General features: G+C 39.1%; 56 protein-coding genes (2 of these 56 cut by a window edge). 40 read left to right on the top strand and 16 right to left on the bottom strand.

Annotation, left to right across the window (positions count from 1 at the left end; all coding sequences use genetic code 11):
- The 3 genes from AR328_RS10990 to AR328_RS10980 form a co-directional block, all read left to right on the top strand.
- Positions 1-688: the 3' portion of an ABC transporter ATP-binding protein gene (locus AR328_RS10990; RefSeq protein ID WP_066295058.1), read on the top strand. The gene continues 53 nt to the left of window position 1, outside the view; 688 of the gene's 741 nt are visible here — the last part of the coding sequence; the start codon falls outside the window, past its left edge; its stop codon occupies positions 686-688.
- Complete coding sequence (locus tag AR328_RS10985) at positions 681-1,892, top strand: ABC transporter permease (RefSeq protein WP_066295057.1); 1,212 nt, start codon at positions 681-683, stop codon at positions 1,890-1,892. The genes AR328_RS10990 and AR328_RS10985 overlap by 8 nt, the downstream gene beginning before the upstream one ends.
- A 66-nt stretch (positions 1,893-1,958) precedes the next feature.
- On the top strand, positions 1,959-2,684 hold the full coding sequence (locus AR328_RS10980) for an EcsC family protein (protein ID WP_066295056.1): 726 nt from the start codon (positions 1,959-1,961) through the stop codon (positions 2,682-2,684).
- 22 nt (positions 2,685-2,706) lie between these two features.
- On the opposite strand, the gene AR328_RS10975 is transcribed toward AR328_RS10980, so the two are convergent.
- Positions 2,707-3,915 (bottom strand): M20 family metallopeptidase, encoded by a 1,209-nt coding sequence (locus AR328_RS10975; protein WP_066295055.1) that lies wholly within the window; start codon positions 3,913-3,915, stop codon positions 2,707-2,709.
- A gap of 119 nt (positions 3,916-4,034) precedes the next feature.
- Here AR328_RS10975 and AR328_RS10970 point away from each other — a divergent pair, with 119 nt between their 5' ends.
- Positions 4,035-4,685: a phosphatase PAP2 family protein gene (locus AR328_RS10970; protein WP_066295054.1), complete on the top strand. Its 651-nt coding sequence runs from the start codon at positions 4,035-4,037 to the stop codon at positions 4,683-4,685.
- A 68-nt stretch (positions 4,686-4,753) separates the two neighbouring features.
- Here the strand turns inward: AR328_RS10970 and AR328_RS10965 are convergent, their stop codons facing one another.
- The gene (locus AR328_RS10965) at positions 4,754-5,257 is read right to left on the bottom strand and encodes an antibiotic biosynthesis monooxygenase family protein (RefSeq protein ID WP_066295053.1); all 504 of its coding nucleotides are present in this window, start codon (positions 5,255-5,257) and stop codon (positions 4,754-4,756) included.
- Positions 5,258-5,486: 229 nt separating this feature from the next.
- Here AR328_RS10965 and hemE point away from each other — a divergent pair, with 229 nt between their 5' ends.
- The 5 genes from hemE (at position 5,487) to AR328_RS10940 (ending at position 11,859) form a co-directional block, all read left to right on the top strand.
- Positions 5,487-6,533 (top strand): uroporphyrinogen decarboxylase, encoded by a 1,047-nt coding sequence (gene hemE / locus AR328_RS10960; RefSeq protein ID WP_066295052.1) that lies wholly within the window; start codon positions 5,487-5,489, stop codon positions 6,531-6,533.
- A gap of 24 nt (positions 6,534-6,557) precedes the next feature.
- Positions 6,558-7,493, top strand: a complete 936-nt coding sequence (gene hemH / locus AR328_RS10955) for a ferrochelatase (protein WP_066295051.1) — start codon at positions 6,558-6,560, stop codon at positions 7,491-7,493.
- Between the two features lie 26 nt (positions 7,494-7,519).
- Entirely contained in the window at positions 7,520-8,956 is a 1,437-nt protein-coding gene (hemY, locus tag AR328_RS10950) for a protoporphyrinogen oxidase (RefSeq protein ID WP_066295050.1), read from the top strand.
- Positions 8,957-9,057: 101 nt separating this feature from the next.
- The gene (locus AR328_RS10945; protein ID WP_197414451.1) at positions 9,058-9,633 is read left to right on the top strand and encodes a TetR/AcrR family transcriptional regulator; all 576 of its coding nucleotides are present in this window, start codon (positions 9,058-9,060) and stop codon (positions 9,631-9,633) included.
- A gap of 66 nt (positions 9,634-9,699) precedes the next feature.
- Positions 9,700-11,859 (top strand): YhgE/Pip domain-containing protein, encoded by a 2,160-nt coding sequence (locus tag AR328_RS10940; protein ID WP_066295049.1) that lies wholly within the window; start codon positions 9,700-9,702, stop codon positions 11,857-11,859.
- Between the two features lie 52 nt (positions 11,860-11,911).
- Here the strand turns inward: AR328_RS10940 and yhfH are convergent, their stop codons facing one another.
- Positions 11,912-12,046: a protein YhfH gene (yhfH, locus tag AR328_RS22230; RefSeq protein ID WP_082677192.1), complete on the bottom strand. Its 135-nt coding sequence runs from the start codon at positions 12,044-12,046 to the stop codon at positions 11,912-11,914.
- Positions 12,047-12,250: 204 nt separating this feature from the next.
- Between yhfH and AR328_RS10935 the strand changes: the two genes are divergently transcribed.
- From AR328_RS10935 to AR328_RS10910, 6 genes are all read left to right on the top strand, one after another.
- Positions 12,251-12,985: an MBL fold metallo-hydrolase gene (locus tag AR328_RS10935; protein ID WP_066295048.1), complete on the top strand. Its 735-nt coding sequence runs from the start codon at positions 12,251-12,253 to the stop codon at positions 12,983-12,985.
- A 15-nt stretch (positions 12,986-13,000) separates the two neighbouring features.
- The gene (locus AR328_RS10930) at positions 13,001-13,987 is read left to right on the top strand and encodes a lipoate--protein ligase (protein WP_066295047.1); all 987 of its coding nucleotides are present in this window, start codon (positions 13,001-13,003) and stop codon (positions 13,985-13,987) included.
- 110 nt (positions 13,988-14,097) lie between these two features.
- Positions 14,098-14,874 (top strand): enoyl-CoA hydratase-related protein, encoded by a 777-nt coding sequence (locus tag AR328_RS10925; RefSeq protein ID WP_066295046.1) that lies wholly within the window; start codon positions 14,098-14,100, stop codon positions 14,872-14,874.
- Between the two features lie 182 nt (positions 14,875-15,056).
- Entirely contained in the window at positions 15,057-16,076 is a 1,020-nt protein-coding gene (locus AR328_RS10920; protein WP_066295045.1) for an ABC transporter substrate-binding protein, read from the top strand.
- Positions 16,077-16,128: 52 nt separating this feature from the next.
- Positions 16,129-17,139, top strand: coding sequence for an ABC transporter permease (locus tag AR328_RS10915; protein ID WP_066295044.1), 1,011 nt, complete (start codon positions 16,129-16,131; stop codon positions 17,137-17,139).
- Positions 17,114-17,908, top strand: a complete 795-nt coding sequence (locus tag AR328_RS10910; protein ID WP_066295043.1) for an ABC transporter ATP-binding protein — start codon at positions 17,114-17,116, stop codon at positions 17,906-17,908. The genes AR328_RS10915 and AR328_RS10910 overlap by 26 nt, the downstream gene beginning before the upstream one ends.
- A gap of 53 nt (positions 17,909-17,961) precedes the next feature.
- On the opposite strand, the gene AR328_RS10905 is transcribed toward AR328_RS10910, so the two are convergent.
- Positions 17,962-18,513: a helix-turn-helix domain-containing protein gene (locus AR328_RS10905; RefSeq protein WP_066295042.1), complete on the bottom strand. Its 552-nt coding sequence runs from the start codon at positions 18,511-18,513 to the stop codon at positions 17,962-17,964.
- Between the two features lie 145 nt (positions 18,514-18,658).
- On the opposite strand from AR328_RS10905, the gene AR328_RS10900 reads away from it, so the two are divergent.
- The 3 genes from AR328_RS10900 to AR328_RS10890 all read left to right on the top strand — a co-directional run bounded on the left by AR328_RS10900 (position 18,659) and on the right by AR328_RS10890 (position 21,111).
- The gene (locus AR328_RS10900; RefSeq protein ID WP_066295041.1) at positions 18,659-19,387 is read left to right on the top strand and encodes an AzlC family ABC transporter permease; all 729 of its coding nucleotides are present in this window, start codon (positions 18,659-18,661) and stop codon (positions 19,385-19,387) included.
- Entirely contained in the window at positions 19,380-19,685 is a 306-nt protein-coding gene (locus AR328_RS10895; RefSeq protein WP_066295040.1) for an AzlD domain-containing protein, read from the top strand. Before AR328_RS10900 ends, AR328_RS10895 begins: the two co-directional genes overlap by 8 nt.
- Positions 19,686-19,839: 154 nt before the next feature.
- Positions 19,840-21,111: a M48 family metallopeptidase gene (locus AR328_RS10890; RefSeq protein WP_066295039.1), complete on the top strand. Its 1,272-nt coding sequence runs from the start codon at positions 19,840-19,842 to the stop codon at positions 21,109-21,111.
- Between the two features lie 79 nt (positions 21,112-21,190).
- Here the strand turns inward: AR328_RS10890 and AR328_RS10885 are convergent, their stop codons facing one another.
- Positions 21,191-21,427 (bottom strand): IDEAL domain-containing protein, encoded by a 237-nt coding sequence (locus AR328_RS10885; RefSeq protein WP_066295245.1) that lies wholly within the window; start codon positions 21,425-21,427, stop codon positions 21,191-21,193.
- Between the two features lie 191 nt (positions 21,428-21,618).
- Here AR328_RS10885 and AR328_RS10880 point away from each other — a divergent pair, with 191 nt between their 5' ends.
- Entirely contained in the window at positions 21,619-22,200 is a 582-nt protein-coding gene (locus AR328_RS10880) for a competence protein ComK (RefSeq protein ID WP_066295038.1), read from the top strand.
- A 28-nt stretch (positions 22,201-22,228) separates the two neighbouring features.
- Here AR328_RS10880 and AR328_RS10875 read toward each other — a convergent pair whose 3' ends face one another.
- The gene (locus tag AR328_RS10875) at positions 22,229-22,624 is read right to left on the bottom strand and encodes a hypothetical protein (RefSeq protein WP_066295037.1); all 396 of its coding nucleotides are present in this window, start codon (positions 22,622-22,624) and stop codon (positions 22,229-22,231) included.
- Positions 22,625-22,899: 275 nt separating this feature from the next.
- Here AR328_RS10875 and AR328_RS10870 point away from each other — a divergent pair, with 275 nt between their 5' ends.
- The 17 genes from AR328_RS10870 to addA all read left to right on the top strand — a co-directional run bounded on the left by AR328_RS10870 (position 22,900) and on the right by addA (position 47,352).
- Entirely contained in the window at positions 22,900-24,888 is a 1,989-nt protein-coding gene (locus AR328_RS10870) for a S9 family peptidase (RefSeq protein WP_066295036.1), read from the top strand.
- 168 nt (positions 24,889-25,056) lie between these two features.
- Positions 25,057-25,992, top strand: a complete 936-nt coding sequence (locus AR328_RS10865) for an LCP family protein (RefSeq protein WP_066295035.1) — start codon at positions 25,057-25,059, stop codon at positions 25,990-25,992.
- A 100-nt stretch (positions 25,993-26,092) separates the two neighbouring features.
- Entirely contained in the window at positions 26,093-26,713 is a 621-nt protein-coding gene (locus tag AR328_RS10860) for a TVP38/TMEM64 family protein (protein WP_066295034.1), read from the top strand.
- A 24-nt stretch (positions 26,714-26,737) separates the two neighbouring features.
- The gene (gene lepB, locus AR328_RS10855) at positions 26,738-27,292 is read left to right on the top strand and encodes a signal peptidase I (protein ID WP_066295033.1); all 555 of its coding nucleotides are present in this window, start codon (positions 26,738-26,740) and stop codon (positions 27,290-27,292) included.
- 148 nt (positions 27,293-27,440) lie between these two features.
- On the top strand, positions 27,441-30,698 hold the full coding sequence (locus tag AR328_RS10850) for a BTAD domain-containing putative transcriptional regulator (protein ID WP_231734804.1): 3,258 nt from the start codon (positions 27,441-27,443) through the stop codon (positions 30,696-30,698).
- Between the two features lie 111 nt (positions 30,699-30,809).
- Positions 30,810-32,087 carry a substrate-binding domain-containing protein gene (locus AR328_RS10845; RefSeq protein ID WP_066295032.1) on the top strand — a complete coding sequence of 426 codons (1,278 nt, stop codon included), beginning with the start codon at positions 30,810-30,812 and terminating at the stop codon, positions 32,085-32,087.
- A 101-nt stretch (positions 32,088-32,188) separates the two neighbouring features.
- Positions 32,189-32,962: an ABC transporter ATP-binding protein gene (locus AR328_RS10840; protein WP_066295031.1), complete on the top strand. Its 774-nt coding sequence runs from the start codon at positions 32,189-32,191 to the stop codon at positions 32,960-32,962.
- Positions 32,940-33,647: an ABC transporter ATP-binding protein gene (locus AR328_RS10835; protein WP_066295030.1), complete on the top strand. Its 708-nt coding sequence runs from the start codon at positions 32,940-32,942 to the stop codon at positions 33,645-33,647. Before AR328_RS10840 ends, AR328_RS10835 begins: the two co-directional genes overlap by 23 nt.
- A 17-nt stretch (positions 33,648-33,664) precedes the next feature.
- Entirely contained in the window at positions 33,665-34,525 is an 861-nt protein-coding gene (locus AR328_RS10830) for a branched-chain amino acid ABC transporter permease (protein ID WP_066295029.1), read from the top strand.
- A 5-nt stretch (positions 34,526-34,530) separates the two neighbouring features.
- Positions 34,531-35,529, top strand: coding sequence for a branched-chain amino acid ABC transporter permease (locus AR328_RS10825; protein WP_066295028.1), 999 nt, complete (start codon positions 34,531-34,533; stop codon positions 35,527-35,529).
- A gap of 10 nt (positions 35,530-35,539) precedes the next feature.
- Positions 35,540-35,716, top strand: a complete 177-nt coding sequence (locus tag AR328_RS22530) for a hypothetical protein (protein ID WP_156422676.1) — start codon at positions 35,540-35,542, stop codon at positions 35,714-35,716.
- A gap of 26 nt (positions 35,717-35,742) precedes the next feature.
- Entirely contained in the window at positions 35,743-36,750 is a 1,008-nt protein-coding gene (locus tag AR328_RS10820) for a 3-oxoacyl-ACP synthase (RefSeq protein WP_066295027.1), read from the top strand.
- 7 nt (positions 36,751-36,757) lie between these two features.
- The gene (gene phaZ, locus AR328_RS10815; protein WP_066295243.1) at positions 36,758-37,654 is read left to right on the top strand and encodes an intracellular short-chain-length polyhydroxyalkanoate depolymerase; all 897 of its coding nucleotides are present in this window, start codon (positions 36,758-36,760) and stop codon (positions 37,652-37,654) included.
- A gap of 13 nt (positions 37,655-37,667) precedes the next feature.
- Positions 37,668-38,408: a 3-oxoacyl-ACP reductase FabG gene (gene fabG / locus AR328_RS10810; protein ID WP_066295026.1), complete on the top strand. Its 741-nt coding sequence runs from the start codon at positions 37,668-37,670 to the stop codon at positions 38,406-38,408.
- Positions 38,409-38,466: 58 nt separating this feature from the next.
- A complete protein-coding gene (locus AR328_RS10805; protein WP_066295025.1) occupies positions 38,467-39,984 on the top strand; it encodes an AMP-binding protein in 1,518 nt (505 codons plus the stop codon).
- A gap of 140 nt (positions 39,985-40,124) precedes the next feature.
- Complete coding sequence (gene addB / locus AR328_RS10800; RefSeq protein WP_066295024.1) at positions 40,125-43,634, top strand: helicase-exonuclease AddAB subunit AddB; 3,510 nt, start codon at positions 40,125-40,127, stop codon at positions 43,632-43,634.
- Complete coding sequence (gene addA, locus AR328_RS10795; RefSeq protein WP_066295023.1) at positions 43,612-47,352, top strand: helicase-exonuclease AddAB subunit AddA; 3,741 nt, start codon at positions 43,612-43,614, stop codon at positions 47,350-47,352. Before addB ends, addA begins: the two co-directional genes overlap by 23 nt.
- Before the next feature lie 42 nt (positions 47,353-47,394).
- Here addA and AR328_RS10790 read toward each other — a convergent pair whose 3' ends face one another.
- The 6 genes from AR328_RS10790 to AR328_RS10765 are packed head-to-tail and all read right to left on the bottom strand — an operon-like array spanning position 47,395 to position 49,341.
- Positions 47,395-47,613: a spore germination protein gene (locus AR328_RS10790; RefSeq protein ID WP_066295022.1), complete on the bottom strand. Its 219-nt coding sequence runs from the start codon at positions 47,611-47,613 to the stop codon at positions 47,395-47,397.
- A gap of 45 nt (positions 47,614-47,658) precedes the next feature.
- A complete protein-coding gene (locus tag AR328_RS10785; RefSeq protein ID WP_066295021.1) occupies positions 47,659-48,030 on the bottom strand; it encodes a spore germination protein GerPE in 372 nt (123 codons plus the stop codon).
- Positions 48,031-48,036: 6 nt separating this feature from the next.
- A complete protein-coding gene (locus AR328_RS10780; RefSeq protein WP_066295020.1) occupies positions 48,037-48,213 on the bottom strand; it encodes a spore gernimation protein GerPD in 177 nt (58 codons plus the stop codon).
- Positions 48,203-48,832 carry a spore germination protein GerPC gene (gene gerPC, locus AR328_RS10775; protein ID WP_066295019.1) on the bottom strand — a complete coding sequence of 210 codons (630 nt, stop codon included), beginning with the start codon at positions 48,830-48,832 and terminating at the stop codon, positions 48,203-48,205. The genes AR328_RS10780 and gerPC overlap by 11 nt, the downstream gene beginning before the upstream one ends.
- Positions 48,833-48,863: 31 nt before the next feature.
- Entirely contained in the window at positions 48,864-49,103 is a 240-nt protein-coding gene (locus tag AR328_RS10770) for a spore germination protein GerPB (RefSeq protein WP_066295018.1), read from the bottom strand.
- A gap of 16 nt (positions 49,104-49,119) precedes the next feature.
- The gene (locus AR328_RS10765; protein ID WP_066295017.1) at positions 49,120-49,341 is read right to left on the bottom strand and encodes a spore germination protein; all 222 of its coding nucleotides are present in this window, start codon (positions 49,339-49,341) and stop codon (positions 49,120-49,122) included.
- Between the two features lie 176 nt (positions 49,342-49,517).
- Here AR328_RS10765 and AR328_RS10760 point away from each other — a divergent pair, with 176 nt between their 5' ends.
- Positions 49,518-49,871, top strand: coding sequence for a YisL family protein (locus AR328_RS10760; protein ID WP_066295016.1), 354 nt, complete (start codon positions 49,518-49,520; stop codon positions 49,869-49,871).
- A 140-nt stretch (positions 49,872-50,011) separates the two neighbouring features.
- Entirely contained in the window at positions 50,012-52,933 is a 2,922-nt protein-coding gene (locus AR328_RS10755; RefSeq protein WP_066295015.1) for an EAL domain-containing protein, read from the top strand.
- Positions 52,934-52,960: 27 nt separating this feature from the next.
- On the opposite strand, the gene AR328_RS10750 is transcribed toward AR328_RS10755, so the two are convergent.
- On the bottom strand, positions 52,961-53,524 hold the full coding sequence (locus AR328_RS10750) for a DUF2777 domain-containing protein (protein WP_066295014.1): 564 nt from the start codon (positions 53,522-53,524) through the stop codon (positions 52,961-52,963).
- A gap of 287 nt (positions 53,525-53,811) precedes the next feature.
- Here AR328_RS10750 and AR328_RS10745 point away from each other — a divergent pair, with 287 nt between their 5' ends.
- Positions 53,812-55,341, top strand: a complete 1,530-nt coding sequence (locus tag AR328_RS10745) for an alpha-amylase family glycosyl hydrolase (RefSeq protein ID WP_066295013.1) — start codon at positions 53,812-53,814, stop codon at positions 55,339-55,341.
- A gap of 201 nt (positions 55,342-55,542) precedes the next feature.
- Here the strand turns inward: AR328_RS10745 and AR328_RS10740 are convergent, their stop codons facing one another.
- The gene (locus AR328_RS10740; RefSeq protein ID WP_066295242.1) at positions 55,543-56,034 is read right to left on the bottom strand and encodes a YajQ family cyclic di-GMP-binding protein; all 492 of its coding nucleotides are present in this window, start codon (positions 56,032-56,034) and stop codon (positions 55,543-55,545) included.
- Between the two features lie 179 nt (positions 56,035-56,213).
- Between AR328_RS10740 and AR328_RS10735 the strand changes: the two genes are divergently transcribed.
- The gene (locus AR328_RS10735) at positions 56,214-57,074 is read left to right on the top strand and encodes a CvfB family protein (RefSeq protein ID WP_066295012.1); all 861 of its coding nucleotides are present in this window, start codon (positions 56,214-56,216) and stop codon (positions 57,072-57,074) included.
- 30 nt (positions 57,075-57,104) lie between these two features.
- Here the strand turns inward: AR328_RS10735 and AR328_RS22225 are convergent, their stop codons facing one another.
- Together AR328_RS22225 and AR328_RS10730 are read right to left on the bottom strand one after the other, a co-directional pair.
- Positions 57,105-57,236: a DUF3941 domain-containing protein gene (locus tag AR328_RS22225; protein ID WP_082677191.1), complete on the bottom strand. Its 132-nt coding sequence runs from the start codon at positions 57,234-57,236 to the stop codon at positions 57,105-57,107.
- Between the two features lie 123 nt (positions 57,237-57,359).
- Positions 57,360-57,671, bottom strand: partial view of a DegV family protein gene (locus tag AR328_RS10730; RefSeq protein ID WP_066295011.1) — the 3' end only. The gene runs 546 nt beyond the window's last position; 312 of the gene's 858 nt are visible here — the last part of the coding sequence; its start codon lies beyond the right edge, outside the window — the gene reads right to left on this strand; it ends in the stop codon at positions 57,360-57,362.

Here is a 57,671-nt window from a genome sequence, read left to right as displayed (position 1 = left end):
ATTAAAAGATATTTCTTTTGAGGTAAATGAAAAAGAACTCGTTGGTTTAATTGGTTTAAATGGTGCCGGAAAAAGTACAACAATCAAACATGTTATCGGGTTAATGGAGCCGCACAGCGGAACAATCACAATAAATAGAAACCAGTTCCATCAAGATAAGGAAGCATACCGAAAGCAATTTACCTTTGTGCCTGAAACACCCATACTATATGATGAATTGACTTTAGAAGAGCATCTGAAAATTACAGCGATGGCCTATGGATTGAAACGCGAGGATTATAAGGAAAGGGCGGACAAGCTTCTAAAGGAATTCCGCATGGAAAAAAGGCTTAAGTGGTTTCCTGCTCACTTTTCAAAAGGGATGAAACAAAAGGTGATGATCATGTGCGCATTTTTAGTTCAGCCAGACCTTTATATTGTTGATGAGCCTTTTGTCGGACTTGATCCGCTTGGGATTCAATCTCTTCTTGATTTAATGAAGAAAATGAAAGAAAACGGAGCGGGAATCTTAATGTCAACTCATATTTTGGCAACTGCGGAAAGATATTGTGACCGCTTTGTTATATTACATGAAGGAAAGATTCGGGCAAAAGGAACATTAGTTGAACTAAGGGAGCAATTTTCAATGCCGGATGCGACATTAGATGATATTTATATTCAGCTGACAAAGGAAGAAAATTATGTTTGATGAGAAGAAGCTTTGGAGAGAGCGATTCAATCAAAGAATGAAGGAGCTTTCCCGTTATTCAAGATATATATTTAATGGTCATATCGTTATTGTCCTTCTTTTTCTGCTCGGAACCGCAGCCTATTATTACCAGGAGTGGTTAAAAACGGTCCCTGAGCAATTTCCGGCAGCGTCCATTATGGCTGTTGTGATTGGATTGCTGTTAACCTACAGTCCAATCAGCACTTTTCTATCTGAGGCAGACAAAATATTTCTGCTGCCATTGGAAAGCAGGCTCACACGCTATTTTTTCCGCTCAATCACGGTGAGCTTTGCAGTGCATGCATACGTTATTTTTCTTGGACTAGGTGTTTTTATCCCCATGTACGCAAGGGTGAATAATGGGGACTTTAATAAGTTTATACCTTTTTTATTTGTTATTCTCATCATAAAGGCGCTGAATGTCATCATCCGCTGGAAGGTCCAGTATTTTGTTGAAACAATAGTTCATGTCATGGACTCGTTTGTAAGATATGCGATAAATACTGTTTTCCTTTTCTTTCTCTTTTCGAATGCAAGAATCCTTTTTCTAATTCCTGTGGCCGTGCTGTTATTGGTTTTATTGGCCTTCTATCAAAGAAATACGAGGGATAAAGGCTTGAAATGGGAGTATTTAATCGAGATGGAAGAGAGAAGAATGACTTCCTTCTATCGGCTGGCCAATTTATTTACCGATGTTCCGAAATTAAGGGACCGTGTGAAGCGACGTAAATGGCTTGATTGGGTGTTCAGCCGGATATCGTTTGGACAAAAGGAGACTTTCAACCATCTTTATGTAAGAACCTTTCTGCGGGCGGGTGATTACTTTGGATTATTTATTCGATTAACGCTTATTTGTATTGGCGTTCTTTATTTTATTTCCTTTGGACTGGGTCAAGCTTTCGTTGCGCTGCTTTTTATTTATTTAACAGGATTTCAGTTAATACCTCTTTGGAATCATCATCAAAATAAACTTTGGATTATGCTTTATCCAATCAAGGAGGATTTGAAAGAGAAAGCCTTTAAGCGGCTGCTCTCAAAGGTTTTATATTTACAATCCCTCTTGTTAGCCATAGCAATTTTGGTTAAAGGCGAGGGGATGGTTGCTGTTATTACTCTCATTGCCGGATTAGGTTTTGCTTATTTTTTTGCAAATGTATATATAACAAAAAGACTGAAATCATGAAGATGAATGAAACTATTCTTTCCCGTTACCCGTATAATTAGTAGGAAAGAAAAGGATGGGTAGCATATGAATGAGTATGAACTGCATGCATATAAAGAGATTGAAGAGTGGAAATATAAATTATTTAAAAAATCGGGGATTTTAAATCGTCTGACAAAAAAAGCACAAACAAAAGTGAATAGTCTGATCCCGGAAAAGGCTCATCAAATCCTAACTGACAGTATAAAGAATATGGTAAAGGCTACACTTGTCGGTTCCAATTTAACAACACGAAAAAATCAAACAGCTCGCCAGTCACTAGAGGAAATGGATAAACAGCTTTCTGAAAAATTCTTCGCCTATAAAAAAACAGCTATCGTTGAGGGAGCTGGAACCGGAGCCGGTGGAATTCTGTTTGGATTGGCTGACTTCCCGCTGCTATTAACAATAAAAATGAAATTTCTCTTTGAAGCGGCAGCTATTTACGGTTTTGATACAAATGAATATGAAGAACGGTTATTTATTCTGCATGTGTTCAAGCTTGCTTTTTCCAGCTGTGAAAAGAGAAAAGAAACATGGCAGATTGTTGAGGAATGGGATATAAGAAAGTCCGAGGTTTTAGAAATGGACTGGAGAGAATTTCAGCAGGAGTATCGAGATTATATCGATTTTGTCAAAATGCTGCAGCTGGTTCCTGGAATTGGGGCCGCTGTAGGCGCATTTGCAAATAATAATTTAATGGAGCAGCTCGGTGAGACAGCGAAAAACGCTTATCGGATGCGAGTATTGAAAACAGCCCCAAAGCTCTATTAGCTCCTGGGGCTGTTTTTGTTTATTAGTTTAAGACTTCTGCGCCATTGTCTTCGGTTTTTAACGCATGACAATTTAATGCAGCTGAGCCAAGTGTTTTTGCAGCAACGATCATCGCCTTTTCGTCGATATCAAATTTAGGATGGTGATGCGGGTAATTCTCATCTGTATTTTCTGGCTTCGCACCTGTAAAGAAGAATGTTCCTTTTACATGCTGAAGATAATAAGCAAAATCTTCTCCACCCATTTGTGGTTCCGTTTCTACAACCTCATTTACTTCGTCAATATTTTGTGCGCAATGAATGAGGAATTCTGTTTCGTCTTTATGGTTAACAACAGCCGGGTAGCCCCTTGCATACAAGTAATCGTATGTGCTATCCGCAGTGTAGCATGTTCCTTTTGCAATCCGTTCAATTTCTTGTTCAATATTGGTACGGACATCTTCATTAAACGTACGGACCGTTCCGCCGAGTTTTACTTTATCGGCAATTACATTGAAGGCGTTTTCGGCAATAAAGTAGGCAACAGTGACAACAGCAGAATCAACAGGATTGACTTTTCTGCTGACTATTTGCTGCAAGTTTACGACTAGCTGAGAAGCTGTAACAATGGCATCCTTCGTTCTATGCGGCTGTGCACCATGACCGCCTTTTCCCTGTACCGTAATTTCAAAACGATCTGCCGCCGCCATGACGGGACCCACACGATATTGAATAGTCCCGGTCGGCTCTGACGCCCATAAATGTGTGCCGAATATGACATCGACACCTTCTAAACACCCATCTTCAATCATAGAAATAGCTCCGCCTGGTGCAAACTCCTCGGCATGCTGATGGATCATCACATATGTACCTTCAAGCTCATCCCGCATTTCATGAAGCGATTTGGCGAGAACGAGCAATGTAGCAGTATGGCCATCATGTCCACAAGCATGCATCACACCTGGTACAAGTGATTTGTATGGCACATCTTTTTCATCTTGAATCGGTAGGGCGTCAAAATCAGCTCTTAAAGCGACTGTTTTTCCAGGTTTGCTTCCATAAATCTTTGCAACAACCCCATTTCCGCCGACATTGCCTCTTACTTCAATTCCTAAATTTTCATAATAGGTTTTAATATAATTTGCGGTTTTTACTTCCTTAAAGGAAAGCTCAGGGTGCTGGTGCAAATAGCGTCTTATTGAAACCATTTCTTCATAATAATTTTCTAATTTGGCAAATAATTTATTAAGCATAGCCACTCTCCTATTTGTTTGTATTTTGAATATTATAGCATTTTATGTTGTATAGGAGGGATTGTTTTTGCTAAAATAAGGAACGTGTGTAAAAAAGGTTAGCAGAAAGAGGGAAAAGTTTGAAATTAAGAAAGTCGCCCATTACATATGTTTTGATCGTCATTTCCGCTTGTATATTCATCTATTTTGCCTTAGCGGTAAAAAGCGGAGAGACTTTACGTTTCGATCAAAATATTAGTTCGTTTTTGTTAGGTCTATTAAAGGAAAACTCCTATCCGTTTTTCAAAGCGCTTAATGTGATTGGCTCCTTCAAAGGAATTGGACTCATAGCACTTATCGTTATATTTCTATTATGGTTAAAAAAAAGGGACTATCTCGGTATGGCGGTATTCACCTTAACGGTCGCAACTGGGGCTTTGCTAAATGATTATGTAAAAGATGCGATTGCACGACCCCGTCCAGAAACCCCGCACCTCGTTCATGTGAAAAGTTTCAGTTTTCCAAGTGGGCATGCGATGATGGGGATTATTTTATACGTATTGATTGCCTACTTTCTCGTTTCTAATATCCAGTCAAGAGCAGGAAAATGGCTAGTGATGTTCCTCGCATTTATGATGATTATTATGCTTGGAGTAAGCCGTATCGTCTTACAAGTCCATTATCCATCCGATGTGGCAGCGGGCTTCGCTCTAGGCTTAGCTTGGGTTCTTATAGGGCTTATTATCTATGAATTCTTCAGGGGAAAATGGCGTAAATCGAATCATACATAATTTAAAAAGCAGACTCTTCCATTTAAATTCATTGGAAGAGTCTGCTTTAATGTTAAGAGCATTTAAACTTAATCATCCTCTGTGGGAATATAATACTTAGAAATATAGGATGCCCCCATAAATATTTGCGATTGGGCTGGAGGAGATTTTGTTCCTTGGAAGAAAGATTGATAAGACGGGGTACTTTCCCAATTAGTATAGGTCCTTTCACTTTCCCATAAGGTTAGAATGATATAAGTGTTGGATTTGATCGGCCGCAATACTCGCAACGCTTTAAAGCCGGGAGTATTAAACAGGTGAACATGATCAGATGAATACCGATATTCAAACATTGGCTTATCATCATCTATGACAGGGATATGATTTAAAACTAAAAAACCGGAATTCTCTAAGATACCCTCTGATTTCAGAACGTTATAAGATCTTGGGGCACCGAAAACGGTTTTCCGAGTAGTTTCATGAACAAGCATGGCCTCCTTGTTATTCTGGATAAGAAGTATTTTTTCCTTATCGTATTTTTCTCTTATTTTCTTTAAGAAATCAAATGTACCGCTCGTCATATAAATATTCATTTTTTCGGTCACCTCTCTAATTGAAAAGTTAAAAAATAGGTTTTTTCTCTTTATTTTTGCCTTGAACACCCTTTAAATTCGTCAAATTTTCGACATTTCCTCTTATAAACTATACAACTGTAGTGGAAAGGGATAAAGTAAGGATGGGCAAAAAGCTGCAGGAATTTTAATTATTACTATATATATATTACAATGATAAGCAGACAGTCTTTGAAAGGGGTTTATTTTTATGGAAAGAACATTTAATGATACATTTTTACGAGCAGCATTGGGTGAGAAAACGGATCATGTTCCTGTTTGGTATATGCGACAAGCTGGCCGTTCTCAGCCTGAATATCGTGCAATAAAGGAAAAGTATTCTCTTTTTGAAATAACACATCAGCCTGAGCTTTGTGCTTATGTGACAAAATTGCCTGTTGATCAATATAACAATGATGCAGCTATCCTTTATAAGGATATTATGTCACCGCTTCCTGCACTTGGAGTGGAAGTTGAAATAAAATCTGGTATAGGCCCTGTCATTTCAAATCCAATCCGTTCGACAGCAGATGTTGAAAAACTAGGTGAAATTAATCCAGAAGAAGATGTGCCTTATGTGTTAGAAACGATCAAAATTCTTACACAGGAGCAATTGACAGTTCCTCTTATTGGCTTTGCTGGTGCTCCATTTACACTTGCGAGCTATATGATCGAAGGCGGCCCATCGAAAAATTACAATAAAACAAAGGCTTTCATGTATGCTGAGCCTGAAGCTTGGTTTGCCTTAATGGATAAGCTTAGCGAAATGACAATTACATATGTTAAATCCCAAATTAAAGCCGGGGCGAAGGCAATTCAAATTTTTGATTCATGGGTAGGGGCATTAAATGTGGCCGATTACCGTGTTTTCATTAAACCAACGATGAATAAAATTTTCTCTAGCCTAAGAGAGGAAAATGTACCGCTTATTATGTTTGGTGTTGGAGCAAGCCACCTTGCAATGGAGTGGCATGACCTGCCATTAGATGTAGTTGGGCTTGACTGGAGACTTCCTATTAAAGAGGCAAGGGAGAGAGGAATTACTAAAGCAGTTCAAGGCAACCTTGATCCAGCTCTTTTATTAGCTCCTTGGGAAGTAATCGAGGAAAGAGCGAAAGCGATTTTGGATCAAGGAATGGAAAAGCCTGGGCTTATATTTAACCTTGGACATGGTGTATTCCCTGAAGTTAAACCAGAAACATTAAAGAAATTAACGACATTTGTACATGAATATTCTGCTTCTAAGCTGGGCAACTAGACTAGATCTACTAGAGGTGATTCGATGACAAGGAAGAAAATGGGCCTGCTTGTAATGGCATATGGCACTCCATATAAAGAAGAAGATATAGAACGCTACTATACTCATATTCGCAGAGGGAGAAAGCCTTCTTCGGAAATGCTTGAGGATTTACGAAGAAGGTATGAAGCAATCGGCGGAATTTCTCCATTAGCAAGAATTACTTTAGACCAGGGAAAAAGCCTGGAAATTTTTTTAAATGAAAATCAGGAGGAGTACGAGTTCCAAATGTATCTCGGCTTAAAGCATATTGAGCCGTTTATTGAAGATGCTGTTAAACAAATGAAGGAAGACGAAATTGAAGAGGCTGTAAGTATTGTATTGGCTCCGCATTTTTCAACGTTTAGCGTGAAGTCATACAATGGCAGAGCGAAGGAAGAAGCGGAAAAGCTCGGGGGCCCTGTTATCCATTCAGTGGAAAGCTGGTATGACGAGCCAAAGTTCATCCAATATTGGGTTGACCGTGTAAAGTCTACTTTTGAAGGGATGCCGCAAGAGGAAAGAGATAAGTCGGTGTTAATCGTTTCAGCTCATAGTTTACCAGAGAAGATTCTGCAATTAGGCGACCCGTATCCGAAACAGCTTCAGGAAACAGCGGATTTGATTGCCAAAGGCGCTGGCGTGAAAAATTATGCGGTCGGCTGGCAAAGTGCAGGAAATACGCCAGAACCTTGGCTAGGTCCCGATGTTCAAGACTTGACTAGAGAGCTTTATGAAACAGATGGATACAAGGCATTTGTTTATACACCAGTGGGATTTGTCTCGGATCATCTTGAAGTTCTATATGACAATGATTATGAATGTAAAGTGGTTACTGATGAAATTGTTGCTAGTTATTATCGACCGCCTATGCCAAATGATCAGCCAGAATTTATTGAGGCATTGGCAGCCGTCATTCTTAGAAAATTAGCAAACAAGTGAGACTAAAGTAAAGAAGGCGAAGAACCGTGTCGGAACAGAAGAAAAGAGTAGTTATTATCGGTGGTGGAATTACAGGGTTAACTGCAGCATTCTATTTGCAAAAGGAAGCAAGTGTTAAAGGGCTGCCGCTTGATATTAGATTAATTGAATCTACTGATCGGCTGGGCGGGAAAATGCAAACTGTTGTACGCGATGGATTTGTCATAGAGAGAGGTCCCGATTCCTTTCTTGCCCGTAAGCAAAGTGCTTCCCGCTTAGCTGCGGAAGTAGGAATGGAAGATAAGTTAATCAGGAACACGGCTGGTAAATCGTATGTACTCGTTAAAGATCGCCTGCATCCGATGCCTGGCGGCTCTGTTATGGGAATTCCTACACAAATAGCCCCTTTTGTTACGACCGGTTTATTTTCTTTTGCAGGAAAGGCAAGAGCGGCTGCAGATTTTATTTTGCCGAAATCAAGCCCAGCCAATGACCAATCACTTGGCAAGTTCTTCCGCAGAAGGCTTGGAGATGAAGTGGTTGAAAACTTAATTGAGCCTTTGCTTTCCGCTATTTATGCAGGAGATATTGACAAGCTTAGTCTCATGTCAACTTTTCCTCAGTTTTACCAGGTTGAACAAAAATATAAAAGCTTAATATTAGGGATGAAGAAATCAACTCCAGCAACGCCGCTAAAGAAAACGGGGGAGAAGAAAGATAAGGGCATTTTTCTGACATTCAGCTCAGGTTTGCAGTCTTTTGCAGATGCTTTAGAATCAAGGCTAGAGCCTAATTCTGTTATGAAGGGCTGCAAAGTGGAACGGATTAGTAAAAAGGAAAATAGATATGTAATCGAGTTAAGCGGGGGAGCACAGTTAGACGCCGATAGCATTATTATGACTGTCCCACATCATATCACCCAGTCTGTTTTTTCCGATTATCGTTTCTTTGACTCGTTTAAGGATATGTCATCCACCTCTGTTGCTACTATTGCCCTTGCTTTTCCAGAGGAAGCAATTGAAAAGGATATTGAAGGAACAGGGTTTGTCGTCACTAGAAATAGCGATTATACGATTACTGCCTGTACATGGACACACAAAAAATGGCCGCATACTACACCTGCCGGAAAAGTGCTTATTCGCTGCTATGTAGGCAGGCCTGGTGATGAGGAAGTTGTGGAGCTTCCGGATGATGAATTGATTAAGATTGTGTTAAAAGAGCTTAATCGAACAATGAATATTACGATGGATCCTGATTTTGCTGTTATTTCGAGATGGAAAGATTCCATGCCGCAATACACGGTCGGGCATAAAGAACGAATTGAAAAGGTCAAAACGCATTTAGCTTCTGAGCTACCAGGTGTGTTTCTGGCAGGAAGCTCATTTGAAGGCTTAGGAATGCCTGACTGTATTGACCAAGGTGAAGCAACTGTTGAAAAGGTCTTATCATTTATAAATATGGATGAAAAAAAAGCTGTCTTGTGACAGTTTTTTTTCTTGCTTTATGATTTTAGTCATGTTATTTTAATAAGTGTAAAATGACCAAAACGTTCAATTGGTCACTGACTATGAAAAGAGGTGTTGTTTTGGCCATGGATCGCAAGCAGCTAATTATTGAAGCGGCTACCAAATCCTTTTCCCTATTTGGCTATAAGGCAACAACGATGGATCAGGTCGCAAAAATAGCTAATGTTGGAAAAGGGACCATCTATACATTTTTTAAAAATAAGGAAGAGCTTTTTGACGAAATCATTAATTCCCTTATTAATGAAATGAAGCATGCTGCCGATGAAGCAATTGACCCATCGCTTTCTTTTCATGAAAATGTTCACCGTGGCCTATACAAACTATTAGAGTTTCGACTGAAGCATCAGCTCACTATTAAGCTTTTTCAAGAGGGAAAGGAAATGGGCACCCCAGCAGTCATAGAGGTAATGACAAAATTAGAAGAGGAGATCATTACTTATTTAAAGGGGAAAATCTTACATGCGATTGAAAAGGAAGAAATTCGACCGTGTGATCCGGAACTGACTGCATTTATTATGCTAAAGCTGTATGTTTCCTTGATCTTTGATTGGGAGAAACGTCATCAGCCACTAGAGAAAGAAGATATTGCGAGAATTTTTGAACAGTATATTTTTGATGGATTATCAAATAGATAATCCTCATTTTTTGCAAGGAATTGACCGTTTGAATGAAATAGTCACTTATTTAAGGAGGCAACGAAATTGAAGGGTAATTTATTTAAAAAGGAATTATCTAGCATTGTGCGAAATAAAAAGGTTCTCATTCCGATCATTGCTGTGCTTTTTATTCCTGTATTATATAGCGGAATGTTTTTGTGGGCGTTTTTGGATCCTTATGCTAAATTAGCAGATTTGCCAGTCGCGGTTGTTAATGAAGATAAAGGAGCAGAATTTGATGGAAAAGGCTTGCAGCTTGGGAAAGAGCTTGTTGATAAATTAAAAGAAAGCAAGGATTTTGACTACCATTTTGTAGAAAAAGAGGACGCTTATAAGGACCTGAAAAATCAAAAATATTATATGCTAATTGAAATTCCAAAGGATTTCTCGGAAAATGCTACAACACTTCTTAATGAAAATCCTGAAAAGTTAAAGCTGCATTATGTACCAAATGAAAGCTATAATTTCTTATTTTCACAAATCGGTGGTACAGCCGTTGAAAAAATCAAAATCTCACTTTCTGAGAAAATTACTGAAACATATGCGGAAACGATGTTTGATAAAGTTAGTGATCTTGCGGATGGAATGGAAAAGGCAAGTGAAGGTGCTACAAATATTAATGATGGCGCAGCTGAACTGAAGGATGGGGCTTCCCAAATTTATGATAATCTTTCAATATTAGCTGAAAAATCGATTGAATTTAATAATGGTGTTGGAAAAATAAATAATGGCTCAAAAGAATTAGTATCAGGCTCAAAAGCCCTTGCTGATGGACTTGGTCAATTACAGGAAGGACATAACCAGCTAAAGTCTGCGTCTAATCAGTTAAAGGCAGGCAATGAACAGATGGCTGCAGGAATTTCTCAAGCAAATGAAGGATTAAATAAACTGAATGAAAAGCTCCCGACTATTGTTTTGGGAACAGAGCAGATTGGTGCAGGGGCAAATAAATTATCAGCCTCCCTTCAGCAATGGCAATCCGAAGCGGAAAAGGTAAGCGGCGGCATAGCAGAATTACAAAAGAATCTACAAGTGCTAATCGGACAGTTACCGGAAAATTCACCACAGAGATTGCAATTGGAAGGTGCTTTAAATCAGTTAAAAAGTGGAACAGCTGAACTTGCAGGAGCTGCTGGACAAATGGCAAATGGCGGTTCAGAGCTTGCTAATAAAATTAGTGCTTTAAATGAAGGACAGAAACAGGTGCAGCAAGGAGTTAGCCAGCTGGCACAAGGAAGTCAACAGCTTAATGTTGGGGTCAATAAGATTTTGCATGGGCAAAATGACTTTCAAGCAGGCATGGATACCTTTGGACAAAAATTTGCCGATGCGAAAGCAGGCGCTGATCAATTAGCAAACGGTTCTACAGTATTAGCAGGTGGACTTGGCCAATTACAGGATGGTTCAAAGGCAATTCAGGATGGAACCGGGAAGCTGAAGGACGGTGCTGGAAAACTTGCTGACGGAAATACCTCCTTATATGAGGGTTCAAAGGAATTAGCGGATAAACTTGCAGCTGGCGCAGATCAAGCATCATCGGTACATGCCAATGATAAAACGTATAATATGTTGGCTGGGCCAGTGAAGGTAGATAATGAAAAAATTAATAAAGTTCCTAACTATGGAACAGGCTTTACCCCATATTTCTTATCATTAGGTCTATTCGTTGGAGCGCTATTATTATCGATTGTGTTTCCAATGCGAGAACCTGCAGGAGTACCGAGTAACGGATTAAGCTGGTTTACAAGCAAGTTTCTTATTTTAATGGGAGCTGGAATTTTACAGGCTTTACTTGCTACACTGATTATTCTTGCAGGGCTAAAAATTGAGGTTCAAAGTGTTCCTTTATTTATCCTATTTTCGATCATTTCAAGCTTAACGTTTATTACGCTAGTCCAATTCTTTGTTACCGTATTTGCAGATCCAGGACGATTTATCGCGATTATCATTCTAATTTTGCAATTAACAACAAGTGCTGGAACATTTCCTCTTGAGTTAATTCCAAATCTATTACAGCCATTCAATGCGATACTGCCAATGACTTATACCGTATTTGGGTATAAAGCAGTTATTTCAAGTGGAGACTTTAGCTTTATGTGGCATAATGTTGCGATATTAGGAATCTTTATAGTGATCTTTATCGCTGGAACCATTGGATATTTTACAACTATGCATAAGAAGCGTTTTGCAGCTATTGCGGAATAAAAAGAAACCAGTCGTTTTTAAAACGGCTGGTTTTCCTATGTCAATTGAATGATTAAATATCCTTAACACCTAGGCAATGATCACATTTATTCCCATAGCATTCATGCTGCTCATTAATTGACTTCCCACACTCAACACATTGCTTAGCCGGTAAATTTCTAAAAAATTCGAGAATGTTTTGAATCATTTTGAATGCCTCCTAAGTTTTTCGATTAGTAAGATTATTTGATTTTATTGTATTATAACAGACGTGGGGTGTCAATACCTGTTTCAATACAAAAATAAAAAAATAAAAATTAGTTCTTTGGCTATAGGTTGCTTCCCGGCTCATTCCAAAATCCGTAATCTTCCCACATTAGGGTATAATATTGGCAATAGAGGAGGTTTTTATATGAATTTTACAGTCATTGGACATTGGGGCGGTTATCCGAAAGCAGGAGAGGCAAGCTCAGGGTATTTACTGGAGCACGATGGATTTCGGTTGCTGATTGATTGCGGCAGTGCTGTTCTATCACAGATGCAACGTGTTTTACAGCCTGAGGAACTAAATGGAGTTATTCTATCTCATTATCATCCCGATCATACAGCAGATATTGGTGTATTGCAGCATGCAAGACTGATTCAAGGCTTCTTAGGTAAGAAAATGGAATGTCTTCCTATTTACGGACATTCAGAGGATGAAATAGAATTTTCAAAGTTAACCTATAAGAATATTACAAAAGGAATGGCGTATGACCCTGCCGAGGCTTTAACAATTGGGCCTTTTAGGGTACAATTTTTACAGACAGACCATCCTGTTCCTTGTTACGCAATGAGATTTGAAGCTGGCGGGAAATCTATCGTTTATACAGCTGATACATCATTTAAGGATGAATTTATACCCTTTACAAAAGGGGCTGATTTACTAGTGTGTGAATGTAATTTCTATGGCAATCAGAATGGAAAGAACGCTGGGCATATGACGAGCCTTGATGCAGGGAGTTTAGCTAATGATGCCCATGTCAAGCAACTCCTTCTTACTCATTTGCCTCATTACGGAAACCTGGAACAATTAAAGGAAGAAGCGGGGACACGATATAATGGTCCAATTTCACTAGCTTCCTTTAAATGGTCGTTATCGCTATAAAGGAGTGGAATTTAAATGTTATTTATCGATAATAAAGGAATAACAGATCCAAGAATTAATCTTGCTATAGAGGAATATGCACTAAAAAACTTAGATATTAATGAAACCTATTTGCTGTTTTACATAAATGAGCCATCTATCATTATTGGGAAAAACCAAAATACAATAGAAGAAATTAATACGGAATACGTTGAAGGCAATGGTATTCATGTTGTTCGCCGCTTATCTGGTGGTGGTGCTGTATACCATGACCTTGGGAATTTAAACTTCAGCTTTATAACAAAGGATGATGGGGAAAGCTTTCATAATTTCCGTAAATTCACTGAGCCTGTTGTTCATGCCCTTCAAAAACTAGGGGTAAATGCTGAATTGAGCGGACGCAATGATTTGACTGCAGAAGGCAGAAAAATTTCCGGGAATGCCCAATTTTCAACGAAAGGAAAAATGTTCAGCCACGGAACCCTTCTGTTTAATTCCGGAATTGATAGCGTTGTCTCCGCATTAAAGGTGAAAAAAGATAAGATTGAGTCGAAAGGAATTAAATCCATTCGCAGCCGTGTAGCAAATATTTCCGAGTTTTTATCGGAGAAATTGACGATTGAAGAATTTCGATTGCTTCTGCTTCAAAATATTTTTGGCGGAGAAGAAATCGAAGAGTACAAGCTTACCGATGAAGATTGGGAGAAAATTCACCAGCTATCTAAGGAGAGATATCAGAATTGGGATTGGAATTATGGAAAATCTCCTAAATTCAATTTGCAGCATTCCCACCGGTTCCCAGTTGGACAAATCGATATCCGTCTAGAGGTTGAGGGCGGAATGATTCAGCAGTGTAAAATATTTGGCGACTTTTTCGGGGTGGGTGATGTAGCCGATCTAGAAGAAAGGCTAACTGGATTGCGCTATGAAAGATCCGCCATTGAACTGGCAATCGAGGATATAGACGTGAAATATTACTTTGGTAATATTACGAAAGAGGATTTTTTAAACTTAATTTACTAGATTGGTGTGAGCGTTTCTTGACAGAAACGCTCTTTTTATTGGTTTACGAAAGGGTTTTCACAATATTTATCGAATTGAACATATAGTCATTTTATACGAGGGGGAGTCATATGAACTCAATTATGGTAGAGATGAAGGAGCATATTGCCGTTGTGACAATTAATCGTTCAGAGGCATTGAATGCTTTTAATTATGATACGTTAATGGAGCTTCAAAAGGCAGTTGAGTCCATTCGGATAAATCCAGATGTCCGAGTAGTTATATTTACTGGTTCAGGAGAGAAGGCTTTTAGCGTAGGGGCCGATTTAAAGGAACGAAAGACATTGTCTGATGTGGAGGTTCGCCGCAATATTTATAAAATCGGTGAAGTCTTTTCACTAATTGACGAGCTGCCTCAGCCAACCATTGCAGCCATAAATGGATTTGCCTTCGGCGGGGGAATGGAACTTGCACTGTCATGTGATTTTAGAATTGCCGTTTCAGGAACATCAATGGGCCTGACTGAAACTAGTTTAGCAATCATTCCAGGTGCTGGCGGTACACAAAGATTACCAAGGCTAATTGGCCAGGCAAACGCGATGGAATTAATTTTGACAGCCAAACGTTTGAGCTCAGACGAAGCATTGGAGTATGGCTTATTGAATAAAGTGGTCGATAGAGATCGTCTTCTAAATGCCTGTTTTGAATTGGCAAATCAAATGCTAGCCAATGGTCCTCTTGCTCTCCAACAGGCCAAATTTGCTATTAAACAAGGGATGAATGTTGATTTACAGACCGGATTGCAAATTGAAAGGAAAGCCTATGAGATTATTATTCCATCAGAGGATCGAGTCGAGGCACTTGCAGCCTTTGCGGAAAAAAGAAAACCAAATTTCAAAGGCAAATAAGAGACACAGCCGCAGTGCTGTGTTTTACTTTTACCAGATACTAGCAACCTTATATTCTGTTTTCATTTAATTTTTTGAAATAATAAAAAAGACTTGAATTATCACTCTTTTTGGCAGTATAATTTAGTGAATAAAAGCACAAAAGCGCAAAAGCGCAAAGTTATTCTAAGGAGGAACAAATAATGTTTAATAAAATGAAATTAATGGCTGCAGCTAGTTTAGTAGGCGTTGCATTGCTAAGCGGATGCGGAACCGATAAAGCAACTGATGAAGGGAAAGGCACTAGTACAGAAGCCGAAAAAACTTATAAGATTGGCATTACCCAATTTGCAGAGCACCCTTCCCTTGATGCGGCAACAGAAGGATTTAAGAAGGCATTAGAGGATGAAGGGTTTAAAGAAGGGGACAATGCTGAATTCCTTAATCAAAATGCTCAAGCAGACATGAATAATACATTGACAATTGCTAACAACTTTGTGGGCGATAAAGTTGATTTAATTTTTGCGAACGCAACACCAAGTGCGGTTAGTGCTTTAAATGCTACGAAGGACATTCCGATTCTTTTCACTTCTGTTACTGACCCAGTTGGAGCTGGCTTAGTAGAAGCGTTAGATAAACCAGGCGACAATATTACAGGTACTACTGACAATCACCCAGATGGTACAGCCAAAACGATTCAATTCATGACAGAGGAAATTGGCGCCAAAAATATTGGGGTTATCTTCAACTCAGGGGAACAAAACTCTGAAGTGCAAGCTAATGCTGTAAAAGAGCTTGCTGAGAAGAATGGCGCTAAAGTGGTAGAAGCAACGGTTTCAACTTCAGCTGAAGTAAAGCAGGCTGCTGAATCCTTAATTGGACGAGTAGATGCGATTTATGTTCCAACAGATAATACAGTTGTTTCAGCTTTAGAATCAGTTATTTCTGTAGCAAACGAAAAGAAAGTTCCTTTGTTTGTAGGGGAGCTTGACTCTATGAAACGCGGTGCCGTTGCAGCAAGCGGATTTAATTATTATGACCTAGGCTACCAAACTGGTAAAATGGCAGCAGAAATTTTAAAGGGCAATAAAAAGCCATCTGAGCTTCCAGTTGAATTGCCAAGCAGCTTAAAGCTTGTGATTAACAAAAAGGCAGCTGAAGCACAAGGTGTTGAAGTAAAGCAAGAGTGGGAAAAAATTGGTGAGTTCTTCGAAGGCGAATAATATACGTTAATTATAAAAACTAGGCTTTTCAGTAGTAGAAAGGAAGATTAATATGCCAACAGCCATCTTTGGTTCAATAGAAGCAGGTGCAATCTACGCATTAATGGCATTGGGAGTCTATTTATCATTCAGAATACTAGATTTTCCTGATCTAACAGTGGATGGGAGCTTCGTGACAGGTGCCGCGGTGGCTGCAGTCCTTATAGTTGGAGGGACGAATCCATTCCTGGCAACGCTTATAGCTCTCATTTGCGGATTTGCAGCCGGCTGTATCACTGGATTACTTCATACGAAGGGGAAAATTAATCCTCTTCTATCAGGGATTCTGATGATGATTGCCTTGTACTCCATAAACTTGAGAATAATGGGCAAGTCAAATGTCCCGCTTCTATCAGAAGAAACAGTGATCACAAAATTAACAGCATTTTGGCAAGGGCTTGGGCTGGATAATGGAATTCAGGCTATCTTTTCAGCCACGGGCTTCGTTCCAAAAACATGGGGAATTCTCTTCCTTATGATCATATTGGCTTTTGTTGTAAAGGTATTGATAGATTTATTCCTAAAAACAGATTTCGGCTTAGCGATCCGTGCAACAGGAAATAATGAAACGATGATTCGCAGTTTTTCAGCGGATACAGATTTATTAAAAATTGTAGGACTTGGTATTTCAAATGGGCTAGTGGCATTATCAGGTGCGCTTGTTGCCCAGTACAATGGGTTTAGTGATGTTGGAATGGGAATCGGGATGATTATCATTGGTTTAGCATCCGTTATTATTGGGGAAGCCATTTTTGGTGCAAAGACAATTGTGAGAGCAACATTTGCTGTTATTGGCGGTGCTATTTTGTACAGAATCATTGTCACATTAGCGCTAAGGGTTGAATTTCTCGAGACAGGTGATATGAAGCTCATTACGGCCTTTATAGTTGTTTGTGCCCTTATTCTTCCTAAAATCATTGATAAGCAGCGTGAAAAACAGCGGAAAAAGCGGAAAAGGACTGAAATTTTTCAAAAAGCGAATGAGAGTGGTGAGCAACTTGCTGCAATTAAATCAAATTCATAAAGTTTTCAATGAAGGTACACCTGATGAGAAAATTGCTTTACAGCATATGAACCTGCATTTAAAACCTGGTGATTTTATGACCGTAATCGGCAGCAATGGGGCTGGAAAATCAACATTGATGAATCTTATCTCAGGTAAATTAATTCCAGATGTAGGCAGCGTAGTTATTGACAGTAAAGATGTGACTACTGTGAAGGAGTTCAAGCGTTCAAGGCTCATTGGACGCGTCTTTCAGGATCCGATGGCGGGGACTGCACCTGCCATGACGATTGAAGAGAATCTTGCTATTGCGTATTCAAGAATTGCCACTCGCGGTTTGAAAAGAGGAGTTACAAAAGCACGCCGCGAGTTTTTTAAGGAAAAGCTTGAAACTCTGCATCTTGGTTTAGAGAATCGTCTTCAGGCAAAGGTTGGTCTATTGTCGGGAGGAGAGAGGCAGGCATTGTCACTGTTAATGGCGACTTTCACCGAACCGAAAATCCTCTTGCTTGATGAGCATACTGCGGCACTTGATCCTGCTCGTGCAGAGCTCATCACCAATTTGACAAAGGAAATTGTCGAAACGTATAAACTGACAACTTTGATGGTCACTCATAATATGCAGCAAGCATTAGATCTAGGAAACAGGCTTATTATGATGGACAAAGGACAAATTATTTTCGAAACAACGGAAGAGCAAAAACAGAAATTAACGGTTGATAAGCTTTTAGAAGAATTCCAGCGCATCCGTGGGGAGAAAATGAGCAGTGATCGAGCTGTACTAATCTAATAGATAAATTAAAATGGGCATATCACCTCGAGTGATATGCCTTTAAATATAAGTTATAAATAATACATGACAGCTTGGTATTCAACTAAATCTGTACCAATATTTTTATAAGTATGGTTTTTATTGGCTAAGAATCTAATGGAATTTCCAGGAGATACTCGTCTGCTATGCTCACCAATTTGAATTTCAAGTTCACCTTTGAGAACAGTGATATACTCTTCTACACCATCATTATGCTTCTCTGAAAGATGCTGGCAGCCAGGATCCATTTCTACAATAAAGATTTCGAATTTCTTCCTAGGATCAAATGGGAAAATGGGGTACACTCGATATTCTCCATTGCTCTCTACGATGGGGGAAATGGCTTTATAGTCTACGAATAATAAATCTGATGGCTCGTCTTTAATCAGGGAGGAGAAGGAGACTTGAAGTCCGCTGGCAATTTTCCATAATGTTGTAACGGTTGGATTAGATTCTCCACGTTCGATTTGACCGAGCATAGCCTTGCTTACCCCTGTTAATTCTGAAGTAACATCGAGGCTTAGCCCTCTTTTTTTACGAATATTTCTTAGGTTTTCTCCGATATTTTTTTGGATATTTTCCATTTTGTCCTCCAAATCTATTGTATACTATAACGTTCGTATGTATAATATATTATATTAATTGGATGCTATAGCATATATTATGTCTATTATAGTGTATTTTTAAGCGTATGTCTTTCAGATTTCTTCAAATAAGGTGGTGCAGCTAATGGCTGAACTTGCATTAAACAAAACACAGTCAGAGTTAAGGAAAGGATTTCAATCAGGAATTAGCATTGCAATTGGATACATCCCAGTTGCATTAACCTTCGGACTGCTGGCAAAAACAACTGGCCTAACATTTGGTGAATCGCTTCTGATGAGTTTAGTCGTATTTGCAGGCGCTTCCCAATATATATCCCTTAGCTTGCTTTCGCTCGGTACAGGAATATTTGAAATCATTCTAACGACATTCATTGTAAATATTAGACATTTTTTAATGTCATCAGCCTTAAATGAAAAATGTGATGATGATTATCTTGTCAACAAAGCTATTTACTCGTTTGGGATTACGGATGAATCCTTTTCTGTAGCGGCTATGAAGGAAGGAACAGTCACTACAGGCTATATGTTTGGCCTCAATTTAATCGGTTATTTGAGTTGGGTTGCCGGCACTGGATTTGGCTTTTTACTCGGGGCGAGCCTTCCTCAGACACTGCAGGAAAGCATGACGATTGCTCTATATGCGATGTTTATCGGATTATTAGTACCGTCGATGAAGAAAAGTGTGAAAGTAGTGTTTCTAGCGGCTTTAGCTGCCTGCTTTAATACAATATTCTCCATAACAAACGCGCTTTCAACTGGCTGGGCAATTGTAGCTGCAACACTTCTATCTGCAATTATCATTGAGCTGATCGAAGGAGTAAAGAATAAGCAGAGGGGGAAAGCGAATGAGTAGTCATATCGTTTGGATGATCATCGGTATGGGGGTTGTTACTTATATCCCTAGAATGCTGCCGTTTTTACTCTTTAAAGGGAAGGAATTGCCAGTGTTTCTACAAGGTGTTCTAAAAAATGTTCCTGCCGCTACTCTAGGAGCACTTGTTTTTCCGGGCGTTTTCTTTATTAATGAAAATCTATGGTTTGGGGTATTGGGAGCAGCAGCAGCCTTTTTTGTCGCATATCTTGGGGCAAATGTTATTTTGGTTGTTTTAAGTTCGATTGTTGTTTTATCAATCTATTCATTTTTAATGTGAGATTCGGAAGCCGGTTCAAGATAGAATCGGTTTTTTCGTTTTTTTCTTATGGAAATTGTACATGCTATACAAAGGCTTGTCTTAAGAATTTGTTCTAAATATTGATTTTTATACTAAACTTACATTGAGGGGTTGTACAAAAGGGGGGAGAGAGATGGCAAGAAAAATTGGGTTTTATGGGGTTTTATCCTATTGCCTATACGGACTTTTCTTTTATTGGTATTTATTCTATTTTGCCGATACAAGCTTGACCTTCGAGTATCAGGGAACGAGGGCAGATCCAGCTACCTTTCTAAATGGAAGAGAGCTCATGCTTAGCGAGGAATACTCTAAGATAAGGAATTTATTATTTTTCTTGTCTACACCATTTGAGTGGTTATTTTATCTTTTTATATTGCTGCTTGGTTTCTCTAAGGCTTTTAAAAAGTGGTCTGAACAGAGTGCAAAAATAAAGTTCTTTCAAAATGCCATTTATTTAATTTGGCTATCGTTTTTTGCATTTATCGCAACAATGCCGCTAAGTTATATTAGTTATTCTTTCTCTAAAAGCTATAATATTTCTACGCAATCCTTTGGCGGTTGGATGAAGGATGAGCTTATTGACTTTTGGATCAATTATGGGACGATGATTATTATTGTCTCTGTTCTATATTGGCTGATTAATAAAAGCCGAAAAAGATGGTGGCTCTATGCATGGCTGCTCTCGATACCATTTACATTATTTATGATGTTTTTGCAGCCTGTTGTGATTGACCCGCTTTATAATGACTTTTATCCGTTAAAAAATAAAGAGCTGGAAGCGAAAATTCTAGAATTGGCTGATCAAGCTCAAATACCTGCCGAGCATGTTTTTGAAGTTAATATGTCTGAAAAAACGAATGCACTTAATGCGTATGTGAATGGAATTGGGACAAACTCAAGAATTGTTCTTTGGGATACGACTTTGAATCGGTTAACTGAAGGACAAATTCTATTTATTATGGCACATGAAATGGGGCATTATGTTGAAAAGCATATTTATTTCGGAATAGCCGGGTATTTGCTCTTTTCTTTATTCGGATTATATATCGTGGCAAGATTGATGGAGTATGTGATTAGCAGATGGGGGAGAGCGTTGAAAATTCCGGCAGTCAATGATATTCGTTCATTGCCGCTCTTTCTAATGATTCTTTCCATGCTAATGTTTATTTCAAGCCCGCTTTCAAATTTTGTATCTCGCTATCAAGAATCACGAGCAGATCAATATGCAATTGAGCTGACAAAGGATACAGATGAGGCAATCTCAACCTTTCAGGAATTAACCCGTGCTGGAAAAAGTCAGGTGAACCCTCCGCTGTTAGTAAAAATATTCCGTTATGGTCATCCCACTATGCTGGAACGAATATCTTCACTTGAAGAATATGAAATAAAAATGCGATCCAAATAACGTGAGCAGGCAAATTGTCTGCTCATGTTTTTTTGAAGCAAAATAAATAAATCTCCCGGAATTTCGGGAGATTCTAGGATTATGTGCCAAATCGCTTTGTTAGCTCAATATACTTCTTTGATAAATGAATAAATGCTGGTTTATTGCCTTCGTCAAGGGAATGGTCAATTTCTTCCATGAGCTTCTTTTTTTCCTTAGTCAGCAGCACCTCTGATAGAAGCATGTCGATATAAAGTTCTAAAACATAGGATTCCTTTAACTTCTTCCTTTTCATGGCGTTTTTTTTCATCAGCTCTGTGTATGATTTTTCATTCATGAAAATCACCTCAACGCTTTTTACTATTATATGGGGTTCCTCCTTTTTATTAACTTAATTTATAAAAATTTTCTAAAAATATTTTCGAATATGAAAGTTATGAACAATTTGCGAACTTTTTGAAGAAAGCGAGTTTATTTGGTAATAATCTGGTATGGTTGATGGAATATCACTTTTGAGGAGATGAGGTTATGGTAAAAACAATAACTCCCCCTTTAATTGAAGAATATGAAATTAATCGTGACACAATGATTATTATGCCTTTAACATATGGCAGCAGAATTTACTCACAAATTTGGGAGCTGGAGGATGAGTATATTTCACCATTTAAACCTATTGATATCATAAAGAAAGGGTGTATTTCCTTCGGGAGCAGCTATGAGGGGAGGAAAGAGGCGACTAAACAACTAACAGGAATTACCCACAAAGCACCTATCACAGTAGACTCCACAAACTCCATTTATTTTTTTCCAACGACATCTCCGAGTAACTCTCAATGCATATGGATATCACAAGAGCATGTCCATTTACACCGCCGTGAAGACATAGCGAAAACACAAATTTTATTTAACAATAAAAGAACTGTAACATTACCGGTCTCCTATAACTCAATAAATAATCAAATATTGCGAACAGCTTTGTTGAAAACTACTCTAAGCAGAAGGATCGAAAATTTAGAGCGAAAGGACTGGTATTTCATTAGCGGAAGAAGAAATCTAAATGCTTCCGAGCATACTGGCAAGTATAGTACAGAAGAAAAGGAATACAAATAATTAGTGAGGGTGGTCTTAGGGATATTCCCTATGAGTACCCCACTTTTTTTTCACTTTGTAATTCGTGCATGTGACGCTGATATAAATAAAATTCCAATAACTCTTGAACTTTATTGCGAATACGGGGATTAAAATAATTATGCTGTTCTTCATAGCCCTTATATAGAAATAAGAACATCGTAAACGCTTCATCCCGCTTCAGCTGTTCAACCTTCAGCTTATTTCTATACATGTATTGTTTGACTTCCTTCAATTCCTTTTGAATAACCTTCATGGTCTCTTCAATTAAATTTAGATATGGCTGTTTAAGCTTAAAAGGGCTCTTATTAATAACAGTAAGATCCCGATTTAAAACCGTTAGCACCATCGGCAAATAAATAGCCTGCTCAATAATATTTCGATCCTCCTCAGGAATTCTTGTCATTATGCATTCCTCCCTTAGCAATACAAAAAAATAAGATTCACACAAACAGGAACACTTGTTCTATATCCATTTTATATTTAAAGATCATAATTTGCAAGTGCCTTAATTTGTCGAATATCTATACTCAGCATTTCCCAAAAAGTAAAAAATCGGCCATATCATCAAAATAAAAAAAGAAGGAAAAATATTTCTAGTGTCGAAATAAAAAGGAGCTAAATAAATGGCTAGCTCCAGAGCCCAGCGCATATGGTGCTTTCGTCATAGGAGGGAAAGTAATGAAGGAAAAAAGAACGATTACTCCAGGGGATCTGTATAAGCTCAAATCAGTATCAGATCCTCAGCTTGCAGCAAATGGGGAGGATTGTTTATTTGTAGAAACACAAATGCTTGAGAAGGAAAATAAATATTGCTCCAATTTGTTTTACATAAACACGAAAGAAAAGAATAAGCCTGTTCAATGGACATTTGGGGAAAACAGAAATTCTTCCCCACGCTGGTCTCCGGATGGAACGAAAATTGCTTTTGTTTCGGATCGGAGCGGAAAAGGACAAATTTATGTCATGGATGCTAAAGGAGGGGAGGCCCGCCAGCTTACGAAATGTCCAAATGGAGCATCGAATCCGGTATGGTCACCTGATGGCACTAGAATTGCCTTTAATGCAGCACTCAAAAAAGATGAATCGGTCAATTCAGCTGAAAAGAAAGAAAAGAAGGAAGACCAGCCCCCTGTTCCGCTTGAAGTTGAAAAAATGAAATACAAATCAGATGCCTCTGGATTTTGGGACGGTAAATATACTCATATTGCTTTAGTTGAAGTGGAAAATGGAAAGATCGAGCTGCTTACATTTGAAGACAATGATTTTCAGCTGCATAGCTGGTCTCCATGTGGAAAAAAACTAGCGATCACGGCAGATTTAAGTGAGGATAAGGACACATCCTTTATAAATGATGTTTTGTTTATTGATATTGAAACAAAGAAGCTCCAGAGAATCACAAGTGGAACCGGAAGCTTCGGCCATGTTACATGGTCGCCTAATGGAAAGTTTGTTGGTATGTTTGGGCACGAAAGAGAATTCAAAAATGCTACGCTTTCAAAGGTCTGGATTTACGAAACAGAAACGGAGAAGCTTCATTGCCTGATCGCTGATTCAGATTTATTAGTTGGCGATTATGCAATTGGTGATTTCCAACAAGGTACTGTTACCCCGGGAATTTTGTGGGGGGAGGATAATCACAGCTTCTATTTCCTAGCAACAGACCATGGCAATACAGCTGTTTATTATGGAACGATAGATGGAGAACTTTATCCAGCACTATTGGATCGCCAGCATGTATACGGACTTACAACCGGCGGGACAATTGATCTGGCGGTTGTTGCCATTAGTAAGCCTGCAACACCAGGAAATCTCCACCTCCTTAATGTGTCAACAGGTGAGTTGAAGCAGCTGACAAATGTGAATGAGGAATTCCTTCAAGACATTGAACTTGCAGAAGCAGAGCCGTTCGAGTTTCAATCTTCGGATAACTGGAATTTACATGGCTGGATGATGAAGCCGGTGAACTTTAAGGAAGGAGAGAAATACCCGCTTATTCTCGAAGTTCATGGCGGACCTCATGCGATGTATGCCAATACCTATTTCCATGAATTTCAGTGTCTTGCGGCTCAAGGATTTGCCGTTCTTTTTATTAATCCTCGCGGAAGCCACGGCTATGGACAAGCTTTCGTTGACGCAGTCAGAGGGGATTATGGCGGGAAAGATTATGAAGATATTATGGATGCGGTCGATCATGCACTAGCCGCCTTTAATTTTATCGACAGTGATCGTTTAGGGGTCACAGGAGGAAGCTACGGAGGATTTATGACTAACTGGATTGTTGGGCATACAAACCGTTTTAAAGCAGCAGTAACCCAGCGTTCGATTTCGAACTGGATTAGCTTCTACGGTGTCAGTGATATTGGCTATTATTTCACTGATTGGCAAATCAAATGCGGTCTTCATGATGTGACGACATTGTGGAAGCATTCTCCGTTAGCCTATGTCGACAATATTGAAACACCGCTGCTTATCCTTCATAGCGAGAAGGATTTCAGATGCCCAATCGAACAGGCCGAACAATTATTTATTGCATTAAAGGACCGCAAAAAAACAACAAAGTTTATTCGCTTTCCGGAAGCCAATCATGAGCTTTCCAGAAGCGGTAAACCTAACTTAAGAATTAGCCGTTTAAACTATATTATCGGATGGTTTAAAGACTATTTATAGGATATTAGATTCAAAGCCGCAAGCCTGAATAGCAGGTTTGTGGTTTTTATTTTTTAAGAATAACGTAATACAATAAATACCAGCATATAATAAGAAACTTTTTAACTATGGAATCAGTCTTATATGTTTGAAAGTAAATTTCCTAAATGAGAAGGAAGGACTAGTAAAATGAGATCAGATCGATATGAGCAGAAAAAACAAAAAAAGAAGAAGTGGAAATCCATTGTCCTTATTCTTTTTCTAATATGTTTCGGACTTATTGGCTATTCCTATTTTCAATATAAACAAGGGGTTTCACAATCCTTAAAGAAGGCAAATATAGAAACGAAGGAATTTGAATTCAATGGAGACAAGGATCAGTATGGCGGCACAAATATTCTTCTTCTAGGCAGTGATGCACGCGGAAATGAAAAGTCGAGAGCAGACACCATTATGATTGCTCAATATCATCCGGATAAAGGCACATATAAAGTCATGTCTATTATGAGAGATATTTATGTGAATATTCCAGGGTACGGCAAACACAAGATTAATGCTGCATTGGCTTTGGGAGGTCCGGAATTATTAAGAAAAACAATTAAGGAAAACTTTGATATAGACATTAAATATTACTCTATCGTTGACTTTAATGGTTTCGTCCATCTTATAGATGAGGCCTTTCCAAAAGGTGTGGAAATTGAGGTAGAAAAAGCAATGTCAGCTTATATCGGAGTGACTTTACAACCGGGGTTACAGCGGCTTGATGGCGAGCATTTACTTGGCTATGTCCGATTCCGCCATGACGCGGTTGGTGACTTCGGCAGGGTAGAGCGTCAGCAAAAAGTTATTAAGGAAATTGGCTCACAATTCAAAAGTATTCAAACCATCACGAAGCTGCCTAAATTAGTCGGTGTAATAACGCCATTTGTAAATACAAACATGGATGCAACTGATATTCTTTATATTGGAAAGGATTTTATATCGAAAGACATTCAGGATATTGGGACTTTACGAATTCCTGTAGATGGTTCTTACAGCAATCAGAGAGTGAGCGGTTCTGGATCAGTTCTAGCAATAGATCTTGAAAAAAATAAACAGGCTATTCACGAATTTTTGGCAAAATAATATTCTTTTTCCCAAAAATGGGTGTACAATTAAATAGAAAGAGGTAAAAATAAATACGATTGCACACAACAACAGCTCGAAAGTAACAAGGAGACATTAAATGGAGTTAGAATGGCTTAAAGACTGGTTTACACTTGAACATATAATGGAATTAATAGATAAATATCGTTCCTTTGGCCCGCTTCCAGGTATTTTATTGCCATTGCTCGAAGCCTTCTTGCCATTTCTTCCGTTGTTTATATTTGTTATGGCAAATGCAAATGCTTTCGGTTTATGGCTGGGCTTCCTATTATCCTGGATCGGAGCAACAATAGGAGCGTTGTTAGTTTTCATACTAGTAAGGAAGTATGGACAGCGCAGGGTGCTGAGGGTTCTTCAAAGGCATTCGCAAGTGAAAAAGCTGATGGCCTGGGTGGAAAGACATGGTTTTGGTCCGTTGTTTATTCTTCTATGCTTTCCATTCACACCTTCTGCGGTAGTAAATATTGTAGCAGGGCTATCAAAAATCAGCATCGCACAATATATGCTTGCGGTCTTAACAGGAAAGCTCGTGATGATATTTACAATCAGTTTTATTGGATATGATATTAAGTCACTGATCACTCAGCCGATTAGGTCAGCAATAGTAGGCATTATTATCTTTATCCTTTGGTATGTTGGAAAAAGAATTGAAATAAAAATGAATATGAAGATGGAGAGGGAAAGGGATTTCCAAGAGTAAAAGCTGAGAAGGGAGGAGAAAAAGATGAATGAGGGAATGAAAAAGGAAGGAATTGAGTGGATAAAGGCATTCGCTATCGGAATAATTATTTTTGCTTTTATCCGAACCTTTTTCTTTTCTAATTATATTGTTGAAGGTGAATCCATGATGCCTACCCTTGAAAATGGCAATAAATTAATTGTCAACAAGATAGGGACTCATATTGGGGAATTGCATCGTTTTGATGTTATTGTCTTTCACCACAGCAAGGAAGAAGATTTTGTGAAAAGGGTTATTGGTTTGCCGGGAGATAAGATTGAATACAATAATGATGCGCTCTATATTAATGGGGAAAAGATAAATGAACCATATCTCGAAAAGTTTCGAAAAGAGGCATTTGGAAGTACGCTGACTGGAGATTTCAATTTAATGGAAACTGCTGGTGCTGAGACGGTCCCGGAAGGAAAGATTTTTGTTCTAGGAGATAATCGTGCCAAAAGCTGGGATAGCCGTCATTATGGATTTGTATCTGTTGATCAGGTAGTCGGAAAAGTGAACCTTAGATATTGGCCAATTGATGAAATGGATATTTCATTCTAAACTGCAAGTTCATATATTCTAGCTGGACTCGAAAACTCGAGTCCTTTTTTGAAGGAAAATGTATGCTTTATAGCGAAGTTAAAATAAATAATATTTTTTTGGAAAGAGTAATCAGAAAATTAAGACTCTTGGAAGCGAGGGAAGTAATTTGTTCCAATCTATGCCCATTATAAGAACGAAGCTTCTCGTTCCAGATGTGAAAATAGAATCCATTCGAAGAGCAGCCTTAACGAAAAAAATGAAATCAATTTCACGTTATCCTTTGACGATTATACATTCAGGAGCGGGCTACGGGAAAAGTACAGCACTAGCTCTATTTGTTAAAGATGAGAAAAAAGGCTGCAGCTGGTATTCAATATCCCCGGCTGATGATGATATTCTTCCTTTTCTGTCCTATTTAATTTCCTCGGTCCAATTTTCTTTTCCAGAGTTCGGCAAGAACCTTGCTTTCATGATGAAGGATATGGATAGGTATATTAGAGAAGAAGAAATCAATATGCTTAGCTCCCTATTTATTAATGAACTGCTATCAATCGAAAAAGAATTATTTATCATTTTAGATGATTTTCATCAAATAGAACAATCATACACAGTCAATCGTTGGATGGAAAAATTACTGGATCACATTCCTCCGAATATTCATTTTATTATTTCCAGCAGAAGCCGTCCCATGTGGAAACAGCTGACGAAAATGAAAGTATGTAATCAGCTGCTGGAAATCACGAAAGACGATCTTATCATGACAATGGATGAGGCTGAGCTTCTGCTAAATGACTATTATGATATAAATGTTAACGAAGGGGAGTTAGCTCAAATTTATGCGTTAACAGAAGGATGGGTCATAGCCATTGGGATGATTGCCCAGCAGATTCCGGAAAACGGCGATTTTTCGAACTTGCATTCAAAGTCGTCACAATCACTCCAAGATTTATTTCAATATTTGGCTTTGGAGGTTTTTGCGAAACAGCCGCCAATGATCCAGCAATTTTTAGAACAGACGTGTATATTCGATGAACTAAGTGAAGAGATCTGTGACTCTGTATTAGGCATAACGGGTTCATCCTCCATCCTTCATCAAATTATCGAGAAGAATTTGTTTATTTATCGCATTGGAGAAAAGCAATTTAAGTATCACGCATTATTTAAAGAGTTTTTAGAGAATCAATTAAAGGAAAAGGATCCAGAAACTTTTCGGTCTTTGCATGAGCGAACCGCTCGTTTTTTTGAACAAAGAAAACAGTGGGAGGAGGCCTTGCTGCATTATGAGAAAATCCAGTATAGCGATGCAGTTGCTTCCGTATTAAATGAAGTTGGCTTTAGGATGCTAGAGAATGGGAAGCTTGAAAACCTTTATGACCGGCTCCTGTTTATTCCAGATACAGAAAAGGACATATTTTACCCACTATGGTTTTTGCAAGGGGAGGTTCTGCGGTATTGCTCCAAATACAACGAAGCTGAAGCATGTTACATCAAAGCTGCGCAAATGGCTGAAAAAAAAAACAATTTGCTGGAAAAAAGCCGGGCACTTGAAGGACAGGCAAAAATCTATCTGGACACGATTCAGCCTCATAAAGCAGAAAGGATTCTTTTTCAGGCAATAGAAATAAGAGAAAAGAATGATATTCAGTCGAAGGATGAAACGGCTAAGCTCTATCATCTTCTAGCGGAGAACTTGTTAAACTCCGGACAGTATATGAAAGCTGAAAAATGGATCAAAAGGGCCGGTATTCTGAAGGGACCTCAATTTAATAATAGCCTAGAGGCGAGATTATATTTGCGGACCGGAAGATTCAGTCAAGCGAGGAATATATTATTGAATGAAAAGAAGAGAGAAGGCGCAGAAAAAACACCCTTGCCGCAATCTCATCGGGAAACGGATATTCTTCTTTCTCTAATTGAGGGACTTACAGGAAACGGAAATCAAGCAAAGTTGCTCGCTCAGGAAGGGATTCAGCATGGAATAAGCATTAAAGCTCCTTTCGTGGAGGCTTGTGGCTGGATGAGAATGGGTCATGCCATTCAAATTGTTAATGATTATGACCTAAGCTTAGCAGAGAAGTGCTATGAAACAGCCCTTGATATTATGAACCGGCTGCGAATCGAGAGAGGTAAGGCAGAGCCTCTTATGGGGCTTTGCTTACTATATGGGAGCAGAGGGGAATTCGAAAGAGCAATAGCAGCAGGCGAAGCTGCCCTTGTCGAAACAGAAAAAGTAAAAGATATTTGGTTGTCTGCTCTTATTCAGCTTGCGATGGGCATATCAGCTGTTTACAGCAAGCATTACTCTTATGGATCCAAATATCTTCAAAAGGCATCCAGCCATTTTAATGAGTGTGGGGATCAATATGGAAGCATGCTCTGCCTTTATTGGCAAACGTATATCTCCTTTAGCCAAAATGAGCTCTCATCTCTTTTGGAGCTGCTTCCCACTTTATTAAAAGAAGTGCAAACAGGAGAATATGAGTTTATTTTTAATAAAAGGACTATGTTTGGTCCAAGGGATTTGCAAATGTTTGCTCCTATTCTTATTGAGGCACAGAGACAAACATTCATGCCGCAATTGGTAGCAAGGCTGCTGCAGGAGATGAATTTATCAAAGGTTGACTTTCACCCTGGTTATACTCTAAGAGTCAGTACTCTAGGCAGATTTCAAATATGGCTAGGTGAGAAAGAAGTGGAAGAGAAGGATTGGCAGCGGGGCAAGGCGAAAGAATTGCTGCAATTATTTATTACTAATCCCCATAAATTGATTCCAAAGGAGCAAATTTATCAGCTTCTATGGACGGATCAAGATGAAAAAAGCGCGGCACGGGACTTTAAAGTAGCATTAAATGCTCTTAATAACGTCCTTGAACCGAACCGGAAAGCAAGAAGGACACCCTTTTTTATCATGAGGGAAGGAGCAGCATACGGTTTAAATCCTCATGCTGTTCTAGAGGTTGATAGTCAGGTTTTTGAACAATGGATCACAGCTGGATTAGAAGATAAGACAACAGAAAAGGCAATGAGTTATCTGGAAAAGGGCCTGAAAATGTACAAGGGAGACTATTTGCCAGAGCGCAGATTTGATGATTGGTGTCTGAATGAAAAGGAAAGATTGTCCGTCTTTTTTATTAGGGCAGCAGAAAAGCTGGCTCAGCTTTATGTGAGAAGTGAGGAATATGACAAGGCTATACATTGGTGCAGCAAAATACTGGAGAAGGACCGCACATGGGAGGAAGCCTACCGACTGACAATGTATTGCTATTACCGAAAAAACAACCGCCCCTTCGCACTTAAATGGTATCAAAAATGCTGTGAAATATTGGAGGAGGAGCTCGGCGTTCCCCCGCTTGATCCAACACGTCATATGTATGAAATGATTCTAGAATCAGGAAACACACTACACTCAGTAAGGCAGCCATAAAGGCTGCCTTTTCTAGTATCTTTCATCTTTTGTAACTCATTTGTAACCCTCATTATTTATGATGGCTTCAATGCTAGGTTTTTATTTTGATAAGAAGAAGGGGGAAAGAAGATGACGGCTATGTCACGTAGAATGGGTTTTATTTGTATGCTCATGCTTGTCATGCTATTCGCTAGCGCTTGCAGCGGAACAACAGAAAAGACTGGAAACGGAAATGAAAACACAAACACAAACACAAACACAAATAGCAGTAACACAAGCGAGCCTGAAAAAACGGAAAGCAGTGAGCCGATCAAGATCGGTGTGCTGGCCTCTCAGACAGGAGGACTAGAGTCCTATGGGAAGCAAACATTACAAGGATTCGAACTAGGTCTTGATTACGCAACGAATGGCACGAGAGAAGTAGCAGGAAGAAAGATTGAAGTATTCATAGAGGATACGGAAACAAAGCCTGAAGTAGCTGTTCAAAAAGCAACGAAGCTTCTCGAAGAAAATGGAGTGGATTTCTTAGTAGGGTCTTCGAGCTCAGGAGATACACTTGCTGTCCTCCCGCTTGCGGAGGAATATGAAAAGATAATGGTTGTTGAACCAGCAGTGGCAGATACGATTACGGGGTCCGAATTTAATAAATATATTTTCAGGACAGCTCGTAACTCCTCCCAAGATGCGGTGGCAGGAGCGGCAGCGATTGCTGGAGATGGTGTGAAAATTGCCACTCTCGCACCAGATTATTCGTTCGGCCGCGATGGAGTAGAGGCGTTTAAAGAAGCAGCGATTAAACTAGGGGCAGAAATTATTCATGAAGAATATGCCGATCCAGCTGCAACAGATTTCACATCAAATATCCAAAAAATCATTGATGCTAAACCAGATTATTTATTTGTTGTCTGGGCAGGTGCAAACTCCCCATGGAATCAAATCGCCGATATGAAGGTTCAGGAAAAAGGAATTAAAATTTCGACCGGGGCACCAGATATTCCTGCTTTATCCACAATGGAGCCGCTGATTGGCATGGAAGGCTTTACCGTTTATTATCATGATTTGCCAACGAATGATATTAACAAATGGCTAGTAGAAGAGCATAAAAAACGCTTCAATGGTGAAGTTCCTGACTTATTTACTCCAGGAGGAATGAGTGCAGCTATGGCCATTGTCGAGGCATTGAAGAAAACAGAAGGAAAAGCTGATGCCGAAACATTAATTGCGGCAATGGAAGGAATGAGCTTTGAAACACCGAAAGGAAAAATGACATTCCGACCGGATGATCATCAAGCACTGCAAACGCTATATGCAATTAAGCTGGAGAAGAAGGATGGAGTCCCTTATCCGGTCCCAGTATTAATTCGCGAGCTAAGCCCTGAAGAAACAGAGCCGCCAATTAGAAACTAAGAATGATGAAGGGCTAGGGGTCCCACAGAAACAATGAACTTCGGCAAATGCCGAGGTTCATTGTTTCTATAACTAATTAAAAAGCCGGGTGGTGAATAAGAGTGAAATCAATTATAGAGACGAAGGATTTATCCATTACATTTGGCGGCCATACAGCTGTAGACCGTGTAAGTATATCAGTTCCGGAAAACCACTTTAAGTCTATTATTGGCCCCAACGGAGCTGGTAAAACAACATTCTTTAATTTATTAAGCGGCCAGCTAATGCCAACGGAGGGGCAGATTTTCTTCAAAGAAAAAGAGATTACTAAACTGTCTACGACAGAAAGAACACGTCTTGGAATTGGAAGGTCCTTTCAAATTACAAATGTTTTTCCTAATTTAACTGTTCTGGAGAATGTCAGGCTAGCAGTACAATCCCAAGCGGGAACACGCTTTCAAATGCTTGCACATTACCGGAAATATAAAGTTTTTGAGGAAAAGGCAGAAGAATGGCTGGAGCTCGTTCTTCTCCAAAATAAAAAAGAGATTTTAGCCAGGAACTTAGCTCATGGGGAAAAAAGAAAGCTGGAAATTGCGATGTTATTAGCTTTAAATACAGAGGTACTTCTCCTTGACGAGCCGACAGCTGGAATGTCCGTAGAAGAGGTGCCTGCCATCTTGGAGGTTATCAAAAAAGTTAAGAAAGGGAAGGATCGAACAATCATCTTAATTGAACACAAAATGGATATGATTCTGGATTTGTCAGACACTGTCATGGTTCTATTCAATGGGAGATTACTAGCAGACGGAACTCCAGAGGATATTATGAAAAACGAGACTGTTCAGTCGGCGTATTTAGGAGGTCTGTACGATGACAGTTCAATTAAAGCTTAATGACATTGAGACGCATATTGGACAATATCATATTTTGCAGGGAGTTACATTTGAAGCGCGCAAAGGAGAAGTAACTGTTCTGCTTGGAAGAAATGGGGCAGGAAAAACTACAACCTTAAGAACCATTATGGGGCTGAATCCTCCTTCAAAAGGGTCGATTTTTTATAAAGGAGAAGGAATTGAAGGCTTGCCAACATATAGTGTGGCACAGAAAGGGATTGGATACGTCCCTGAGGACCAAGGGATTTTTGCCGGCTTGACCGTTGAGGAAAATATGAAGGTAGCAATGAAAAATGAAGATGATGAAACGAAGGCAAGGCTTGAATGGATATTAGGCTTATTCCCCGATTTAAAGAAATTTTGGAAGAAGCAGGGAGGGCTTTTAAGCGGCGGGCAAAAACAAATGCTGTCTATTGCGAGAGCCTATATTAATGATAATGATTTGCTATTAATAGACGAACCAAGCAAAGGTCTGGCACCAATTGTAGTGGAAAAGGTGATGGAAACCATTCTGCAAATGAAGGAGCAGACAACCATTGTCCTCGTTGAACAAAATTTTATAATGGCCAGTTCAATTGGCGATCAATTCTACATTATTGACGATGGCCGGACAGTGAGCGAAGGACCTATGGCCCAGTTGAAAGAAGATGCAGACATGAGGAGAAAGTATTTGGGAATAGCGTAAAGAAAGGAGAAAAAGGCATGGATGTTTTAATCACTCTGTCATTAAACGGATTAGCGACCGGAATGCTAATATTTCTGCTTGCCGCTGGTTTAACATTAATTTTTGGTCTCATGGACGTATTAAACTTTGCTCATGGCGGGCTGTTTGCATGGGGAGCCTATAGCGGGACTTGGCTGTATGCGACAACAGGCAGTTTCCTCATTGCGATTGCAGGAGCGATTGTGACAGGACTTATTCTCGGATTGCTTACCGAAAGATGGATTATCAAGCCGGTCTACGGAAATCATATTCAGCAAATTTTAATTACTCTTGGCCTCATGCTCGTCTTGTCCGAGTTATTAAAGGTTGTGTGGGGGCCAAATCAATTATCTGCTTCACCACCTCCTTATTTGGCTGGAAGCTGGGAGCTTGGAAACGTCATCATTATTAAATATCGAGTTTTTATTATCGCCATCGGCTTGCTCGTGTTCGGAATTGTTCAATATGTTTTGAAAAACACAAAAATAGGATTGATTGTAAGGGCTGGCGTCATGGATAAAGAAATGGTGCAATCGCTCGGTATTAACATTAAGAGAGTGTTTATGTTTGTTTTTATGGTTGGCGCGGGAATGGCAGCTCTTGGAGGAGTTATGCTTGGTCCTTATTCAGGTGTCATCTACGCAGAGATGGGCCTTGAGTTTGCTATATTAGCTTTCATTGTTGTTGTTATTGGAGGGATGGGCAGTTTTCCGGGCTCGATCATGGCGGCTATATTAGTAGGCTTATCCGGATCATTTATGGCGTATTACGTCCCTTCACTGTCCTTAGCTGTCAATATGCTATTAATGGCTATCGTATTAATTTTTAGACCACAAGGCTTGTTTGGATTAAGGGGGTGAGGAAGATGAGAATAGCAGCTGGAAACATAATGAATTTTGTGTACTTAATAACGGCAATCTTTCTCCTTATTTTCCCATTTGTCTATGAATCTAGAACATTGTTAATTTTGCTGACACAAGTGTTTATATTTGCGATTTTTGCGATGAGCTATGATATTTTACTTGGCTTTACCGGAATTGTTTCCTTCGGTCATGCGATGTTTTTTGGAATTGGCGCTTACACAATCGGCGTTTTTATGAAGCGGTTTGATCCAACCATTCCGTATCTTTTATTAGCTGTTTTAGTAACGATTATTTTAACATCCATTGTGAGCTTGATTCTAGGGCTGTTAACTTTGCGGCTAAAAAGTCATTTCTATGCAATGCTTACACTTGCCTTCTCGGGACTTTTCCTCGTTTTGGCGGAAAAATGGCGAACGGTTACGTATGGGAATGACGGCTTTACCTTTCGAATTCCCGAATTATTTAAAGACCGGACGGATTTTTATCTCATTTGTCTTGTCATGATGATTTTCGTATTTGCGATTCTCAAAAGATTCACGAATTCCCCCTTAGGAAGAGTCCTGCAGGCCATCCGGGAAAATGAACAAAGAACAGAATCCCTCGGCTACAGCATCCTCCATTACAAGGTCATTGCCAGTGTTATATCTGGGGTAATAGCGGGAATGGCTGGTCTTCTCTATTCTATGTCGCTGCGATTTGTTAATACGAGTGTGTTCACGATGGATATAACACTTGATGCATTGCTCATGACCATTATTGGAGGAGTAGGAACGTTAGTCGGTGCGATCATTGGAGCAGGATTAATAGAATTTGCCCATCACTGGCTAACTGAATTGGCTAAGGTTCATTGGATCTTTGAACGCTGGATCATCTTCTTCGGGATTATTTATATTTTGGCCGTTATGTTCTTCCCTATGGGGATTGTAGGAACGTTAAAAAAGCTAAAAATAACGCGAAAGAAGAAAGAGGAGAGTAAAGCAGAAAAGAATATTGCCAGTTAGGGGGAGCAGGATGGAGCAAAAACAAATTGCCTCTTTCATCGTCCGCTTTCATTTAGCAGACTTCGATGAACAGACCGGAAAGAAAAAATGGCGCATTAAAGTGTCCCATGTTCAGGAGGATATAGAAATACTATTCGAATCAATCGAAGATGCGATGTATTTTATGAAAAATATTATTGGGGATTAGCTGCGGAACAGAAATGAGGTGTTTTAATGAATATAGGAATTCTTAGTACCGGAATCTACCTGCCTGAAGAATATATAACCGGTGAGGAAATTGCTTTGAAGGCAGGAATTCCTAAAGAGATTGTGGAAGGTAAAATGGGAATAAAGAGGAAAACTGTTCCTGGCTTGGAAGATCATACATGCGAAATGGGAATTAGGGCTGCAAAGAAGGCCATTAATAAAGCGAATCTAGACCCAATGAGCATTGACCTTGTCATCTATATTGGCGAAGAGCATAAGGAATACCCGCTTTGGACAGCCGGCATTAAGCTGCAGAAGGAAGTTGGTGCGTTGAATGCGTGGGCTTTCGATGTGGCACTTCGCTGTGGAACGACTGTCATGGCATTGAAGGTAGCAAAAAATATGATGATTGCAGATCCGTCAATCAATACTGTACTTCTAGCCGGCGGTTATCGGAATGGAGACTTTATTGATTACCAAAACCCTCGGACAAGATTTATGTATAATCTTGGAGCAGGCGGAGGGGCTATTATTTTACAAAAAGACTGCAAGAAAAATTTATTATTGGAGACGGAGCTGCTGACAGACGGTTCCTTTTCCGAGGATGTTGTCGTTGTGGCAGGAGGGACGAAAAATCCGCTGACAAGGGAAGCGTTGGAGGAAGGGAAATATAAACTTGACGTTCTTGATCCTGCAGGCTTGAAAGAGCGACTCGAAAAAAAATCGATGAAGAACTTCCTGCATGTTATTCGTGAATCTATCTGGAAAAGCGGATACATGGAGCAGGATATTTCCTATATCGGGATGCTTCATATGAAAAAGTCAGCACATGATTATGTTTTAAAAGAACTAGGGTTAACTGAAGAAGCTTCGATCTATTTAGAGGAATATGGACATATTGGTCAAATGGATCAAATTTTGTCATTAGAGCTTGCTGAAGCATCTGGGAAATTGAAAAATGGTGATGTAGTTGTTCTAGTCAGTGCTGGCATTGGCTATGCATGGGGAGCTTCTACAATTAGATGGGGAGAGTGATGAAGAAGTGACAGAAATAATGATAAAAAACGTAAATCTTCCAAATGGAGAAACCATTTTCTATCGGGAGAGATCTGGAGGGGATAAAAACGTTCTCCTAGTTCATGGGAATATGAATTCCTCTAAGCATTGGGATGTTGTTCTTGAAAACATGGATCCTAAATACAAGCTCTATGCGATCGATCAGAGGGGCTTTGGACTATCTAGCTATCGAAATCCAATTTATTCAATTAAAGAGTTAGCAGATGATATTGATCAGTTTACAAAGGCAATTGAATTGAAAGATTTTTCAATAATCGGATGGTCTATGGGAGGCGCTGTTAGTATACAATACGCTGCCGATCATCCCGAAATCTGCGATAAAATGATCTTGCTAGCATCATGTTCCACTAGGGGGTATCCACTATATGAATTAGATGAAAAGGGGATGCCAGACTTAAAACGGCGTGTTGAAACTTATGCACAGACAAAGAGCGAGAAAGCAAAAGTTATCACAACGGAGCAAGCTTATGCAACGAAAAATCGTGAATTATTAAGAATGATTTGTGATGCTGTGATTTATACAAAAAACAAACCTGATCCGGAACGGTACGAAGAGTATATAGATGATATACTTACCCAAAGGAATTATGCTGAAATTCTACATGCCTTGAATACATTTAATATTAGCCAGACATGTAATGGCTTAGTAGAAGGAACAGGTGAGGCAGAGAAAATAAATATTCCAACACTCGTTCTATTAGGCGATAGGGATTTAGTTATTACGAGAAAAATGAATGAAGAGATTTTGGATGACATTGGGGCGAATGCTAAATTATTGGAATTAAAGGATTGCGGTCATTCCCCTTTGATTGATGATTTGGAGCAGCTGCTTCATCTGATGTCTGAATTTTTAGATAGATAATGGAGGATTAAATATGAGACTTAAAGATAAAGCTGCCATTATAACCGGGGCTGCCAATGGGATTGGATTTGCTGCAGCACAAGCTTTTGCACGGGAAGGCGCAGCTGTGGCACTTGCTGATTTTGATGCAGATTTAGGAGCCGAAAGAGCTAGGGAGCTGAAGGAGCAGGGATATCGCGCCCAGTTTTTTCATGTAAATGTAGCGGACCGGGAAAGTATTGATCAAATGGCTGCGGCTGTGAAAAATACTTTCGGAAAAATAGATATTTTAATCAATAATGCAGGGATTACAAGAGATGGCATGCTATCAAAGCTGTCTGCAGAGGATTTTCAGTCTGTGCTTGATGTGAATTTAACAGGGGTTTTCCATTGTACACAAGCAGTATTGCCTTACATGCTTGACCAGGGAAAAGGGAAAATCATTAATACTTCATCTGTTTCAGGAGTATATGGAAATATTGGCCAAACGAATTATGCTGCGACGAAAGCGGGAGTAGTCGGGATGACAAAAACATGGGCAAAGGAGCTTGGCCGTAAAGGGATTAATGTTAACGCAATAGCGCCAGGGTTCATTTATACTGGAATGACGGCTAAAGTTCCGGAAAAGATACTTGAACAAATGAAAAGGATGATACCGCTTGGGCGTCTTGGTAGTCCTAAGGATATTGCCAACGCCTATTTATTCCTTGCCTCCGACGAATCGGATTACGTTAATGGTACGGTCCTTCATGTAGATGGCGGGATTATGATGTAACTCCTGTGTAACTCTCTTCTTTTATTATAATGGTATCTTAATTGAGGGAGAGATATTAGTGGGGTGGGAACTCGATTGGCTGGAGAATAGAGCGAGATTATCACCGGCTTCTGTTGCCATCATTGAAGCCGATACGAATGAAAAGCAGACATATGATGAGGTAAATAAGCGTGCACAAGCATTAGCCTGCTGGTTGAACCATCAAGGGGTGAAAAAGGGCGATCGAGTTGCATTGCTTTCACCTAATCATATAAGTTATTTTGATTTCTTGTTTGCTTGCGGAAAGCTTGGAGCAGTATTTGTACCGGTCAATTGGCGATTATCCGGAGAAGAGATAAAATATATCCTGAATGATTGTAAACCGAAATTTATTGGCTTTCATACCGATTTTACAGATTTACTGAGGGGCAATTGCATGGATGGCACTCAATTGATGCAAATCAATTGTGAGCAGTATGACGAAATCATTAGTTACACTCGGGCAGACAGAATTGAAAGTAATGTAAATGAAACAGATCCTTTAGTCGTTATTTATACAGGTGGGACGACAGGAAATCCAAAGGGGGTTGTCCTTTCACATCAATCCATTTTATGGAATGCTATGAATACGATTATTAGCTGGAATTTGACGAATACGGATACAACTCTTACGTACTTGCCATTATTCCATACTGGAGGCTTGAACGCTCTCTCCATCCCTTTGCTATTGATTGGCGGGACAGTAGTAATTGCAGATTATTTTGAACCTGAAAAAGCGATGCAGTACTTAAATTTGTATAAATGTTCAATTGTATTATTTGTACCGACGATGTACCATCTGATAACGGAATCCCCTGAATTTATAAAAATGAGCTTTCCCTATACAAAATTATTTCTATCTGGAGGAGCACCGTGCCCGCTTGAAATCTATGAAAAGTTCAAGCAAAAAGGACTTCCATTTAAAGAGGGCTATGGATTATCTGAAGCTGGTCCGAATAATTTTTTTATTACAGCCGATCAAGCAGCAGTAAAAAAGGGATCTGTCGGAAGGCCAATGATATTCAATGAAATCATGCTTGTCAAAGAAGATGGGTCAGAAGCAAATATAGATGAGGTCGGCGAGGTGCTGATAAAGGGAAAGCACGCATTTAGTCATTATTGGAACAATGAAAAGGCAACAAAGGAAACCGTTAAGGATGGCTGGCTTTACACAGGTGATTTAGCAAGAAAAGATTCAGAGGGATTTTTCTATATAGTAGGCAGGAAGAAAGAATTAATTATTACAGGGGGAGAGAATGTATATCCCTTAGAGGTTGAGCAATGGTTATCTGCACATCCAGAGGTCAATGAAGCTGCAGTTATTGGGCTCCCTGATAGAAAATGGGGGGAAGCTGTTTCCGCCTTCCTCACTCTCAAAGACAAGGCTGTTATAACAGATGAGGAAATAAGAAGCTATTGCCGTACGAAATTAGGCAAATATAAAATCCCGAGAAATATTTTTATCTTAAACGAAATGCCCAAAACGCCTGTCGGTAAAGTCGATAAAAAAGAATTAAAACGGATTGGGACTGAAAATTCCATAGTGAAAGACTGTTAGGAGCGCGATCATTGGTCGCGCTTTTTTGTATTTCTTTTTACCATTAATTTAACTTCGGCCGATCCAAACAAATGCTCTCATATATGTTAAAATATTTAATAGAATATGGAACGTAATGTCGAAAGGAAGAGAGGCTGCCTATGTCCGTTCGTTTATTAATTGGCCGCTCAGGGAGCGGAAAAACAGACTATTGTTTAAATGAAATAAGGGCTGAATTAATAAGAGATCCAATTGGGGACCCGCCACTTATCTACTTAGTCCCTGAGCAAATGACATTTCTATCAGAATTTAAATTAATTACAACACCTGGTCTTGGCGGCATGATCCGCTGCCAAGTATATTCCTTCACCCGCCTTGCTTGGAAAATACTTCAGGAAACAGGCGGTATTAGCCGCTATCATTTAAACAGTGTCGGGATTAATATGTTAATTCGAAAAATCATTGACGAGAAAAAGGATAGCCTAAAGCTTTTTCAGCGTGCTGCCGATAAAAATGGATTCATCCAGCAAATTGAACAAATGATGACGGAATTTAAAAGATACTGTGTTCAACCTGAAGAGCTTGCAGAGAAACAAGCGCAACTAACACAAGGGGATAACACAAATAAAGCTCTCCACGATAAACTTCATGATCTCGAGCTCATTTACAGAAGCTTTGAAGAATCACTTATTGATAAATATGTAGATTCTGAGGATTATTTTCGGCTCTTAGCGGAAAAAGCGGCGCAGTCTGAATATTTACAGAAAGCGGAAGTTTATATCGATGGGTTTTATAGCTTTACACCCCAGGAATTTATGATTGTTGAACAGTTAATGAAGCACTGTAAGAAAGTAACGATCGCCTTAACCCTTGATCAGCCATTTAAGCACAATCCGCCTGATGAACTGCATCTCTTTCGAATGTCAGGTGAAACTTGCCAGGCCACTTATGAAATCGCTGCACGAAACGGACTTCAAGTAGAAGAAGTAATCTTAGACGGTCAGAATAGATGGGAAAAGCCTTCCTTAAAGCATCTTGAAGAAAAGTTCGAAACACGCCCAGCGGAAGGCTATAAAGGAGAGACAGCTGTTCATATCGGCCATGCAGCAAATCGCAGAGCAGAGATTGAAGGCATTGCCAGAAAAATAAATCAGCTAGTCAGAACAGATGGCCTTCGTTATCGTGATATTGCCATTTTATCTAGAAATGGCCAGGATTATTTTGATATCATCGGAACGATTTTTCATGATTATCAAATACCTTATTTTATCGATCAAAAAAGAACGATGCTGCATCATCCGCTCGTAGAGTTAATTCGTTCCACTCTTGAAGTTATTAACGGAAACTGGAGATATGAGCCGATTTTTAGGGCAGTAAAAACGGAATTATTATTTCCGGCGAAAGTAAATGCTCAACATTTACGTGAACAAATGGACAGGCTCGAGAACTATTGCTTAGCCTATGGCATTCAAGGGGATAAATGGACGAACAAGAAAAGATGGATGTATCGAAGAATTAGAGGGCTGGAGTTTGAAAGCTTTGGACAAACGGATGCAGAGAAGGAAATCGAACAGGAGCTAAATGACCTTAGAGATATCATAACAGGTCCAATCCTTAGACTATCGCGCCGCCTAAAGAAAGCACAATCGGGAAGGCAATATTGTGAAGCAATATACGTTTACCTCGAAGAATTAGATATTCCAGCTAAGTTGGAGCGATGGAAGCTTGATGCAGATGAGAACGGAAATCTCGTAAAATCCCGTGAACATGAGCAGTCATGGAATGCCATTATGGAACTGCTTGATCAATATGTAGAAATGCTTGGTGAAGAGGAAGTTACGCTGAAACAGTTTGCTTCCATCCTTGAGGCTGGTTTGGAATCTCTTCGTTTTACCTTGATCCCGCCAGCATTGGATCAGGTTATGGCTGCTGATTTGGACATGTCACGTCTTTCTGACATTAAAGCTGCATTTATCATCGGTATGAATGATGGTGTATTTCCAGCTAAATTTTCTGAGGATGGCCTGTTAGCTGACAGTGATCGGGAACAGCTCCTTGTTAACGGTTTAAAAATTGCTCCAGCCAGCAAAACAAGGCTCTTAGATGAAGAATTCATAGCCTATAAAGCATTTGCCACACCTTCAGATTGGCTATTCATCAGCTATCCGCTTGCAAATGAGGAAGGAAAAGCGCTGCTTCCGTCTTCCTATATAAAAAGATTAACAGATTTATTGCCTGATTGTGTCCACCATGATTATTTATCAGACCCGGCAGAGCTGCCTGAGAATGAACAGCTGGAATATGCAGTAAATCTGCACACCTCCTTAGCTTATTTAACATCGCAAATGCAGCTGAAGAAAAGAAACTATCCGATTTATGATTTCTGGTGGGATATTTATAATTATTTCCTTCATCATGAACAATGGAGAGGACAAGCTCTTAAAGTTTTATCTAGTTTAAATTATGAAAATACTACAAAGCAATTAAGAGAAGATATGAGCAAGGATTTATACGGAGATGTCATTCAGGCCAGTGTTTCCAGAATGGAGCTATTCCACGGATGCCCGTTTTCACATTTTGCCCAGCATGGTTTAAAGCTGAGGGAACGTCAAGTATTCCGTCTTGAAGCACCCGACATCGGGGAATTATTCCATGCCGCGTTAAAATACATCGCTGAAACTGTGATGAGCAAAAAGCTTTCATGGACTGATTTAACAAGACAGCAATGTGAAAGCCTTGCGCAAGAAGCGGTCGAAATTCTCGCTCCTAAGTTACAAAATGAAATCCTGCTAAGCTCCAATCGTCATTTTTATATTAAAAGGAAGCTGGAGCAAATTATTAGCCGTGCCTCCTTTGTATTAAGTGAGCATGCAAAGAAGAGCGGATTTTCACCGATCGGTCTTGAACTCGGCTTTGGCCCTAAGGGGGAGCTGCCTCCTCTTACATTCCCGCTAAAAAATGGTGCAAAGATGGAGCTAATTGGCAGGATCGACCGTGTGGATAAGGCTGAGGAGAAGGATGGCGTATTTTTAAGAGTCATAGACTATAAATCGAGTTCGAAGGATATAAACGTAAATGAAGTCTATTATGGTCTAGCCTTACAGATGCTGACTTATTTAGATATTATTATCTCCCATTCTCATACACTGATCGGGGCTGAAGCCAGCCCAGCGGGGATTTTATATTTCCATGTACACAACCCAATGATCAGCACTTCAAAAATGCTGACATTAGATGATATTGAGCAGGAGATATTTAAAAAGTTTAAAATGAATGGCCTCATTTTAGGGGAAGAAAATGTGATTAAACTAATGGATCAAACTTTAGATAACGGTGATTCGTCTATCATATCTGCAGGCTTTAAAAAGGATGGCACGCTGTCAAAGCGATCCAAAATAGCAAGCAAGCAAGAATTCGATCAATTGCGCCAGTATGTCCGAAGAATGTATACACAAACGGGAAATCAAATTACCGAAGGAAAAGTGGACATTTCGCCTTATAAAATGAAGGATAAAACACCTTGTACATTTTGTTCGTTTAAGCCTGTATGCCAATTCGATGAGTCACTAGGAGCAAATGAATACCGCATGCTTGTTCCTCAGCCGAAAGATGAAGTGCTTGCCAGTATTCGAAAGGAGGTAGAAAAGGATGAAGCTACCTATTCCAGTTAAACCTGCCGATGTTACTTGGACGGATGATCAGTGGAAGGCGATCATGGCAAAGGGTCAGGATATTCTTGTTGCAGCAGCTGCAGGATCCGGGAAAACGGCTGTCCTCGTTGAAAGAATCATTAATAAAATAGTATCTGAGGAAGATTCAATCAATGTGGATGAGCTGCTTGTTGTGACCTTTACGAATGCTTCCGCAGCAGAAATGAGACACAGGATTGGAGAGGCCCTTGATAAAGCGATTAATGCCAATCCTAAATCTGTCCATCTTCGAAAGCAGCTGAGCCTATTAAATAAAGCATCAATCTCTACACTTCACTCTTTTTGTTTGGAAATGGTCAGAAAGTATTACTATTTGCTCGATATAGATCCGAGCTTTCGAATTGCTGACGATACAGAGGCACAGCTTTTAAGGGATGAAGTGCTTGAAGATCTCTTCGAAGAGGAGTACGGAAGAGAAGGAAATGATGCGTTTTTTTCTCTTGTAGATACATTCACGAATGATAGAAGCGACACGGCCCTGCAAGATATTATCAGGGATCTATATGATTTTGCACGCTCAAATCCATCTCCTGATGAATACCTCGATTCCATCATCGAGATGTATAACGTTGATGAAAATAGTGATATCGAACAGATGCCTTTTGTACAGTCTCTTTTACAGGATATGGACTTGCAGTTGAAAGGCGCAAAGCAGCTGCTTGAATACGGACTTGAACTTACAAAGTTCCCAGGTGGTCCTGCCCCAAGAGCAGAAAACTTTATTGCCGACCTTCATGTTGTCCAAACATTAATGGAAGCGAAAAAAGACTCATGGGAAACGCTCTACGAGGCGATGCAATCTTGGTCATTCGGCAGGGCAAAAAATTGCAAAGGCGATGAGTATGATAGTGAGCTAATTGAAAAGGCAAAGAAGCTGAGAGATAAGGCAAAGAAAATCATACAAGATCTTCAGGATGAGCTATTTTCCCGTAAGCCGGAAAGCTTTTTGCGGGATATGAAGGAAATGAAGCAGCATATCGAGACACTTGTCTATATCGTGAAGGAATTTTCGATTCGGTTTAATCAAATAAAGACAGAAAAAGGTTTAGTGGATTTTGCCGACCTTGAACATTTCTGTTTAGAAATACTTTCTGAAAAGAGTGCCGATGGAAAGTTAACACCTTCAGATGCAGCCATTGCCTGCAGAAATCAGTTCAAGGAAGTACTTGTTGATGAGTATCAAGATGTAAACATGGTCCAGGAAGCGATTCTTCAGCTTGTGACATTGGATTCAGAGCTTGCGGGAAATCTTTTTATGGTGGGCGATGTAAAGCAGTCTATTTACCGTTTCCGGCTTGCAGAACCAAATTTATTTTTAGGCAAGTACAACAGGTTTGAGAAAAATGGAGAAGATGCGGGATTAAGAATTGATCTTGCTAGAAACTTCAGAAGCCGAAAAGAAGTGCTGCACGGGACGAACTATATATTTAAACAGATAATGGGCGTTTCTGTTGGTGAAATAGAATATGATGAAGCAGCTGAGCTGAAAGCAGGCGCCCCATATCCAGAAGACGACTCCTATCCCATCGAATTAACGGTTATTGATTTAGAAGGGACAGAAGAGGAAGAAACGCAGGGTGATGAGCAAGAAGGGTTTGATGCGGCAGAGCTTGCCCAGTCCCAGCTGGAAGCAAGGTTTATGGCTGCCAAAATTAAAGAAATTATCTCTGAACGGAAGGACGTATACAATCCAAAAACGAAATCAGGACGTCCTGCTGGGTATCGGGATATCGTTATTTTGCTGCGCTCGATGACATGGGCGCCTCAGATCATGGAGGAATTTAAGCAGCAGGGGATTCCCGTATATGCGAATCTATCAACCGGTTATTTCGAGGCCACTGAAGTATCCATCATGATGTCACTATTAAAAATAATCGACAACCCGTATCAGGATATTCCGCTTGCAGCTGTATTAAGGTCCCCGATTGTGGGATTGACTGAGGAAGAGCTGTCCCAAATTAGAATTCACCATAAGAAGGCTTCTTTTTATGAGGCAATGGTGTCATTTTGCAATAATAAGCCTGCGATGGAGCATGAATCATTATATGAAAAAGTCCGGCCATTCTTTGATCAGCTAATGGGCTGGCGCGTAATGGCAAGGCAAGGCTCTCTTTCTGAACTCATCTGGCAGTTATATCGAGAAACGAGATTTTATGATTTCGTAGGCGGCATGCCTGGCGGGAAACAAAGACAGGCGAATCTGCGGGCATTTTATGACCGTGCAAGGCAATATGAAGCTACATCTTTTAGAGGATTATTCAGGTTTTTACGATTTATAGAACGCATGCGGGATAGAGGAGATGATCTCGGTGCTGCACGTGCATTAGGAGAACAGGAGGATGTAGTTCGCCTAATGACCATTCATAGCAGCAAAGGGCTTGAGTTTCCTTTCGTATTTATAGCTGGGCTAGGCCGCAATTTTAATACGATGGATTTGAAAAAAGCCTATATGCTTGACAAGGAATACGGATTTGCTGCAAAATACGTAAATGCTGAAAAACGAATATCATACCCATCTCTTCCCCAAATTGCTTTTAAAAGGAAAAAGAAGATGGAAATGCTTTCGGAAGAAATGCGCGTTCTTTATGTAGCCTTGACGAGGGCAAAGGAAAAGCTTTACTTAGTATCGTCAGTCAAAAAGGCTGAGAAAAAGGTAAACCAATGGCTGCAATCGGCTGAAAATCCAAATTGGCTTTTAAATGAATTTGATCGTGCTTCTGCGACAAGCTTTCTTGATTGGATAGGTCCAGCACTTGTGAGGCATAAAGATTATGATTGCAGCGTAAGTCCGCTTATTTCCAGTGACATTACCGACCATCCTTCAACATGGCATGTTCAGATTATTAACAGTGAAGCGGTTGCAAACCTTGTTGAAGTGATAGAATCGGAAAAAGACACTTATTTGCAAATGGTATTCTCAGGTGAAGAAGTACCAGTACAATCGCCATTCAAGAGAAAAGTTTTGGACCAGTTATCATGGAAATATTCACATTTAGAAGCTTCCCAGTCTCGTTCTAAGCAGTCAGTTTCTGAAGTGAAAAGGCAAAAGGAAATAATTTCTCAAGAAGATGGTGGGCTAGAGCTCATCAAACCATTCAAAAAGCCGTTATTTAATCGACCGCAATTTATGCAAGAGAAGTCATTATCCCCAGCAGAACGAGGAACTGCCATGCATATGGTCATGCAGCATATTAGCTTTAAAGAACATGTGACTGTAAATTCAATTGCTGCCAAAATGGATGAAATGGTAACTAAAGAATTGCTGACAGTTGAGCAGCGAACAGCTATCGATCCATCGTTAATTGAACAATTTTTTCATACTGACCTCGGTAGAAGAATGATACAGGCAAGAGAGATGAACCGAGAAATTCCTTTCAGTATTTCTTTGCCCGCAAGCGAGATATATCCGGGATGGAAGGATGAAGAGGAGTCTGTATTAATCCAAGGGATCATTGACTGCGTGTTTGCAGATGAACACGGATTCGTGTTAGTAGACTATAAAACCGACCAAATTACCGGCCGTTTTAATGGCGGGATTGATGAAGCAAAAACGGTACTAGCAGATCGTTACCGAGTTCAAATTAATATGTATGCAAAGGCTTTGGAACAAATTTTAAAAAGAGACATTCAAGAGAGATACCTATTCTTTTTTGAGGGAGCGCATATTATTAAATTATAAAAGCGACCGGTTAAGGATGTATTCCTTACCCGGCCGCTTTTTTTAATTATTCCCGACAATAGGCTGATCAATTAGGTTTGTATCAAGGACATTGGTGCCGCTTATCCCATTGTTCGTAATTATTAACCCGCCGGTATTAAATGCACCTTGGCCGGAATAGGTTTTCCCAGCCGTTTTGGGCGCTATATTAAGAGCATCTCCAAATTGTACAATACCACCATCAACATTCATAATCTGTACTGGACCAATAATGGCTGGCATATGAACTCTTCCTTTTACATTTTTTTTGTTTTCCCATCTTGATCTTTAATCATTCCGCAGCAACTGGCGGATATGCTTAACTCTTGCTTCCATAGAAATATGACTGCTGTTGCCAATATGGATAACGGAAGATGCAGATATCCCGTTTATATCAATATTATTAACTTTAATGGCAGGGTTTAAATTCGTGGTTTGCATAGATATGACTTCTTCAATGGGGACAATGGGAACACTTATCGTGAAAGCTTTAAAAGACAGGTAATTTCCCTCATTTCCAAAAAAAGTATCTGCTTCACGATGCACGGCAAGGGCGCGGGAAAATCCATGGACGTATGTTGAATCGCCAATTTCAATGACAGATGAAATGATAAGGGTATCTGCCTTAAACTGATTTACAATTGAGGTTCTGCTAAGCATAGGTCATCACTTCGGTGTTAATGGAACAAATGGTCCGATTATTAATGACTCAGGAGGCGTATCAAAAACAGAAGCAAGCTGGATTGTTTGTGTGTCACCTACCATTAATAGTGAAGAGCTGGCTACCCCGATCACTCGAATATTTCCAACGGATATATCCCGGTTATACACTTCAAAATTCATTCGTTTCCATTCCTTTCTCTGATTCTGGCAAATGGCTGATAAAGGTATGAACCCCGTTGTTTATTTCATTCTTTAATTTCGCCAAGATTTCTTCATTGAAATCAGCAGCTGTATCTTGTTCCCTATTTGTTGCAGAAAGTTGTTGGTGCTTAAGATGGTATTCAATGCGGTTAGGGAGCTGCTTTTTGATATCTTCCTTAATGAATAACAAAAATGAATCATCTACAGATTTATTTAATGATTGGGCTGTTTCCTCAACTACGCTCTGCAATTCATTTTCCAAAAATGTATTGATTTCATTCTCGATTTCCATTGATCTTTGGAAATGGGCTTTTGGCTGAAAGGGAGTTTGAATCCCTTTATTATTAATGGCAAAATCCTCAATTTCCTGAAGCTCTGATGGATTTAAACCAATATTTAATGTTCCGTCTAATGATTCAACCTTCAATTGGTCGAATTTATATTCAATTCTGTCTACAGTTATCGGTGGTCGCATCTTCAATTCCTTCGTCTGTTTCTCTAATTCTCTTACCTTGATTTCGAGTTGAATAATTCTCTTTTCTTGTGCTTCTATAAAAACATGCATTTTTTGCAGGTAAGAGTATAATGTCTGATCCATCCATACCACCTCACTTTTTTCGGAACATCGATTACCTTCCTCCAGAATGTAAAGGCACTGCAGGAGCTTCCAACAATGCCTCTTCTCCGCCAAGAATACCTACCCCGGGCTGGAGGTGATGTGGAGCAGCCCCTGTAAATCCCCCTGTATTATAAAGGTAGGAAGTGGGCTTAATAATTCCAGCACTCCCGATCTGCAATACGGAAGAGTTAGTAATACCGCCGATCTTTATGAAATTAATTTGTATGGATTGGTTAATGTAGAAGTTCATTTTTTTCACCCTACTATTAAACATTTAATAAAATACCTTGATCCAAACCGTCTGAATCATAGGTGTTCGTACTGCTTTGCCGATTATAAATAGTTAGACCATCTCCTGTGTTAAAGGAACCTGCCCCAGAAAATGTTTTCGCATTGGCTAGTGGCATGATCTTATAAACATCCCCGATATGAAATACTCCGCTGCTCCCAATAGAAACGACCTGAACGACTCCAACGATAGCTGGCATCTTTGACATCCTTTACACTAATTTCTCTTTATATCCTATGTGCCTAAATACAGATTGTGCCTAGAAATATTTGGCTGGACAAATGATTGGTGATTCTCCTATGATAATAGTGCAAATTACATTTTTTTCTCCAAATATGATATGATTGTATCGATTTTAGTTAAGGGGGCCATACGATGATTCACGCACACATAACAACATGGGTTTTAGCACTTGTATTATTCTTTGTAGCTTTAGGATTACATAAGAGTGGAAAAGCCAGAGCTTTGAAAGTAGTTCAAATGATATTAAGGCTTTTCTATATTTTAATAATTATTACAGGTGTAGTAATTTTAAGTAAAATTAACATTAGTTCACTTTATATCTTAAAGTCATTACTTGGAATTGTAGTAATCGGGATGATGGAAATGGTTATTGTCCGTTCGATTAAAGGAAAGAAAACAGCAATGTTTTGGATATTGTTCCTTGTAACATTTGTCCTCGTTCTTTACTTAGGATTTGTTAAACTTCCATTAACTTTCCTCATGTAAAACATTTTTTGATAAATATTGTCAATTTTCTAGTAAAAAGCTGCTAAAAAGGCAGCTTTTTCTTTTTTTAGACATATCAACATTTCGGTTTTTATGGTATTTTTATCATATAAATATGTCACGGAATTAGTGGTGGAGCTATGGCGAAAACAATAACATGTATTTATGTAGATGAACATCAATTAAATAGATTTATAGATAAGCATGAACTTAAAGAATACCCTAGCCTCCTTGTTCAAGTTTTTTCAGGGATGGAAGACAGAGATTCTCTATTAGAATTGCAAAGCATCATAAAGGAAATGGTGCCCTTTGCTGCAGTTATTGGGTGTTCAGCATCAGGTGAGATTTTTGAAGGGGATATCATAGAAAATAAGACGATTCTATCTTTTACGGTATTTGATAAGACAGAAGTAAAGACTGCTTTGCTTCATCAGGAATCTTTTGAAAATAGTTTTGATATGGGAAAAAAGTTAGCTGAGCAAATTATCGATTTTGATACGAAAGTACTGATTATTTTTCCTGCTGGGGAAAAAGTCGATTCTCAATCTCTTTTAGAAGGGATCCTTGAAGGCAATTCGCAGCTTATCGTTTCAGGCGGTATTGCCGGAAATACTGGAATGAATTCAGATTCTTTTTCAATAGCGGGAGAGGGCTTGACAAGCCAGGGAGTTGCAGGAGTAGCCCTTCAAAGCAAACAGCTTTTTGCACAAGTTCAAAGCCATTTTGAATGGCAGGAAGTCGGAAAGGCTTTTACCGTCACTAAGTCAAATGGGGATATTGTCTATTCATTAGATAAGAAAAAACCATTGCAAATCTTAAAACATTATTTGGGTGAGGGCTTTATTAAAGATATTTCCAATTCAAGATTTGAATTCCCTTTCACTATTAATCAAAAGGATCGAAAAGCCTCATTATTTATCATGGATATTTTGAAAAATGGGGCCATTCGTGTCAGCAGGAATGTGTCGGAAGGGGATAAGCTGACTTTTTCCTATCCAAATATCGAAGCAACTATTGACCAAACATTACAGGGATTTAGACAAATCGCAAAAAAACCGGTCGAAACTATTTTTGTCTACAATAGCCTGTCAAGAAAACGGTTTGCCCTAGATTTTTCAGAAAAAGAACTGATGATGCTTCAGAGCATTGCACCAGCTAATGGTTTCTTTTCCAATGGGGAGGTATTAGCGGGAAACGAAGGGACAGCACAGCTAGGTGGCCTATCTCTTACATACTTATCCCTATCAGAACAATCGCTTGAAAAGCGGGAGAATCGTGGACTCACATTTAAATATTCGATGCCTGAACAGTTGAAAACTTTAGCATCCCTTACACGTTTGATGGAATCCTCTCAAGAAGATTTTCAAGCTTTGCATGAAAGCTTGACTATTTCTGAGCAATACCATCAATCGCTTTTTAATAATCATACAGATATTGTTTATTCAACTGATTTGCAAGGACATTTTACAAATGTGAATCCTGCATTTGACGACATGTTTGGCTTTCATCATGATGAACTATTAGGAGCATCATCGTTTAAAATTGTATTAAGCGGGGACATTCCAAAAGTAAGAATGCACTTTTTCAGAGCGATAAAGGGAAAAGAACAATACTATAATGCTACTCTCCTATCCAAATCTGGAGAAATGAATTTATTTCAATTTAAAAACATTCCCATCACAGTGAATGGCGAATGTGTCGGAATATATGTAATTGGAAAAAACATGACTGAGCAAAAAAAGATCGAAGAAAAGATTACAGAACTAGCGAATTTTGACCATGATACAGGACTTCCAAATCGGATGAGATTTACGGAACAGCTTGAACAAATGCTGCAGCGGGCAAAAAGGAAAAAACGCATGCTTTCCGTTCTTTCTATCGACATTGATCGTTTTAAGTTAATCAATGACAGCCTCGGACATTTTGCGGGAGATATGATTTTAAAGGAGATCGCTTTTCGAATTGAAAAAGTTCTCCCAAGCGGATCATATATTGGGAGATTTGGCGGAGATAAGTTTACAGTTATACTCACAAAGGAATCTCAAGTAGAAGAGGTTATGAAAGCAGCAAAATCTATTCTTTTGGAAATTTCAAAACCAGTTCACCATGAAAGCCAGGAATTCTTTGTTACCGCAAGTATTGGGGTCAGCTTCTATCCAGAGGATGGAACAGACGAACATGAGCTCTTGAAAAATGCCGATATTGCGACAAATCGTTCAAAAGACAAGGGCGGAAATCAAATTACCTTTTTCTCGACTGAAATGAATGAGCAGGCATTGAATAGACTCGAGCTTGAGAGCTATTTGCGTAAAGCCTTGCAGAAAAATGAATTCTATTTAATGTTTCAGCCGTTAATTGATTTAGAATCCGGCAAAATCTTCGGCAGTGAAGCACTTATTCGTTGGAATCATCCAAAGCTTGGCCTCGTATCTCCAGCAGATTTTATCCCTCTTGCAGAAGAGACGGGCATTATTCAAGAGATAGGAAGATGGGTGCTGCGGACAGCCTGTATGCAGAATAAAAAGTGGCAAACACTTGGAGATAATCACTTATCAGTTGCAGTGAATGTGTCAGCCTACCAGTTTCAGCAGCCAGGCTTTATGAATGATGTGAAACAAGCTCTAAGCGAATCTAAATTAGAGCCGCAGTATTTAACACTTGAGCTGACAGAGAGTACAATGCTAACGAATATTGATTATAGTATTCCAATCATGAGGGAGCTTCAAAAACTTGGAGTTAAGGTGTCAATTGATGACTTTGGAACGGGTTATTCTTCATTAAGCTACCTAAAGGATTTGCCTATTAACACTTTAAAAATAGATCGTTCATTCATCAATAATTTGCGCGTGGATACGTATGATATTGCGATTGTGAAGGCAATTATTACAATGGGGCATGGCTTAGAAGTGAAGGTAGTGGCTGAAGGAGTCGAAACAAAGGAACAAATTGAACTCCTAAAAGAATTAAATTGCCATTATGCTCAAGGCTTCTATATCCATAAACCGCTAAAAATTACTGAATTTGAAAAAGGCTTAAAGGAAAAAGCAGAGATAACATCATAAAAAAGGTGGCTCCTAAGAGTCACCTTTTCATGATGATATTTTCTCAATAACCATTCTTTTTCCGCTATTTAAGGTGAATTCAAAGCGGTCATTCATTTTTTCGAAGTAACTAAAATGATGCTGTACATTGCAAATATGTTCCTGGTTATCGAATACGATAAAATTAACACCGCTTTTTCTCTCACTTCGATCGAGGAAGGAGAGCTGATTATAGCAGTATATGCAATCATATATAGAGAACCGCAAGGAATTTAAAGTCGTGATAAATTGGAAAAAAGCATCATCATTCATTCCTTCTAGTAATTTTTCTAATGAAAATACAAGATGCTTCCTAATTCTTAGAGAGTCTTGATCTTTCAATAGAAGGATTTCATTGTCTGCTGCGAATTTCCCTTCTTCAGATAATACCCCTTTTTTCCAGCGTTTAAATCGATAAATCTCTACTTCCTGGTGGAGGAATTCTTCCAATAATGATGCTTCATCCGTTTCTTTATCAAAGAACACCCATTGATCATTAATATATTCAATAGATCCTTCGGTAAAGGCACGTGTTTGATATTCAATCAGTTTCGTTCGCTGCTGTCTATTCATAATAAACCTCCATCTGATTCCCTCAACAATCTTTTTAGACAGTTTCCCCCCATTTTATAACCAGTTCTTAATAAAACTTCATTCATTTATGGATAAAAAAGTTCCCCCTATAAAAAGCATATTCTCACAATCGGTTTTATGAAATGGATAATCACCTAATTTCATATGGATATTCACAGAAAAACTAGGTGATTTTTCATTAAATATTTGACTGCACAAGGGAAAAAAGGCTACTCTATAGGAGTTGCACAATAGCATGTTTGTTTAGAGAAGGGGGAGGAGCGGAGATGGTAAAAAGAGTGTGGACTCTTATCTTAATTCCGTTGCTTCTTTTTTACGCTCAGCCTGTAGGAGCAGTTGAAAAAGAAGATCGAAAATGGCAAGATGAATCCATTTACTTTTTAATGGTGGACCGCTTTGATAATGGGGATTTTAAAAATGACTATCATGTAAATGTAAAGGATCCGGAAAGCTTCCATGGCGGCGATTTCCAAGGAATCATTAAGAAGCTCGATTACATAAAGGATATGGGCTTTTCAGCTATTTGGCTGACGCCAATATTCGATAATGAAGAAAACGGATATCATGGGTATTGGGTTAAAGACTTTTACAATACTGAAGAGCATTTTGGTACGATCGATGAATTTAAAATGCTTGTGGAAGAAATTCATAAACGAAATATGAAAGTAATAATGGATTTTCCTATTAACCATGTGGGCACAAAGCATGAATGGGTAAAGGATCCTGCTAAGAACGATTGGATTAATACTCAAGTATCACCTATTCAGCAGGATGTAGGAAATGAATGGCTAAATGGACTTCCCAGCATAAATCACGATAATCCGGAAGTTCAGGACTATTTGCTGGATGCTGCAAAATGGTGGATTGATGAAACGAATATAGACGGGTATTACCTTGATGAAATCGATGCGGTTTCAAAAAAATTCCTTTCTGATTTTGTTCAACAGTCTAAAGCAGCTAAGAAGGATTTTTATTTGCTTGGTGAAGTAAGGTCAAATGATCCTCATTTCATTTCTGAATATGAGGAAACAGGAATGGATGGATTTTTGGACTTTCCTCTAACCGAAACTTTAAGGCCGGCCTTTGATCAAGTTGATCAATCATTAAATGAACTGAAAACTCGAAAAGACGAATTGATGTCAACATACAAAAATCCATATTTAATGGGAACGTTATTGGATGACCATAAATTAGTACGCTATACGAGGGATATGGTTGAACAAAATCAGCATCCTGGCCCAAGATGGAAACTAGCTTTAACTTATCTTTATGCTTCCCCGGGGATTCCGATCGTCTATTATGGCAGTGAAATAGCCTTGGATGGCGGTTTAGGTCCGGACAATCATAAACAGATGGACTTCAGAACAGATAAGGATTTAATTGACTACATCACAACTCTAGGAGAACTGCGAAACAATTTACCTAGCTTAACTAGAGGAGAGATGAAGCTGATTGCCGAGGAGAATGGTGTTCTAGCTTTCAAACGTACTTATCAGGATGAAACGACTGTTATCGTCATAAATAATAGCTCAGAATCCCGAAATATTGCGATTCATGCAGATGAACTTGCTGATGATAAAGAGCTGAGAGGCTTATTAACGAATGACCTCGTGAAAAGCAATGATCATCAATATAATATTTTCATTGATAGGGAAGAAGCTGAAATCTACGTATTATCTCAAAAATCTGGGATAAATATGCCTTATGTAGTTGCTACTGTTATTGTATGGGGTGCCTTTATTGCGTTTATCATCGCAGTATGGAGAAGATCGAAAAAGAAACGGTCTCAAGAATAGATAAAGTGAAACTTCAATCAGTGGGGCGCCTTTCCCCACTGATTGTTAGTTGAACCAATCGGGCCTTTACGGGCTGTTGATCCCCACTTAAAAATCTTCTGTTTTACTCAACTTCTTGAAGTGGGGGTCTTACAGCCCGTTAATCTGCGATAAATAGTAAAAGCCAAAGGAATTGGTCTTTGGCTTTTACTTTAGTTCTTATTAACGATAGTTGACAAACTGCACTTCTACGGTTAGGCTCGCTTCTTTGATGGCAGCAATGATCTGCTGCAAATCGTCGCGGTTTTTTCCTGTCACACGAATTTGATCATCTTGTATTTGGCTCTTTACCTTTAAACCGCTGTTTTTAATGAGTGTATTAATTTTCTTCGCATTTTCCTTATCGATCCCTTGGGCAATCTTCGCTCTTTGCCGCACAGTTCCACCTGAGGCCCCTTCAATTTTTCCATAATCTAAATTTTTTATTGGAATGCCTCTTCTAATCATTTTGCTTAATAGCACATCTTTAAGCTGACCCAGCTTGTACTCATCGTCTGAAACTAGCACAAGCTCCTCTTTATCAAGAGAAACATGGCTTTTGCTGCCTTTAAAGTCATAGCGGGTTTGAATCTCTTTCATGGCAATACTAATAGCATTGGTCACTTCAGAAAAGTCAACCTTGGATACAATATCAAATGAACTCTCTTTAGACATAGTTGCCTCCTTAACCTTCGTTTCTTTTCCAAAAGCGATCATAATCATGATGTCCTTTTGAAAAGAAGTTTTACTTTACTTATAATTATAGTAAAATATAGCAGTCCAAACAACTTTAGGAGATATTGTCTTATTTCGTATAGAGGGAATTAATAAAAATTAGTAAGGATGAATGAATGATGCCTATTAAAGATTATATTGGCCGTACAGTAAAGCTTACAGTAGAAAGGCCAGCTGAATTTGGCTACTTTTTATCAGATGGCGAAGAGGATGTGCTTTTACACAAAAACGATACGGATATGCAGCTGGAAGAAGGCCAAGAAATTGAAGTATTTCTTTACACGGATTCAAGGGGAAGAACAGCAGCTACAACAACGATCCCTGAGATTACTACAGAAACATATGGCTGGGCTGTAGTAAGTGATGTAGAGGAGGATATTGGTGTTTTCATCAATATCGGAATAAATAAAGATATGCTGCTTGGAAAAGAAGATCTTCCTGTCCATCGGTCAGTCTGGCCAAAAGTTGACGATCTGCTTTATATAACGTTAAGAGTGAACCGCAATAATCGCATCTATGTAAAAGTTGCCACAGACCCAATCATTGAGGAAATGTCTGTAAAGGCTACAAGGCAAGATTTTAATAAAAATATTCATGGTCATATATACCGAACGGCAAAGGTTGGGAGCTGGGTATATACGGCCGAAGGATTTAAAGGTTTTATCCATGAGTCTCAGCGGAAAACAGAACCGCGTCTCGGTGAAAAGATTGAAGGCAGAATCATTGATGTAAAAGAAGACGGAACGATCAATGTTTCTTTAGCGCCGAGAAAACAAGAGGCACTTGATGAGGATTCTGAAATTATCCTCTCTTATTTACAATTGCGCAATGGGGCTATGCCATATAGTGATAAAAGCTCTCCAGAGGATATACAAGACCGTTTTCAGCTTAGTAAAGCATCATTCAAACGTGCATTAGGACGGCTGATGAAGGAAGGAAAAATCTATCAAGAAGAAGGCTGGACATATATGAAGAAATAAACGAGCAAGCAGCTGCTTGCTCGTTTTATTTTATAGATGATCAGTTGTTTTAGAGTACTGGTTTTTCCCTGCCTTACGGTTTTTCTCACGCATCATATTTTTTTCATGCCTGAGAGCATTATTATCCTTCGCTTTTTTATCATTATCAGAAGTACGGGGCATAATAGGATTACTCCTTTCCATATATTCACATATCCAATATGATTAGACAGCCTCTCAATAGAAGGCTAGCCTTATAATATTGTCTGTAAAAATGAAAAGGAGTATTCGTAAGAAAGGTAAGTGTTATTTGACTTTATTTAAAAAGAATATAGCGATTGTCCCGGATCCTGTATGGGAACCAATGGCAGCCCCAATAGAGGAAATGAAGACATCTTTAACATTTAACTCTTGAACGATTAGATCTTTCATTTCTAAAGCAGTTTCTTCATCGTCAGCATGACTAATACCAATGACTTGACGTTCAAAGTGTTCGCCTCTTTCTTTCATTACTTCAATGATGCGGCGAAGGAGTTTCTTTTTTCCTCTATGTTTTTCAATCGGTACGAGCTTGCCATCTTCAACATTTAGTAACGGCTTAATATTAAGCAAACCGCC

The sequence above is a fragment of the Bacillus sp. FJAT-29937 genome, assembly GCF_001509555.1.
Classification (GTDB): Bacteria; Bacillota; Bacilli; order Bacillales; family Cytobacillaceae; genus Cytobacillus.
This window is presented reverse-complemented; position numbering and strand designations above follow the sequence as displayed.

Bases quoted from the DNA above. Each gene is read 5' to 3' on its own strand.
- AR328_RS10895 (WP_066295040.1), top strand. From the start codon at position 19,380: ATGAGTAGTCATATCGTTTGGATGATCATCGGTATGGGGGTTGTTACT.
- AR328_RS22225 (WP_082677191.1), bottom strand. From the start codon at position 57,236: ATGCCCCGTACTTCTGATAATGATAAAAAAGCGAAGGATAATAATGCT.
- AR328_RS10905 (WP_066295042.1), bottom strand. From the start codon at position 18,513: ATGGAAAATATCCAAAAAAATATCGGAGAAAACCTAAGAAATATTCGT.
- AR328_RS10930 (WP_066295047.1), top strand. From the start codon at position 13,001: ATGTTATTTATCGATAATAAAGGAATAACAGATCCAAGAATTAATCTT.
- AR328_RS22530 (WP_156422676.1), top strand. From the start codon at position 35,540: ATGGAGCAAAAACAAATTGCCTCTTTCATCGTCCGCTTTCATTTAGCA.
- AR328_RS10820 (WP_066295027.1), top strand. From the start codon at position 35,743: ATGAATATAGGAATTCTTAGTACCGGAATCTACCTGCCTGAAGAATAT.
- AR328_RS10865 (WP_066295035.1), top strand. From the start codon at position 25,057: ATGAGATCAGATCGATATGAGCAGAAAAAACAAAAAAAGAAGAAGTGG.
- AR328_RS10750 (WP_066295014.1), bottom strand. From the start codon at position 53,524: ATGAATAGACAGCAGCGAACGAAACTGATTGAATATCAAACACGTGCC.
- AR328_RS10925 (WP_066295046.1), top strand. From the start codon at position 14,098: ATGAACTCAATTATGGTAGAGATGAAGGAGCATATTGCCGTTGTGACA.
- AR328_RS10880 (WP_066295038.1), top strand. From the start codon at position 21,619: ATGGTAAAAACAATAACTCCCCCTTTAATTGAAGAATATGAAATTAAT.
- AR328_RS10985 (WP_066295057.1), top strand. From the start codon at position 681: ATGTTTGATGAGAAGAAGCTTTGGAGAGAGCGATTCAATCAAAGAATG.
- AR328_RS10785 (WP_066295021.1), bottom strand. From the start codon at position 48,030: ATGCTTAGCAGAACCTCAATTGTAAATCAGTTTAAGGCAGATACCCTT.
- AR328_RS10740 (WP_066295242.1), bottom strand. From the start codon at position 56,034: ATGTCTAAAGAGAGTTCATTTGATATTGTATCCAAGGTTGACTTTTCT.
- hemH (WP_066295051.1), top strand. From the start codon at position 6,558: ATGACAAGGAAGAAAATGGGCCTGCTTGTAATGGCATATGGCACTCCA.
- AR328_RS10745 (WP_066295013.1), top strand. From the start codon at position 53,812: ATGGTAAAAAGAGTGTGGACTCTTATCTTAATTCCGTTGCTTCTTTTT.
- AR328_RS10835 (WP_066295030.1), top strand. From the start codon at position 32,940: ATGACAGTTCAATTAAAGCTTAATGACATTGAGACGCATATTGGACAA.
- AR328_RS10735 (WP_066295012.1), top strand. From the start codon at position 56,214: ATGCCTATTAAAGATTATATTGGCCGTACAGTAAAGCTTACAGTAGAA.
- AR328_RS10790 (WP_066295022.1), bottom strand. From the start codon at position 47,613: ATGCCAGCCATTATTGGTCCAGTACAGATTATGAATGTTGATGGTGGT.
- AR328_RS10825 (WP_066295028.1), top strand. From the start codon at position 34,531: ATGAGAATAGCAGCTGGAAACATAATGAATTTTGTGTACTTAATAACG.
- gerPC (WP_066295019.1), bottom strand. From the start codon at position 48,832: ATGGATCAGACATTATACTCTTACCTGCAAAAAATGCATGTTTTTATA.
- AR328_RS10885 (WP_066295245.1), bottom strand. From the start codon at position 21,427: ATGAATGAAAAATCATACACAGAGCTGATGAAAAAAAACGCCATGAAA.
- AR328_RS10980 (WP_066295056.1), top strand. From the start codon at position 1,959: ATGAATGAGTATGAACTGCATGCATATAAAGAGATTGAAGAGTGGAAA.
- AR328_RS10890 (WP_066295039.1), top strand. From the start codon at position 19,840: ATGGCAAGAAAAATTGGGTTTTATGGGGTTTTATCCTATTGCCTATAC.
- AR328_RS10845 (WP_066295032.1), top strand. From the start codon at position 30,810: ATGACGGCTATGTCACGTAGAATGGGTTTTATTTGTATGCTCATGCTT.
- AR328_RS10830 (WP_066295029.1), top strand. From the start codon at position 33,665: ATGGATGTTTTAATCACTCTGTCATTAAACGGATTAGCGACCGGAATG.
- fabG (WP_066295026.1), top strand. From the start codon at position 37,668: ATGAGACTTAAAGATAAAGCTGCCATTATAACCGGGGCTGCCAATGGG.
- AR328_RS10975 (WP_066295055.1), bottom strand. From the start codon at position 3,915: ATGCTTAATAAATTATTTGCCAAATTAGAAAATTATTATGAAGAAATG.
- AR328_RS10765 (WP_066295017.1), bottom strand. From the start codon at position 49,341: ATGCCAGCTATCGTTGGAGTCGTTCAGGTCGTTTCTATTGGGAGCAGC.
- yhfH (WP_082677192.1), bottom strand. From the start codon at position 12,046: ATGATTCAAAACATTCTCGAATTTTTTAGAAATTTACCGGCTAAGCAA.
- AR328_RS10935 (WP_066295048.1), top strand. From the start codon at position 12,251: ATGAATTTTACAGTCATTGGACATTGGGGCGGTTATCCGAAAGCAGGA.
- AR328_RS10755 (WP_066295015.1), top strand. From the start codon at position 50,012: ATGGCGAAAACAATAACATGTATTTATGTAGATGAACATCAATTAAAT.
- lepB (WP_066295033.1), top strand. From the start codon at position 26,738: ATGAATGAGGGAATGAAAAAGGAAGGAATTGAGTGGATAAAGGCATTC.
- AR328_RS10780 (WP_066295020.1), bottom strand. From the start codon at position 48,213: ATGAATTTTGAAGTGTATAACCGGGATATATCCGTTGGAAATATTCGA.
- AR328_RS10770 (WP_066295018.1), bottom strand. From the start codon at position 49,103: ATGAACTTCTACATTAACCAATCCATACAAATTAATTTCATAAAGATC.
- addB (WP_066295024.1), top strand. From the start codon at position 40,125: ATGTCCGTTCGTTTATTAATTGGCCGCTCAGGGAGCGGAAAAACAGAC.
- AR328_RS10870 (WP_066295036.1), top strand. From the start codon at position 22,900: ATGAAGGAAAAAAGAACGATTACTCCAGGGGATCTGTATAAGCTCAAA.
- AR328_RS10875 (WP_066295037.1), bottom strand. From the start codon at position 22,624: ATGACAAGAATTCCTGAGGAGGATCGAAATATTATTGAGCAGGCTATT.
- addA (WP_066295023.1), top strand. From the start codon at position 43,612: ATGAAGCTACCTATTCCAGTTAAACCTGCCGATGTTACTTGGACGGAT.
- AR328_RS10965 (WP_066295053.1), bottom strand. From the start codon at position 5,257: ATGAATATTTATATGACGAGCGGTACATTTGATTTCTTAAAGAAAATA.
- AR328_RS10860 (WP_066295034.1), top strand. From the start codon at position 26,093: ATGGAGTTAGAATGGCTTAAAGACTGGTTTACACTTGAACATATAATG.
- AR328_RS10915 (WP_066295044.1), top strand. From the start codon at position 16,129: ATGCCAACAGCCATCTTTGGTTCAATAGAAGCAGGTGCAATCTACGCA.
- AR328_RS10760 (WP_066295016.1), top strand. From the start codon at position 49,518: ATGATTCACGCACACATAACAACATGGGTTTTAGCACTTGTATTATTC.
- AR328_RS10900 (WP_066295041.1), top strand. From the start codon at position 18,659: ATGGCTGAACTTGCATTAAACAAAACACAGTCAGAGTTAAGGAAAGGA.
- hemE (WP_066295052.1), top strand. From the start codon at position 5,487: ATGGAAAGAACATTTAATGATACATTTTTACGAGCAGCATTGGGTGAG.
- AR328_RS10920 (WP_066295045.1), top strand. From the start codon at position 15,057: ATGTTTAATAAAATGAAATTAATGGCTGCAGCTAGTTTAGTAGGCGTT.